This is a genomic window from Kitasatospora sp. NPDC096140 (genome assembly GCF_040303045.1).
In the GTDB taxonomy this organism is placed as follows: domain Bacteria; phylum Actinomycetota; class Actinomycetes; order Streptomycetales; family Streptomycetaceae; genus Kitasatospora.
This window is the reverse complement of sequence record NZ_JBEOUW010000029.1, coordinates 1-55,326: the sequence shown is the minus strand read 5'-3', so window position 1 is coordinate 55,326 and position 55,326 is coordinate 1. Positions and strand designations below refer to the sequence as shown.

Sequence of the window (55,326 nt, the reverse complement as noted above, 5' to 3'; positions counted from 1 at the left end):
GGTGGCCTTCGCCGGGCCCGAGGCGTCGGCGCTCGACATCCGCTGCCAGTCCTCGCCCGCGATGCCGAGCGCGTTGCCGCCCAGCGTCCAGACGGTCTTGGTTCCCGCCCACGGCAGGAGTCCGCACATGAGCAGGTACACCGTGACGCGGGTCCGCCTCGGGGCCCGGGAGGCGGCCGGATGGGCGAGCGGGCCGTCGGCTGCGCCGGCGTGCGGCTGCCCGCACCGCGGGCAGTCCCCGCGCAGCCGTCGGCGGTACGACAGGCCGACGAGGAGCAGGAGGGCGGCGCCGGCCGTGTTCAGCAGCACCTGGGCCAGCCCGGTCGCGCTCTCGACGCCCGAGAGCGTCACCAGCGTCACGAAGTAGATCGGCAGCCCGTTCGTCCCCACGACGAACACCGGGAGCGCGATGCCCAGCGCCGTCGCCACCACGACCCGGCCGGGCTTGGCGAGGGTTCGGGTGCCGGCCAGGCAGGCGGCGCCGGCCAGCAGCGCGAGGGCGGCCAGGAGGAGCTGGACCGCCGGCGCGTACGCGGAGTGCTCCTTCCACTGCACGGTGGTGCCCGCCGCCGCCCAGGCGACCTCGACGGCGGCGTACGACACGCCCCACACCGCAGCGGCCGCGGGCACCCATGCGGGCCACCGCCGCCACCACGACCTCCGCCCCGAGCCTGTGGTCGGCGGGGCGGGAACGCCGACCGCCTTCGAGTGCGCAGGAACAGCCACGGTGACCCCCGTACGTCCGGATTGCTGACACTCCGAGACTCGCCGTCGCCCGCGCAGGTCACATCCGCCCCACGGATCATCCGACTCCCCCGCGCGGGGGAAGGCTGCCGGGTCGCCGCCCGGTCGGGCCGGTCGGGCCGGTCGGGCCGGTCGGGCCGGTCGGGCCGGTCGGGCCGGTCAACGATGTGACCCGGGTAACTTGTGTCGCGACACATGTGTCGTGTAACGTAATTGCTATGAACGCGAACGATGCAGAGAAGAATCCGACCCTCGTCTTCATCCCCTGCTTCTCCGGCGCTCCGTGGAGCGCCGAGCAGCTCGCCCCCTACGGCGAGGCGCCCACGCGCACGCTGCGCCTGCCCGAGGGCGTCAACGACATCGAGCGCTACGCCGACCACATCGAGAACGCGATCGCGGACCTGGACGACTACGTGCTCATCGGCGACTCGTTCGGCGCGAACATCGCGCTCGCACTCGCCACCCGCCGCCCGCGCCGCCTGCGCGCCCTGGTCGTGTCCGGCGGATTCGCGTCCAACCCGGTCGAGTCGAAGCCGTGGAAGGCCCTGATGCGGACGATCGGCAAGGCCCGCGGCCCGGTCTACCGGCAGCTGACGCTGCGGGCCCACGCCCACCGCCTCGCCTCCCCGTTCGACGGCGAAGGGCAGGTGCCCTGGAGCGAGGCGCGCAGCCGCGAACTGTTCGTCGCCAACACCCCGGCCGCCTCCTTCGACGCCCGCCTGCAGGCCGTGCTCACCGCCGACTACGTCGACGTGCTGGGCCGGGTCGAGGTCCCTACCCTGATCCTGACCCCCTCGCACGACGTGCTGATCGGCGAGAACGCCTCCAAGACCATGCTCGCGGGCATCCCCGACGCCCGGGAGGTCGTGCTGCCGGGCACCGGCCACATGTTCCGCTTCTCCCACCCGGCCACCTACGCCGCCGCGGTCAAGGACTTCCTCGCCACCCAGCCGACCACCCGACAGGACGCCGATGCGTAAGGCCGAACACCTGCGGTTCGCGATCCTGGCAGCCCAACGCGAAGGCAACCGGCTGCTGATCCAGGCCCTCAAGCCCCACGGCATCACCCCGTCGCAGGCCGAGGTGCTGGGCCTGCTCCAGCAGCACGGCACCCTGACCCTCAACGGGCTCGGGCAGCTCCTGGTGTGCGAGAGCGGCACCAACCCCAGCCGGCTGGTCGAACGCGTCGTCGCGGCCGGGCTGGTCGAGCGCCGCACCGACGCCGCGGACCGCCGTTACCTCCGGCTCAGCCTCACCCCCGAGGGCGAACGCCTGGCCACGGCGGTCGCCGAGATCGAGGACTACCTCTACAGCTCGATGGACGCCGCCTGCGAGGGCCTGGACACCGACGACATGCTCCGGTTCCTGCACACCTTCATCGACACCCTGCCCTCGGGCAAGGCCCTCAACAAGCGCCTCACCCTCGGCTGACGCCACGCCCCGCACCGCTCGTGGTCCCGGAAAGGGTGCCGGAGCCCGCCGACGCGCCGCTGTCATCGCACCGTCAGGCGACCGGCACCCGCGCCCGGTCACAGCCCGGTGGCCAGCCAGCCGGTCACGGCCGCGGTCACGGTGAGCACGGCGTTGAGTGCTATCCGGCGGTCCTCGCCCGTCAGGTGGACGGCGATCGCGCCGGCCTGCAGGAGGACGAAGCCGATGGCCGCGGCCGGCGCCAGCGGGACGGCGATGCCGGTCAGCGGAGGCAGGATCAGACCGGCCGCGCCGAGTATCTCGACCGTCCCGAGCGCCCTGACGGCGGGCAGGGGCATGCGGTCGACCCAGGCCATCATCGGTCGGAGGTCGTCGCGGCTGCGGATCACCTTCAGCGTGCCCGCGTACAGGTAGAAGAGCGCGAGCAGTCCCGCGACGATCCAATAGGCGAGGTTCATGGTTTCCGTTTCATGGGCTGCGTGGATGTCGTCGATGCCGTCGAGGACCGGGCCGTGCCGTGCCGTACCGCACTGTCGGCTTCAGGCGGGGTCGGTGGCGGGGGCGGTGGCGGGCTCGGTCGCGTAGCGGCTCATCGCGTCGACATTGGCCTGCGGCGTCAGCGGCCGGCCGGCGGCGAGCACGTCCTGGAGGTCCCGGAAGTACTGGACGTACAGGTCGGGGGTGAAGGTGCTGAGCATGACGGCGGGTCGGTCGGTCGGGTTGGCGAAGGTGTGCGGAGTGCCGGGCGGCACCATCACCAGCGTGCCCGCGACGGCGTCGTGGTCCTCGTCGCCGACGGTGAACCGCACGGTGCCGGAGAGGATGTAGAAGCCCTCGTCGTGCCGGGCGTGGCGGTGCTGCGGCGGCCCCTGGGTGTGCGGCGCGAGGACGGACTCGGCGATCGCGAGGCGGTGCCCGGTGTGGCTGCCGTCCTCCAGGACGCGCATGCGCGTGGTGCCCAGGACGATCGTCTCGCCGTCGCCGGGCCCGACCACCGACACGGCGGGGACGGTCTGTGCCTCGCCGGTCTTCGGCTCGCTGGTCTTCGGCTCGCCCGGCTTCGGTTCGCTGGACTTCGGCCCGCTGGTCTTCGGTTCTTCGGTCATGCGCACCAGTGCACCGCCGGGGTCCCGCCGGCGTCCAAGACCCGTTCCGGGGAGCCGATACCCCGTGGGTATCGTTGCAGCGTGGAGCTACGCACCTTGCGCTACTTCGTGGCGGTCGCCGAGGAACTCCACTTCGGCCGGGCCGCCACCCGACTGCACATGAGCCAACCGCCGCTGAGCCGGGCGATCAAGCAGTTGGAGGCCGATGTCGGGGCCCCGCTGTTCACCCGCTCGCCTACCGGGGTCACGCTCACCGCGGTGGGTTCGGTCCTGCTCGACGAGGCGCGGGCCCTGCTCGACCACGCCGACCGCGTTCGGGTGCGCGTGAGCGCGGCGGCCGGCGTCGCGACCCTCACCGTCGGCATCCTGGGCGACGGCACCGACCCGGGAGTGGCCCGGCTGGCCGCCGCATACCGTCGAAGCCACCCCGGCATCGACATCCGCGTCCGCGACACCGACCTGACCGACCCGACCTGCGGGCTGCGCGCCGGACTGGTCGACATCGCGCTGACCCGGGCGCCGTTCGACGAGACTTCTCTGACGGTGCGTCAACTGCGGTCCGACCCGGTCGGCGTGGTCCTGCGCGCCGACGACCCGCTGGCCCGCCGCGAACGGCTGCGCCTGGCCGAGCTGGACGACCGCCGCTGGTTCCAGTTCCCGCAGGGCACCGACCCCGCCTGGCAGTCGTACTGGAACGGCGGCAGGCCCCGCCAGGGCCCCGTGGTGCGCGCCGTCCAGGAATGCCTGCAGGCCGTGCTGTGGAACGGTACGGTCGGCCTGGCCCCGCTCGGCCACGACCTGCCCGCGGAGCTGGCCGTCGTGCCGCTGATCGACATGCCGCCGAGCCGAGTGGTGGCGGTGTGGAACGAGAGCGACACCAACCCGTTGATCCGGTCCTTCATCGAGACCGCGACCGCCGCGTACCGCCGCTGAGCACCGCCGCGCACCGCCGCTGAACACCGCCGCGTACCCCCGCTGAACACCCGCCGCACCCCCGTGACGCGGCTCACACGGAACTCCGCACGGCCGGCGGACAGGGAAGGGCATGGAACTGTCACAACGGGCGCGCCTGCGCGCCGGGGACCAGGACGCGCTCGGCGAGGTCTTCGACGCGCACGCCCAGGCCGTGTACGCGTACGCGATGCGCTCCCTGGGGGACTGGGCGGCCGCCGAGGACGTGGTGTCGCTGACCTTCCTGGAGGCCTGGCGCCTGCGCGCCAAACTGCACGAGGGCGACGACGACCTGCGCCCCTGGGTCTTCGGGATCGCCACCAACGTGCTGCGCAACACCGCGCGGGCGGCCCGGCGCCACCGGGCGGCGATGTCGCGCCTGGCCGAGCGCGAGGCCGTACCGGACTTCGCCGACGAGCTGGTCTCCCGGATCGACGACAGCGCCCGACTGGCCGCCGCACGCCGCGCACTGTCCGCGCTGCGCCGTTCCGAGCGCGAGGTGTTCCGGCTCTGCGTGTGGGTGGGGCTCGACTACGCGTCGGCGGCGGAGGCGCTCGGCGTCCCGGTGGGCACGGTGCGCTCGCGCCTGTCCCGGGCACGGGCCCGGCTGCGCACGCTCGCCGAGAACGAGCTGCACGAACCCGCGAAACGCCGGGAACCCGCTCCCACCACCGGACAGGTACGGGGTGGCGGCTTCGAAGCCGCCCGGTCGTTGCAGGAGGAGACCCGATGAACAACTCGCCCGAGATGCTCCCCGCCGGCCGCCAACGGTTCCTGAAGGAGCATCTGATGAGTGAGATCGCCGCCGAGACGAACGCAGCGCGCCCGCGGCGCAGGCGGGTGTGGCTGGTCGCCGCGCCGCTGGCGGTCGGTGCGCTGGCGGCCGTCACCGTGGTGGCCGTCCCGGGCCGCGACCACGGCGACGCCACCCCGGCGGCGCCGACCCTGTCGGCCTGGCCCGCCACCCCGTCCGCGTCGACCACTCCGTCGTCGACCCCGTCGACCTCGTCCACCCCGTCGACCACGCCCGCGCCCGGGCCGACCGACGCCGCCGGCCTGCTCGCCCGCGCCGCGAAGGCCGCCGCGAGCAGCCCCGACCCCCGGGCCGGGGCCGCCCAGTTCGTCTACCGGAAGGAGATCCAGGACGGCGCCCGCGAGACCAAGCACGAACGCAGGTCGTGGTTCCCGGTCGACGGCAAGTCCGGCGGCCTGATCCTGGACCCGACCATGGGCAACGGTCGCAGCCCGTGGCCCGCCAGGCTGTCGGACACCGTCCCCGGCGCCCCGCGGACGGCGAGCTTCGACGCCCCGACCTACGAGTTCGTCGCCTCCCTGCCCACCGAGCCGCAGCAACTCCTGCAGCAGCTGCTCTCCTTCGACCGCGCCAAGCGGGTGTCGGGGATGACGATGACGCCGAAGCTGTACAACCAGTTCGCGTTCGCGGACGTCCAGATGATCTTCCAGAACATCGCGGCGCCGCCCGCCGTCGCGGGAGCGCTCATGGAGGCGGCTGCGAAGATCCCGGGCACGGCCGTGGTCGCCGACGAGACGGACGCGGCAGGCCGGCACGGCGTCGCGGTGGTCGGCACCAACGGCACCATGCGCGTGGCCCTGATCTTCGACCGGACCACCGGCGCCTTCCTCGGCGTGCGCGAGGTCCTCCTCTCCGACCTCCCGGCCGCCGGCCCCGACGGCCTCCCGCCCGCGGGCAACCCGTCCCCGGGCGCCGGCGACGGCAAGGGCTACGAGTACGCCACGGCCATCCTCACCTCGACCGTCGTCGACAAACTGGAGGCGGAACCCGCCAACTGACCGACCACGGGCGGCAGGAGACCCGGGGCGCCGAAGCCCCCGACGAACTCCCGTACCGCCCGAGAAGCCGGCGAGGCTCGGAGGCAGCCACGGGGGTGTTGCCTCCGAGCCTCGCCCAACCACCGGGGCCGACCACCAGCCCCTCCCCGCTGCCCACGCGTCCAGGGGCACTACATTGCCGGCATGTGCATCTCGACCAGTGAGGCCGCGTTCTCCGGCACGATCGTCTACTGCGGCCGGCAGCACCACCCCGTGCACGGCCTCATCCACGTCCTGGGCTACCAGAACACCGCCGTCAACCTCGCGGACGGTCCGAACGCCATGCTGCTGCACGTGCCCACCAGCCGGCTCACCCCCGGGCAGTTCCTCCCCGTCGGACGCAGCGGCGACGTCCTTGAGCGCATGGTTTCCGCCGTTCGGCCCGTCCCCGTGGCGACCGACCGGATCGACTGGATGTGCGGGGACCCGGAGACCGTCCAGGTCTTCGAGCACGACGTCTACACGGTGCTCCTGGCCGACGACCCCACCGCGATCCCGGCCGCACTGCAGCAGGTGCCGTCACACCGGCGGCCGGACCTCGACCCGGACCTCCTGCGCTTCTACGCCGACCACTTCCCCGACCACACCGTCGTCCTCTGCTGCTTCGACAACGCCGACGCGCAGCGCGCCAAGCCGCTGCTGCTGTGGTACCGGCCGCTCGACCCCGACCGGCTGACCGTGCCCGCGCTGGACAGCCACACCGGGGCGGCCCCGGACCTCGACTCCGTTGTCCCGGTGGACCATTGGGTCCTGCTGTCCACCGACCAGGCTCCCCCCGGCTGGGGCGAACCCGTCGACTATCCCAGGAGCATGCGCCACAGCCTGCGCTCCTTCCTTCCCGACGAGGTCGTGGGCTGGTACTACGGCGGAGGAGAAGCCCTGCCCAACGGAGACTTCACCGTCAGCCACAGCGACCTCCTCACCGGCGACCTCGACCTCGTCGAACGCCGTCAGCCGACTCGCCGCTGATCCGGGCGCGCCGGTGCGCAACGCCCACTCAAGCTGCCCGACTCCGCCGTTGAGTCTCCACGACCATTGAGACTCCACGACCCGGGCGGTAGCGTGCCGCAAGCATCTCGGAGGGGGATCGGACCATGGATCCGGATCGCGAGTCCCGCGACTCTGTCGAGGCGGAATGGGACTTCCAGGCGCGTGCCGCGACGCGCTGGGACGACCGGTCCCGAGGCTCCGCCACGACATGGGTACCGCCGATCATGAGGGCCCTCGTCGACGCGGCACGGAACAGCGCGCTCGGCCGGTTCCATCCCTTCACCAGCCACGCCAGGCTCTGCTTCAGCACCGATGGTCGGCACTGGCCGGGAGAGGGCGACATTCTTCCCGTGTGCATCGCCCTTCTCCCCGGCGGCAGCTACTCGGTGGCGCTCAAGCACGACCCGGCCGAGGTGGTGCTCGAAACGACCAACGCCGACGAGGCCGTGGCGGCGGCCGTAGCGGCGCTGCAGGAGTACCTCAGGTCGTAGCGGCCGGTACACCACCGCTGAGCCGGAGCCGGCTCCCGTGTCCCCCGGGCGCGGGTCAGCCGAAGTCCTGGATCACCACGCTGCAGGCCAGGCCGCACATCACGCTCACGGCGGAGGCGACGAAGCGCCACGGGGCCCACCGGATCCGTGGCGGAAGGAGCGAGGCAGCCACGACGAGCACCAGCTGTGCGCCCATCAGGCCGTGGGCGACGTCGTACTGCAGGCCCCAGTCCCGCCCGCAGGTGCCCCGGGGCATGCACTGGTCGACCGCGACCGCGCGGACCAGTGCGAAGTACCAGTAGAGGATCTGGCAGAGCGGCAGCAGAAGGCCCGCGACGAGCGGGTACTTCCACGCGTCGCGGTCGTGCCGGTCCGATGCGGATCCGGCGGGGATGTCGTCCATGGACCCGATTCCACCGGGCCGCGCCGGACCGCACATGAGCTCCACCACCCGGTCGGGAACGGTCCGGGTACTCAGGCTCCCCTGGTCAGAAGGGGGGCTCGTCGTGCCAGGTGCCGGTCCGTCGGGCGGGCGGCCGGGGGTCGTGCTGCCGGAGGATCGCCACGGCGTCGTCGATGCGGCCGAGGTCGATGAGGTGGCCGGCCAGGTCGCGGCGGTGAGCCGGGGCGTTCCGGTCGAGGACGGCGACCGCCTCCTCGGTGCGCCCGGAGCCGGCCAGGAGCCAGGCGACGTGCGCGACCGCGTACCAGGTGCCGCCCTCGGGATGGGCCCGGGCCTGCTCGACCGCTTCGTCGACCCCTGCGCGGGCGGCGATCAGCGGCAGCCGCATCCAGAACAGGTCCCACTCCTCCTCGCCGCCACGGCGGTCCTTGAGGTCGTCGAGGTGGGCCAGGCCGTCCTGCGCGCGGCCCTGGTCCAGGCACAGCTCGGCGAAGGTGTGGAGGATCCAGTCCTCGCCGGGGCGGGCGTCGGCCTGGGCACGCATCACCTCGATCGCCTCGTCGCCCCGGCCGTGCCGGACCAGGAACTGCGCGAGCGCGTACGCCGCGTTCGGGTCCCCGGCTGCCGGATCGGCGGCCTGCCGGTACACCGCGACCGCGCCCTCGACGTCGCCGCGCTCCTCCAGCAGCTCCGCCAGCCGCTGTGTCGCGTGCCCGTGGTGGTCGGTCGCCGCGTACGCGCGCAGCTCCTCGATCCGGCCGTGCCGGGCCAGCAGGTCGGCCAGCTGGTCGCGGTTGTCGACCGAGGTGCTCTCCCGGGTACGGAGCAGGGCCACCGCGTCGTCGACCCGGCCCTGGCGTTCACGGATCGTCGCGAGCAGGCCGACGGCGTTGAACGGCTCGACCTTGCGTCGGCCGTCGCACGACGGGGAGTCACAGCAGCGCGGGGTGTCCTCGATCCGGCGGACCAGCAGCTCGGCGGCCTCCTCGTCACGGCCGATGGTCCCCGCGATGTCGACGAACGCCTCCGCGAGGCTCCAGTCCCCGATGTGCGGGCGCAGCAGGGTGAACGCCTCCTCTGCGCGGCCGTGCCGGGAGAGCAGGCGCGCGAGGAATCCCAGGGCGGACCGTTCGCCGTCCTGCGCGTGCGGCCGCACCAGCGCGATCGCCTCGTCGGACCGGCCGCTCGCTTCCAGCAGCTCGGCCCTGGCCTCGGCGGCCGGCCACCAGCCCGCCACCGGGTACGGCGCGAGGACCTCCAGCGCCTCCGCGGGCCGGCCGTCGCCCGCGAGCAGCCGCGCCCACTCCCGCGCGCAGAACCACTCCCCACGCCCGGCCCAGGACTCCACCGCGTCGGAACGCCCGAGTTCCAGGAGCCGGGCGACCACCTGCGGGGGGATGCAGCCGGACTGGGCCCGGACCCGGTAGTCAAGATCGTCGATGTCCACGGCGCAGCACCGTAGCCCGCGCCTCTGACAAGCGGGTTCAGCGGTCCAGTCGTTCAGCAGCTCAGCAGCTCAGCGGTTCAGCAGCTCAGCGGTTCTGCAGCTCAGCGGTTCTGCAGCTCAGCGGTTCACCGCCCGCATCCCGTCCTCGTCGTAGCGCTCGCCCGCCACCTCGGGCAGCTCGGCCTCGATGCGGGCCAGGTCCTCGTCGGTCAGCTCGACGTCGACCGCGCCCGCGTTCTGCTCCAGGTAGGTGCGGCGCTTGGTGCCCGGGATCGGCACGAGGTCCTCGCCGCGGGCCAGTACCCAGGCGATCGCCAGCTGGGCCGGAGTGACCTCCTTCTCCGCGGCGATCTGCTTGACCTTCTCCGCGAGCCGGAGGTTGGCCGCCAGATTGGCGTCGGTGAAGCGCGGGTTGGTGCGGCGGAAGTCGTCCCGGTCGAGCTCGTCCGGGGAGCTGAAGCGGCCCGCCAGGAAGCCGCGGCCGAGCGGGGAGTACGGCACGAAGCCGATCCCGAGCTCCCGGCACATCGGGAGCACCTCGGCTTCCACGTCCCGCGTCCAGAGCGAGTACTCGCTCTGGACGGCGGTGACCGGGTGGACGGCGTGGGCGCGACGGATGGTCTCCGCGCTCGCCTCGCTCAGCCCGATGTGCCGCACCTTGCCCTCGGCGACGAGTTCGCCGAGCGCGCCCACGGTCTCCTCGATGGGCACGGCCGGGTCGACCCGGTGCTGGTAGTACAGGTCGATGTGGTCGGTGCCGAGCCGCGCGAGCGAACCGTGGACGGAGCTGCGGACGTGCGCGGCGGAACCGTCCTGGGGGCCCACCGTGGACATGTCGCCCGGAACGGCGCCGTCCATCCGGTAGTTGAACTTGGTGGCGATCACGTACTCGTCACGGTGCCCCCGGACGGCCTCGCCGACCAGGGACTCGTTGGTGAGCGGTCCGTAGACCTGCGCGGTGTCGAGGAAGTTGACGCCGAGCTCCAGGGCGCGCCGGATGGTCGCGATGCCCTCGTCCTGGTCGGCCGTGCCGTAGAAGGCGGACATCCCCATGCAGCCGAGGCCGATGGCCGACACCCGGAGGTCCCGCAGACTGCGCTGTTTCATGTGACGTCCCAGCCCTTCTCTCGTCCTTCCCCGGCCGGCCGGGGCTTCTCCGACGACGCCTGATCCGCGCGGACGGCCGGGCCTCGTGTCCTCGGTGAGGACCTTACGGTGCGGGTGTCCTCCGACGGCGGACCGGCACGTCCGGTGCGATGGCCGTATCGCCGTGTCCAATCCGCTTCACCACCCGGCTCCGAACTTCCCGTGACCGTACGGCGGCACGGGAGGTGGACCGATGACACACCACGCAGTGCAGGCTCCGGCCGGGGCAGCGGAGGTCATCGTGGTGGGGGCGGGCCTGGCAGGTCTGGCCTGCGCGCTCGACCTGACGGCGGCCGGTCGGGACGCCCTGGTTCTGGAAGCCGCCGACGACGTGGGCGGACGGATGCGCACCGACGTGGTCCGGGGCTTTCGGCTCGACCGCGGCTTCCAGGTGTTCAACACCGCCTACCCGCAGGTCAGGCGGCGTCTGGAGCTCGCCGCGCTGGGGCTGCGCCCGTTCACGCCCGGGTTCCTGCTGGCCGACGGGCGGGGCTCGCGCCGCGTGGTCGATCCGACCAGGCGCCCGGGCGCGGCCGGTGACCTGCTGCCCGCCGGACTGCTGCCCACCGGGCGGTTGCCCGCCGGGCGGTTGCGCGGCGGACTGCTGCCGCTGCGCGACCTGGCCGCGCTGGGGCTGCTGTGCGCGGGTGACGCGGTGCTGCCCGCCGCCCTGCTCAAGCGCCTGCCGGAGACGAGCACCGCTCGTGCGCTGCGCCGGGCCGGGGTGTCGCGGCGCACCGTCGACGGGGTGCTCCGCCCGTTCCTGGCCGGGGTGTTCCTGGAGGAGGGGCTGGAGACCTCCAGCCGGCTGTTCCACCTGGTGTGGCGCAGCATGCTGCGCGGCAGCCTGTGCCTGCCGCGGGACGGCATCGGGGCCGTGCCGCGGCAGTTGGCGGCCCGGTTGCCGACGGACCGGCTGGCGCGCGGCACCCGGGTGGAGCGGGTGACGGCGGACGGCGTGGTGCTCGCGGACGGCTCGGTGCTGCGGGCCCGCGCGGTCGTGGTGGCGACCGGGACGGCGCAGGCCGCCCGGCTGCTGCCGGGCCTGGAGGTCCCGGCGGTGCGGGCGGTGACGACCTTCTACCACGCGGCACCGGTCAGCCCTCTGCGCGAGCCGACGCTGGTCGTGGACGCGGGCCGGCAGGTGCTGAACACCGTGGTGCTGTCGGAGGTCGTCCCCGGCTGCTCACCGGACGGGCGGGCGCTGGTGTCGACCTCGGTCCTGGGGACGGACGCGGACGAGCGGGCGGCTCGGGCCCGGGCCGGCGTGCTGTACGGGGCGGACACCTCGGCCTGGGAGCCGCTGGCGGAGTACCGGATCGCCGAGGCGCTGCCGGCCGGGCCGGCGCCGCTCCCGCTCAGCCGCGGCACGCGGTTCGCGCTGGGGCGCTACGTGTGCGGGGACCACCGGGCCACGGGCTCGGTGCAGGGGGCGCTCGCCTCGGGCGCGCGGGCCGCCCGGGAGGTGCTGGCCGATCTGGCCGGTGGCGCGGTGGCCACCCGCTCACAGCGGTGACTGGCCGCGGTCCCGTTCGGCGGCCAGCAGTTCGGGCAGCCCGTCCAGTCGGCCGCCGGCGCAGCACCGAGCGGGCCTCGATCATGACCACCGCGGCGTCCGGGTCCGGGCCGCCGTCCCCCGGGGCGAGGAAGTGCGGCCCGAGCTGGTCGCCGAACAGCCAGTGGGGGCGCGGTCCGCTCATTCCGGTCCTCCGGGGGCCTCGGAGCCCTCGTGCGTGGCCGCCGCCGGGCGCGGCCCGTCGTACGGCTCGTCGTGCCGCTTCATGGTCCGCTCCGTTGCTCTCCTCGACGACCGGATGGGCGCGGGGTACGCCGCCTCCTCTGCAGGATCGGCCGTCGACGGCGGCGGGCACAGGTGCAGCGGTGCCGCAGCGTCTGCGCTCCCGGTCCCCCGCCGAAACGATGCACAAACGGTCCGACTCCGCTCGCGGTGCCGAATCGCTGCAGCGTGGGGGCGTGACCTCGCTCGTACTGACCCGTACCGACCCGGATCCCAGCGGCAGGCAAGTGCCGGCGGCTGCCGATCTGCGGCATCTCCTGGAGCTGTCGGCGCACGGCGACGACCGCGCGTTCGAGGTGCTGTACCGCGCGGTCGCCGCACCGGTGTACGGCGTCGCCCTGCGGACGCTGCGCAGCCCCGCGCACGCCGAGGAGGTCGCCCAGGAGGTCCTGCTGGAGGTCTGGCGCACCGCGGCGGCCTACCGGCCCGAACGCGGGTCGGTGCTGGCCTGGGTGCTGACGATCGCGCACCACCGCGCGGTGGACCGTGTGCGCTCCGCCCGCGCCGCTGCCGAGCGCGACCACCGGGTCGCGGCCCGGGAACCCGTGCGGAGCGATCCGCCGGAGGAGGAGGCGGTCCGCTCGCTGGACCGGCTGCGGGTCAGGTCCGCTCTGGCGGATCTGAGCTCGGTGCAGCGCGAGGCCGTGGTGCTGGCCTACTTCGGCGGGTACTCGCACCGGGAGATCGCGCACCGGATCGGCGTGCCGTTGGGCACCGTCAAGACCCGGATCCGCGACGGCCTCATCCGGCTCCGGGCCGCCTTCGCCGTCGAGTGCGACCGCCCGTGCGCGCAGGAAGGTCCGGCCGGACGGTCGCCCCGGCCCGGCCGTGTCGTGGGGGCGGGGCGATGACGGCGGCGGCTCCCGGCACGGAGTCGGTGCGGGACCGCCGGAGGCAGCGCGCGGTCCGGCCCGCCGCGCCCGGGAGCGGTGCGGAAACACTGCAACTGGGAGCGGGGAGCCGCCGGATGCAGCATGGAGATGTCGGGATCCACCGAGGACCGGACCCACCGCCGACCGCGGGAGGACGTCATGACCGTCGACCAGCAGCTCCCCACGCAGGAGCGTCCCGTGCCCGCGAGCCCCCCTACCGAGACGCCGGAGTGCGAGGCGTCGACGTGCGCGGGCATCTCCACCCCGGAGTCGGTCGAACTGCACACGGCCTGGCCGGGCTGGATTCCCCTGCTGGTCATCGCCGTCATGGTGGTGTGCTGTGTGGGTTTCGCCGTCGGGAGGATCGCAGGATGGTGACCTCCTCGGCCGCCCTCGATGCCGGACGGCGGACCGGGGAGCGGTCCGGAGGGCCGGACCCGCTGCCCGGCCCGCTTTCCGGCCCTCCGACCGGCCCTCCGACCGGCCCGGCGGAGGACGTGGGGCTCCCGACGGGCGGCGTGGCCCGGCGTCTGGGCGTGTCCCCCACCACCGTCCGTTCCTGGGAACGCCGCTACGGCATCGGCCCCGCCCACCGGGAGGCCGGGCATCACCGCCGCTGGAGGCGTCAGGACATCGCCGTCCTGGAGACGATGTGCCGTCTGACGGCACGCGGGGTCCCTCCGGGCGAGGCCGCCCGAGCGGCCCTGGCCGACCGCAACGTCCCCGCCCCCGAGGACGGCCTGCGGCCCGCGCTCCCCGTACTCCCCGCACTCGCCGCGCCGCCCGCATCACCCGCGCCGCAGGCGGGCTCCCGGGGCGGCGAACGCACCGGTCCCGGCCCGGGCGGAAGCCGCGCCCTGCACGTCGGGACGGTGCGCCCCGAATGCCGGGGCCTGGCCCGGGCGGCGGTACGGCTCGACGCGCCGGAGGTCGCCAGGATCCTGCGGGAGGCGCTGGAAGCGCTCGGCGTGGTCGACGCGTGGACGGACGTCATGATGCCGGCCCTCCGTGCCGCGGGCCGCAAGTGGGCGGCGGACGGCGAGCAGTACGTCGAGGTCGAGCACCTGCTGTCCTGGCACGTCTCCACCGCCCTGCGGGGCGTGGCCGTCGGTGCCTTCACGGCCCGGCCGGCGCGGCCCGTCCTGCTGACCGCGACGCCCCTCGAACTGCACACCCTCCCGCTCGACGCCACGGCCGCGGCGCTGACCGAACGTGCCGTTCCCTTCCGGATGTTGGGCGCGGCCGTCCCGTCCCGGGCCCTGCTGGACGCCGTCCACCGGATCGGTCCGGGGGCCGTGATGATCTGGTCCCAGGACCGGCACACCGCGGACCGCGAGCTGGTGCGCAGGGTCGGCGACAGCGTGTGGGGTCCACGCGGCTCCCGCGGCGGGGCCGTGGTGGTCGCCGCCGGTCCCGGGTGGGCCCGCAGCCGGCCGCCGGCCGGCGCCGTCCGCCCCTTCACCCTCGCGGACGCCGTCGACCTCATCGAGCAGGCCGTCACGGACTGAGGCCCCGTCCCGGCGGCCGCCTGCCGGTGACGTCCCGTCCCCCTGCCCCTGCCCCTGCTCTGCCGTCCGTGCGCGCGAAGTCGGGCCAATCCGGGCCGGGCTCCGCTTCCGAAGATCCGGTGCAACGTCCATGCGGGCCGCGTCGCGGCCCCCTCGGGAGGGGCTCTCGTGACCATGTTCGACACCGTCTCCACCACGCGGTCCACCGCCGCGCTCCCCGGCGGGCGTCCGCGCACGGTGGCGGTGGTGGGATCCGGCGTCGCCGGACTCACCGCGGCCCACGAGCTCTGCCGGGCCGGGGTGGAGGTCGAGTTGTTCGAGGCCGAGGGCCGCCTCGGAGGCCACGCCCACACGCAGCGGGCCACGGACCGGGACGGCCGGACGGTGGCGCTGGACACCGGGTTCCTGGTGCACAACGAGCGCACCTACCCGTATCTGGTGCGCCTCTTCGCCGAACTCGGCATCCGCACCCAGGACAGCGTGATGAGCATGTCCGTGCGCTGCGACGGGTGCGGCCTGGAGTACGCGGGCGCCAAGGGGCCGGCCGGGCTGTTCGCCCGTCCCGACGTCGTGCTGCGCGGCCGGTACCTGCGCATGCTCGCCGAAGTGCCCCGTTTCCACCGGCTCGCCCGCCGCCTGCTCGCCGACCCGGGGGCGGGCGATCCGAGCCTGCGGGACTTCCTCGCCGCCGAGGGCTTCTCGCCCTACTTCGTGAGCCACTTCATGACCCCGGTGGTGTCCGCCGTGTGGTCCTGCGCCCCCGACCTCGCGGGCGACTACCCGGCCCGCTACCTGTTCGCGTTCCTCCGCAACCACGGCATGCTCTCCGTGACCGGATCGCCGACCTGGCGCACCGTCGTCGGCGGCTCGCGCACCTACGTGGACCGGATCGCGGCGCGGCTCACCGCCGTCCACCGGTCCGCTCCCGTCCGTGCGGTCCGCCGGCACCCGGACGGTGTCACCGTGGTCTGCGCGGACGGGCGGCGCACCGAAGCCGACGCGGTGGTGGTCGCCACCCATGCCGACCAGGCGCTGCGGCTGCTCGCCGACCCGAGCGACGCCGAGCGAGCGGTCCTCGGTGCCTTCACCTACTCGGTCAACCCGACGGTGCTGCACCGCGACGGGACGGTCCTCCCCTCCGCGCGCCCGGCGCGCGGTTCGTGGAACTACCGGATGCCCCACTGCAGCGCGTCCTCCGACCGGGTGCGGGTCAGCTACCACCTCAACCGGCTGCTGCGGCTGGACACCGACACCGACTACCTGGTCACGCTCAACGAGGACCGGCAGCAGCCGATCCCCGAGGAACTGGTGGTCTCCCGCACCGTCTACGAGCACCCGGTCCACACCGCGCGCACGGTCGCCGCCCAGCGCCGGCTGCCCGAACTCGCCCGCGCCCGAACCGTGTTCGCCGGCGCCTACCACGGCTGGGGCTTCCACGAGGACGGCTGCCGTTCCGGCGTCGAGGCCGCCCACGCGCTGCTCGGGGTGAGCGTGCCGTGACCGCCGCCCTGCCCGGACCGTGGGGGGCGGTCCTCTACGACACCGTCACGACGCACGTGCGCACCGCACCCCGCAGGCGCTCGTTCCGGCACCGCGGCTACCTGTGGCTGGTGGACCTCGACCGCCTGCCCGCCCTGCCGCGGCCACTGCGGCCGCTGGCCCGGTTCCTGCCGCGCGACCACGCCCTCGACCCGGCCGCCGAGCCGCCGACGCTCCGCCAGGACCTGGAGCGCTTCCTCGCCGCCCGCGGCGTCCGGCTCGGCGACGGGACGGTGCTGATGCTCACGCAGGCCCGCTCGCTGGGGCACGTGTTCAACCCGCTGACCGTCTACTGGTGCCGCGACCGGTCCGGCCGTCCGCTCTGCACGGTCGTCGAGGTCCACAACACCTACGGCGGCCGGCACCGCTACCTGCTGGCGCCCGACCCCGACGGCCGCGGCGAGAGCGACAAGGACTTCCACGTCTCACCGTTCTTCCCCGTCGACGGCCGCTACACGATGGTGCTGCCCGAACCGGCGGAGCGGCTCCACCTGACGGTCCACCTGGAGCGCCGGGGCCGCCGGGCCTTCACCGCCACCGTCCGCGGCACCGCACGGCCGGCGGGCCCCGCGGCCCTGCTGCGCGCCGTCCTCACCCACCCGTTCGCCACCTGGGCCGTCAGCCTGCACATCCGCTACCAGGGCGTCCGCCTGTGGCTCAGCGGCCTGCCCGTCCACCCCCGCCCGCCCGCCGGCCCGCCCCGGACCGCCGACGGGCCCACCGCTCCCACCACGGAAGAGGCGCCCACCCCATGACGACCACGCTTCCCCCGACAGCAACGCCGACGACCCCCGTCGACCCCGCGCGCTGGCCGGACGTCGCCCGGGTCCCGCACGCGCCGCTGCGCGCGGCCGTCGCCGCCTGCCTGCTGCGCCGGGTGGCCTCGCGTCGCGGCCTGCGCGTCGAGCTCCCCGGCGGCCGCACCCCGCGGCCGGCCCCGCCCGGGGCTCCGGTCCTGCGCCTGCACCGCCCGCGGGCCTTCCTCCACCGGGTCGGCGCGGGCGGCCTGATCGGCTTCGGGGAGTCCTACCAGGCCGGCGACTGGGACAGCCCCGACCTGGTCGCGCTGCTCACCGGACTCGCCGCCGCGCCCCAGACCCTCGTGCCGGCCGGCACACAGTGGCTGCGCCGCCTCTACGTCCAGAAGCCTCCGGACGACGAACTGTCCACCCCGGGGAACGCGCGGCGCAACATCCACCGGCACTACGACCTGTCCAACGACCTGTTCGCGCTGTTCCTCGACCCGACGATGACCTACTCCTCGGCCCTCTTCCCGACCGGCCGCGCCCACGAACCGCTCGCCACCCGGGACGGCCTGCCCGCGGCCCAGCACCGCAAGATCGACCGGCTGCTCGACCTGGCCCGCGTCGGCCCCGGCACCCGGCTGCTGGAGATCGGCACCGGATGGGGCGAACTCGCCCTGCGCGCAGCCGCCCGCGGCGCCCGCGTCGTCAGCCTGACCCTCTCCGGGGAACAACTCGCCCTCGCCCGGCGCCGGATCGCCGACGCCGGGCAGGCGGACCGGGCGCAGGTCCGGCTGTGCGACTACCGCGCCGCCGAAGGCCGGTACGACGCCGTCGTCAGCGTCGAGATGATCGAGGCCGTGGGCCGGCCGTTCTGGCCGGACTACTTCGCCACCCTCGACCGGGTCCTGGCGCCCGGCGGACGCGTCGCCCTCCAGGCGATCACCATGTCCCACGACCGGATGCTCGCCTCCAGCCGCACCTACACCTGGATCCTCAAGTACGTCTTCCCCGGCGGTCTCATCCCGTCCCTGCGGGCGATCGAGGAGGCCGCCACCCGGCACACCCGGCTGCGGACGGTACGGTCCGACGCGTACGGGCCGCACTACGCCGAGACCCTGCGGCTGTGGCGCGAACGCTTCACCGAACGGTCGCCGCAGGTCGCGGCCCTCGGCTTCGACGAGGTCTTCCGGCGCACGTGGGAGCTCTACCTCGCGTACTCCGAGGCCGGGTTCCGCACCGGCTACCTCGACGTCCAGCAGATCCTCCTCACCCGCGACGGGGTGGCGGCGTGAGAGCGGCGGCCCCCACCGGCACCGCCGTCGTCGTCCTCGCCAGGGCCTGCCGGCCCGGTGGCCGATCGTCCGTGCTCCGGCCGGCCGACCGGTACCGGAGCCTGTCGTGAACGCCGCCGCCTTCGCGTTCAACCTCGCCGTCACCGCCGCCGTCGCCCTCGCCGTCATGCTCACCGCGTTCGCGGCGGGGGCGCGCACCGGGCGTCACCGCGGGGTGGACGTCGCCTGGGGGCTCGCCTTCACCGCCGTGGCGCTGAGCGGCTTCGCGCTCTCGGACGGCCACGGGAACCCCGAGCGCCGCCTGCTGGCCACCGTCCTGGTCACCGTGTGGGGCCTGCGGCTGTCCGGGCACATCTGGTGGCGCGCCCGCGGTGCCCCCGAGGACCCGCGCTACGCCCGGATGCTCGCCCGCGCGCCCGAAGGGCAGGCCCGCACCCGGTACGCCCTGCGGACGGTCTACCTGCTCCAGGCCGCCCTCGTCTGGTTCGTCTCCCTGCCCGTCCAGGCCGCCCAGTACCTGCCCCACCCGCCCGGTGCACTCGCCTGGGCGGGCACCGCGCTGTGGGCGGTCGGCCTGTTCTTCGAGGCGGTCGGGGACCGGCAACTCGCCCGCTTCAAGGCCGACCCGGCCAACCGCGGCCGGATCATGGACCGCGGTCTGTGGCGGTACACCCGCCACCCGAACTACTTCGGCGACGCCTGCGTGTGGTGGGGCCTGTTCCTGCTCGCCGCCGACGCGCCCGTCGGCTGGGCGTTCGTCCTCAGCCCGGTGCTCATGACCTGGCTGCTCGCCTTCGGCAGCGGCAAACCGCTGCTGGAACGGCAGATGGGCGCGCAGCGGCCCGGCTGGGCCGAATACACCGCCCGCACCAGCGGTTTCGTGCCCCTGCCGCCGCGCCGACCCCCGACGGCCCCGGCCGCACCCCCGGCGAGGCCCCGCCCGTGACGCCTTTGACCGTCTCCAACGCAGTGTCCGGGACTTCGGAGCGGTCGAACGCCGGGATCAGGCCGACGCCACGGTGGACCAGGCGTCCGCACCCGTTCCGCGTCAGCCCGGGGACGTAAACCCGTGGGCCCATGCGAGGTGACGGACGGTCAATCCCTGGGCTGATGTCGCCCATCGGCCCCGCGTGACAGCCTTCCGGGCATGGACACCACGCCGATGGACACCATTCCGACGGACACCGCGCCGAGGGACACCGCGCCGGTCGTACGCCGTACCGCACCGACCCGCCGCCGCATGCTGGGCGCAGCCCTCGCCCTGGGCGCCGTCGCACCGCTGGGCCTCGCCCGCGCCGCCTCGGCCGCTCCCGCATCCGCAGCCGCATCCGCAGCCACCGGCACCGGCACCGTCCCCGCCGCCCCCGCGCGGCTCACCCTGCCCGCTCCCACCGGCCCCTTCCCGGTGGGCATGGTGCCGCTGCACCTGCGCGACGAGTCCCGGCTCGACCCGAACGCCAGGCCCGGACGGTTCCGCGAGCTGATGGCCACCGTCTGGTACCCGGCCCGGGTAGCGGACGCCGACGCGTACCCGATCGCCCCCTGGATGACCGCGGGCGCCCTGAAGGCCTTCCTCGACGACGTCGGCTTCCCGCTCGACCCCTCCCTCGCCCCGCTCACCAGCGGCCACCAGGGCGCGCCCGTCCACCGGACCGGCCGGCCGTTGCCCGTCGTGCTCTACTCGCACGGCGCGGGCAGCCACCGCGCCGACCACACCGTCATGGTCCAGGAGTTGGCCAGCCACGGCTACGCCGTGGTCACCGTCGACCACACCCATGACGCCATCACCGAGTTCCCGGACGGGACCGTCGTCACCCGGGACGGCGTCGCCCCGGGGCTGTACCCGAAGGACTACGCCGCCGACCTGCTCTTCCTCCTCGAACGCGTCGTCGACCTGGCCAACGGACGCAACCCCGACGTCGACGGCCGAACCCTGCCGACCGGCCTGCTCGGCGGCCTGGACGCGCGGAACATCGGTGTCTCCGGCTGGTCCAAGGGCGGCACCGCCGCCGCCCTCGCCATGGTCGCCGACCCGCGCATCCGCGCCGGCCTCACCCTGGACGGCCGGATGGAGTCGAACCCCGCCGTCACCACCGACATCGACCGGCCGTTCATGCTGATGACCGCCACCTACACCCGGGCCGCCAGCCCGTACGTCGAGACCTTCTGGGGCCACCTGCGCGGCTGGCGCCTCGACGTCCAGGCCACCGACGCCGTGCACACCTCGTACGGCGACGACATGACGCTGATCCCGCAGGCGGGCAGGCTCCTCGGCATGACCGAGCAGCAGATCCAGTCCGCGGTCGGCACCCTCGACCCCGACCGCGGCATCCTCATCCAACAGGCCTACCCGCGCGCCTTCTTCGACCTCCACCTGCGCAACCGGCACTGCGGCGACCTGCTCGACGGGCCGTCGAAGGCCTTCCCCGAGGTCGTCTACCACCCGTAGGTCCCGGCACGAGGGCGGGCGGCCGCGACGGGGGTGCGGCCGCCCGCCCTCGTCGCGGCCGCCCACCTCCGTCCTCGTCCACGGCCCGGGGCGGACCACCGGCAGAGGTCTGTCAGAGGGGGGTGGCACACTCTCCCGTTCCCGGTCCGGGAGAGTTGTCTCCGGCCGGCGTCATCGACCTTCCACCGGAGACCCCATGAACACCCCCGCACCCGATCCGTCCCGCCGGGACTCCACCGACTTCAGCACCGCCCGTCTGGAGGCCTTCAGCGACGGCGTCTTCGCCATCGCCATCACCCTGCTCGTCCTGGACCTGAACGTTCCCGAACCCGACGGCCTGCACGGCCAGAGCCTCGCCGGGGCCCTGGCCCACCAGTGGCCCTCCTACTTCGCGTACCTCGTCAGCTTCCTCGTCATCGGCATCATCTGGATCAACCACCACGCCATGTGCGCACTCGCGCGCCGCGTCGACCGGCGGACCCTCTTCGCCAACCTCTTCCTCCTCCTCACCGTCTCCGTCATCCCCTTCCCCACCCGCCTGCTCGCCACCTACCTCACGGCGGAGGACACCGACGCCCACACCGCGGCCGCCGTCTACGCGGCCACCATGGTCGCCATGGGCCTCGCCTTCACCCTGCTGTTCCTCTCCTTCACCCGCGACGCCCGCGCCCTGCGCACCCCCGTCCCCCGGGCCGACGTGAACGCCGCGATGCGCCGCTTCGGCCTCGGCGGCCTGGCCTACCTGGCCACGGTCGGGATCGCCTACCTCAGCCCCGTCGCCATGCTCGCGACCCATGCCGTCCTCGCCGTCTACTACTGCTTCGACCAGCTGGCACCCGTCCGACGGGCTCCCGCGACGCCGCACTGACACCGGTCGGGCGGCCCACCGTCCGCGACCGGACCGCCCGACGGAATGACCGATATGCTCCGACGCTCGTGCACCTCGTCCGTTCGTTCGAACTGACGATGGTCCCGCCTTCGTCACACGGTTTCAGGAGTTCCATGGTGATCGGTCGTCAACAGGAGCGGGCGGTCATCGCCGACGCGCTCTCCCCCCGGTCGGCGTCGCCCGCCGTCCTGCTGCTCGGGGAGGCGGGGGTGGGCAAGACCCTGCTGCTGGACACCGCGGTCGAGGAGGCCGAACGCGAACACGCCCGCGTCCTGCGGGTGCGGGGCAGCGTCGCCGAGAGCGAACTCGCCTTCGCCGGCCTCCACCAGCTCCTGCTGCCCGTCCTCGACGACGGGGTCGACGGCCTGCCGGCCCGCCAACGGGCCGCCCTGCTCGGTGCCTTCGGGCTCGGTGAGGACCTCACCCCACCGGACCCCATGATGGTGAGCCTGGCCGTGCTGACGCTCGCCTCCCAGATCGCGTCCACGGGCCGGCTGCTGCTCGCCGTCGACGACGCCCAGTGGCTCGACCCGGGAAGCTGCCAGGTCCTGGGCTTCCTCGCACGCCGGCTCGCGGGCGAGTCGATCGCACTGCTGGTCGCGGCCCGCGGCACCCACCGGCCCGACTGGCTGGACTCGACGGTGCCGCAGGTGGTGGTCGCTCCGCTGTCCCCGGCCGAGGCGGAGGAACTGCTCGTCGCGCAGCCCGAGCCGCCCGCCGGCCCGGCCCGGCGCCAGGTGCTGGCCACCGCCGCCGGCAACCCCCTCGCGCTCATCGAACTGGCCCGGCAGGCGGCGCGGGACGGTCGGCTCCCGCCCATGGGGCCGGTGCCGGTCACCGACCTGCTGGAGAGCACCTTCGCCGCCCAGGCCGACGGATTGCCGCAGGCCACCCGCGAGGCGCTGCTGATCGCGGCCGCGGCGGAGGGCGCTGCCCTGTCGGACGTCCTGGCCGCACTGCCGCCGGGCTCCGACATGGAGGTGTGGCTGCCGGCCGAGCAGGCGGGGCTGGTGCACGTGCGGGCGGACCGGATCGAGTTCCGCCACCCGCTGGTCCGTTCCGCCGTCTACGGCGCCGTCCCGTTCGCCGAACGGCGGCGCGCGCACCTGGCGCTGGCAGCCGCGCTCGCCGGCGACCCCGACCGGCGGGCCTGGCAGCTGTCGGCGGCGACGGTGGCCCCCGACGCCGCGGTCGCCGCGACCCTGGAGGCCACCGCCATGCGCACGTTCGGCCGGGGCGCCGTCGCCGAAGCGCTGGCCGGTCTGGAACGGGCCGCCCAGCTCCACCCGGACACGGGCCAGCGGACCAGGCTCCTGTCGACCGCCGCCTACACCGCCGTCCTGGTCGGGGACCTCGACCGGGCCGAGGCCCTCGGCGCCCAGGCCTCGCACCTCACTCCCGATCCGGCCGCGACCAGCTGGATCAGTGCCATGAACGGGCTGGTCGCCATGCTGATGCTGCGTCTGGAACGGGCCTTCGCCCTCGTCGTCGGCGAGGAGGTGCCGGCCACCGGGCCGCTCGCCGAGGACGTGTCCACCATCGCGACCGGGATCGTCTACCACTCGGGCATCGCCGCCCAGCGGGAGCGGATCCGGCCGATGCTGGCGGCCCGCGCGGCGGAGGGCGGCGAGGCGCTCGGCCGGCCGTTCCACCTGTGGGACATCGGCGTCACCGACCCCTTCACCCACGGGAACACCGTGCGCGCCCTGCTCCCCGCGGCCGCTGCCGCACCCGGCCTGATCCCGACCGAGACGCACACCCTCGGTGTCCTCGGCATGCTGCTGGACGAGACCGAGACGGCGGTGAGCCTGCTCGGCGACATGGTCAATCCGCAGTGGGAGGACGCGGCCGACTTCCACGCCGGAATGACCGCCGCGGACCTGGCCTGGGCCAACTTCGACTGCGGCCGGTGGGCCGACGCACGCCTGGGCGTCGAACGGCTCGCGGAACGCTTCCTGGCCGGGCACCGCAACCTCGGCTCGGCGCGGGCACTCACCGCCCTCGCCACCGTGTGCGCCGTGACCGGCGAGCCCGGGACGGCGCTGCGCCACGCCTCGGCGGCACTGGCCGTCACCGAGCCGGCCCGGGCGCTCGCCACCGTCGTCCGGGCCCGCCGGGCGGCCGCGCTCGCCGCCACCGCCCTCGGTGACCACCACGCCGCCCACCTGCACCTGAGCTCCGTCTTCGACGGCTCGGGCGCACCGGTGCACTACCACCTGTCGTGCTACGCCGTCGCCGACCACGCGGCGGCCGCCGTCCTCACCGGACACGCCGGGCCGGCCCGGGCCGCCCTGGAGCAGGTGAGCGCCGCGGTCGGCGCGGGAGCCTCGGCGCGGCTGCGGCAGATCCTGCTCCGGGCCACCGCGCTGCTGGCCGAACCGGCCGCCGCCGGGGCGCACTTCCGCGCGGCGCTGGAGGATCCGGCCGGTCAGCGCTGGCCGTTCGAACGGGGCCAGGTCTGGCTGGAGTACGGCGAGTGGCTGCGGCGGCAGCGGCAGATCGCGGATGCCCGGACGGCCCTGACGAAGGCCCGTGAGATCTTCGACGGACTGGGCGCCGACCACTGGGCGGCACGGGCCGAGGCGGAACTGCGGGCGGCGGGCATCACCGTCGAGACGGCCCGGCACAGCGCGCTGCGCTCCCTGACCCCGCAGCGGCAGCGGATCGTACGGCTCGCCGCGCAGGGCCTGACGAACCGGCAGATCGGCGAGCGGCTGTTCCTGTCGCCCAGGACCGTCGGGACCCACCTCTACCAGGTCTTCCCGGCCCTCGGCGTGACCTCGCGCAGCCAGCTGCGCGACGTCGTGGAGCGGGAGGCCGGCCCGGGGCCCGGTCTGTGACGACGCAAGTCATGTGACGGATGGCCGGGGCGCCGATCGGCCCGAGAGTGGGTGGGAGAACCACCCGCACTGCGCCCGGAGCCCTCATGTCCGTCACCCTCGTCACCCTGCCCCCGCACACGTCCCCCGCGACGTCCCCCGCGACGTCACCCCGCGACCGCGCCGGACACTGGCACGCGCTGGTGTCCGGCACGTTCGTCCCGCTCGACCTCATCGCGCACGAGGACGTCTGCCCGGTCGGGACGATCACCAGCCGGCGCCTCGGCCCGCTCCGGATATCCGAGGTCGAGGCGGGCCCGCAGACCGTGTCACGCAGCAGGCGCCGCATCTCCCAGGGCGGCGCGGAGTTCCTGACGGTCACCCTCCAGCAGCGGGGCACCGCCCGGCTCACCCAGGACGGCCGGCAGGCGCTGGTGGGACCGGGAGCCTTCACCTGTTCGGACGCGGGCCGTCCCTACCGGCGGGAGCATCCCGAACACTTCCGCTTCACCGCGTTCCGGCTGCCCAAGGCGGCCCTCGGGGTGACCGACGACGAGCTGCGGGCCGTCACGGGGACGGTGTTCAACGGCAGTTCGGGAACCTCCGGGCTGATCGCCGGCTACCTGAACCGGCTCGCCGCACAGGCGGCGGACTTCGACCCCGGCACCGGACACCGGCTCGCCCTGACCACCGCCGACCTGCTGGCGGTACTGGTCCGCGAGCGTCAGGGCCGGGCGGTCCGGCAGCCCCCGGAGGCCGCGCGGGGCATGCTCGCCCGGATCGAGGACTACATCCTGCGTCACCTGGGCGAGCCCGACCTCTCGCCCGCCCGGATCGCCGAAGCGCACCACATCTCGGTGCGCTACCTGCACAAGCTGTTCCGCGCCGAGGGGACGACGGTCGGCCGCTGGGTGCAGCGCGAACGGCTGGACCGCTGCCGGCGCGAGCTGTCCCGTCCGGCCAGGACGATGCCGGCCATCTCGGCGGTGGCCCACCGCTGGGGCTTCGTGAGCCCCTCGCACTTCAGCCGGTCCTTCCGGACGACGTACGGCATGTCCCCGCGCGAGTGGCAGGCCACCACCCGGCTCCGGCCCGCGGCCCCCGGCGCAGCAGCGCCCTCCGGGGCCGGCGCGTGACGCCGCGCGTGATGCCGCGCGGGGCGACCACCGCAGTCGGCGGCCGGCCCGCGGTTCCGCCGTCCTGCGGCGCTGCCGTCCGCGGCGCACGCTGGAGGTAGCAGCCGCAGGCGGGGCAACCGGACGACGGGCGGTCGGGACCAGCCCCGGGCCTGGCGCCGGGCACCGACCGCTGCCCGCACGGCCCCGTCACCCTCGTGACCGCTCGACCCCGTCGGCCGAACGGCGGACAGGCGGCGGGCAGGCGGGAGGCAGCGATGAACACGGCGGGCGCCGTACCGGGGACGACCGAGGGCTGGGTGGTGGACCGCCCCGGGCCGATCGGCCCGGCACACCCGGCGCCGCTGGTCTGGGAACGGCGGCCGCTGGCCGCCCCCGGGCCGCACGAGATCCTGCTGGAGGTGGAGGCCTGCGGCGTGTGCCGCACCGACCTGCACCTCGCCGAGGGGGACCTCGCCCCTCGGACGGCCCGGTGCACGCCGGGGCACGAGGTGGTCGGGCGCGTACGGGCGGCCGGCCCGGCGGTCGAGGGCTTCGCCCTCGGGGACCGGGCCGGGGTGGCCTGGCTGGCCGGGACCTGCGGCAGCTGCGCCTACTGCCGGAGCGGGCGGGAGAACCTCTGCCCCGGTTCGCGCTACACCGGCTGGGACCGGCACGGCGGCTACGCCGGACACGTCACCGCGGACGCCCGGTTCGCCTACCGGCTGCCCGAGGGCCCGCCGGCCGAGGAACTGGCTCCGCTGCTGTGCGCCGGGATCATCGGCTACCGGGCCCTGGAGCGGGCACAGCTGCCGGCGGGCGGACTCCTGGGCATCTACGGGTTCGGCGCCTCCGCGCACCTGACCGCCCAGGTCGCCCTGGCCCGGGGCGCCCGCGTGCACGTGTTCACCCGAGGCGCGAACGCGCGGCGCCTGGCCCTGGAGCTCGGCGCCGGTTTCGCCGGTGACTCCTTCGACCCGCCACCGGAGCCGTTGGACGCCGCCATCCTCTTCGCGCCGGTCGGCGAACTCGTACCGGTCGCCCTCGCGGCCCTGGACCGCGGCGGCACGCTCTCCGTCGCCGGCATCCACCTCAGCGACATCCCGGCCCTGAACTACCAGCGGCACCTCTTCCAGGAGCGGACGCTGCGCAGCGTGACCGCCAACACCCGGGCCGACGGCCTGGCGTTCCTCGCGGAGGCGGCCCGCACCCGCCCGGCGGTCCACGTAACCCGCTACCCCCTGCGCCAGGCGGACACGGCACTCGCGGACCTCGCCGCCGACCGCGTGACGGGCGTCGCGGTGCTCGTCGCACCGTAGGCGTCGGCCGCCCGCCCCCGTGGGGAACTCGGCGAAACCGGGCGCCGTGTGCTCCTCCTGTGGGAGCATGCCGCCCAGCGGCGCCGACCAGATGGGGGAACGGGCGTGGTGGACCGCAAGGTGGACAACAGGTTTTCGGGGAACGCCGACGTCGTCGTCCAGGCGGGCGAGGTCGGTGACGTCCACATCACCCACGTCCACGTGGAACCAGACGACCACGTGACCCAGGCAGCCCGTCGACTGGCCCGCGCGGTCGACGCACAGTGGCGGGCGGAGGCGGCCATACGCGGTCTGTTCGGCGGCGAGCCGATACCCGTCGACTGGGACACCGAGAACGGCGGGGCCACCGGAACCGTCCGGCCTGAACCTGCCCGAGGAGCCGAACTCCCGGGCTACTTCCGCCGGTTGGAGGGCCCCGGCCGCCTGGTGATCCTCGGCCCGGCCGGTGCGGGCAAGACCAGTACGGCCGTGCTGCTGCTCCTCGGACTGCTCACCGACCGCCGGCCGGACCAGCCGGTCCCCGTCCTGTTGGCCCTGGACAGTTGGGACCCGGCCACCGAGCACGTGACCACCTGGATGCACCGTCGGCTCACCGAGGACTACCCCACGCTCGGGCGTGGGCGCCATGGCCTGAAGAGGGCCGCGCAGCTGCTCGACTCCCACCTGATCCTGCCGGTGCTCGACGGCCTGGACGAGTTGCCGGCCGCGCGGCGCGCCGCGGCTCTCCGCGGGATCAACCGGATCCTCGACGACCGCACCCCGCTGGTACTGACCTGCCGCACCGCCGAGTACCACGCGCTCGACCACGAGGGCTTCGCCGTTCCCGGCGCCGCGGTGATCCGGGCCCGCCCCGTCGGTCCCGAGGCGGTACGCCGCTACCTCACGGCGCCGGGCGGCTCCGAGCAGCAGGCACGCTGGCGGCACGTGCTCGACCTCCTGCAGGACGAGCCGCAGGGGCCCCTCGCGCGGACACTGGCCAACCCCGCGCTGCTCGCACTGGCTCGAACCGTGTACGGCGCCGGAAGCGGCCGCGAGCCCGCCGCTCTGGCCGCACTCGCCCGGACCGCGACGGCCGACCGGCTTGCCGACCACCTCCTCTCGAACCTGGTGCCCACCGTCTTCGACACCGGCCCCGTGGCTCGCAACGCCCCGGCCTGGTGGCGGCGGCAGTGGACCCCTGAACAGAGCCGGCGGTGGCTCGCCTTCCTGGCCCGCGAGTCGATCAGACTCGGCGGCAACGACCTCGCCTGGTGGCGTCTGGAGAGTTACCGGCCGCCGGGCGTCACCGGCGTGGACATCGGGCTGACGGTCACCGCCGGGTTCGCGCTGGTCGTCACGGCCACCCGGCTGATCGGCGGCTCGGGCGTGCCCTGGGGCTTCCTGTGGGGATCGATCGGGACGGTCGGCCTGTCGTGCGGCGTGATCGCCAGACTGGGCGCTTCGAACAGGCAGCGGTTCGGCGGCATCGGGATGGATCCTCTGGGCGTGGTGCTCGGCTCGCTGTTGGGCGGCGTGGCCTTCCTTCTGCTGGGGTGGGCCGGTCACGGATTCGGCGGAATGCCGCTGCCACTGCTGGCCCTCGGGGGCCTGGCGTACCTGACCATGCTTCCCCTCCAGGTCGTCCAGCTGGTCCAGAGCCGCCGCGAGGTGGACGCCGAGGCGATGGACCCGCACCGTCTGATGCGCCGGCAACGCCGGTCCTCACTCGCCCTGCTCGCGGCCACGTTCGCCGGGATCCTGGCCGTCAACCACCTCCTGGCCACCGCGGCCGTACACCTCGGCGTCGGGTTCGCCGACACCGGCCTACCCGTCGCCTACTCCCAGGCCGCGCCCGTGGTGTCACTCCCGCTGGGCGTCCTCTTCGCCTCCCGTTGGGGCGCGTACAGCGTCGTCCGTGTCCGCCACGCCCTGTGGGGTCGCCTTCCGTGGCGCCTGATGCGCTTCCTCCAGGACGCCCACCAGCGCGGCGTCCTGCAGCAGGTGGGGGCCGTGTACCAGTTCAGGCACGTACGGCTGCGGGACACGTTGGCCAAGGGATAGGCCGTACCGGCCGGGGCCCGGCCGGCCTCCCGCCTCCGTCCCGGGCCAGTGACGTCGACCCGGCAGCGGACGATCTCCTGCGGTTCCCGCATGCCTCGGCGAGCGCGAGCCGGCGCCACCGGGTGGTTGCCGACCGTCACCGCGATGTGAGCTGGATCCCCTCCGGCCGGGTGTCGGCGCGGGCCGGCCCGTGACGGTTGTCACGCGCTCCGGGCACCTCCTACCGTTCCTAGTGGATCACTCGCCCCGGCCCGCCGCCGGTGTCGGCCCGACCAGCCACGGCCTCCGCCGCGCTGCCGTGCCTGCGGCCTGAGCCCCACCATTTCCCGGCACAAACCGGCGAACATCGACCTAAATGTCCGAATAAAGCCAGGTTTGTCCGCCTGAATGGCGGGTAGCGAGCCGGCCGCCGCAGGGCACGTCCACCCGGCGCGGCTACGACGCCGCGTCGTAGCGGGCACCCCTTGGACCTGGCCCCCGAGCCCGCTAACAATGGCTGAGTCGCCAGCTGCGGCGGTGGTCCGATCCACTGCCGCACCTTCCGCCGGCGGTCACCATCCGTGACCGCCCCGGTGTCGACTCCCGCCCGCCGGCCCTGCCGGGCCGGCCGAGCCGCGGGACGAGGCACCCCCATGATTGAGGTCGAACTCCCACATGCCCGTGATCGCCACCCGCATGCGCAAGTCCGCCGCCCTGCTCACCGCCGCCGCCGGCATCGCCGTCATCGGCGCCGCCGTCGTCCCGACCGCCGCCTCGGCCAGCACGCCGCAGGAGCTGGCCGCGAGCATCGTCCCCGCCGACCAGCTCGCCTCCTTCAGCCAGATCATCTCCCACGAGAGCGGCTGGAACGTCACCGCGACCAACGCCTCCTCGGGCGCCTACGGCCTCGGCCAGGCCCTGCCCGGCAACAAGATGGCCTCCGCCGGCGCCGACTGGAAGACCAGCGCCTCCACCCAGATCAAGTGGGCCTACGACTACATGAACGGCCGCTACGGCAGCCCGAACGCCGCCTGGGCCTACTGGCAGATCCACCACAACTACTGACCGGCCCCACACCCGCCGGTCACCCGCACGCCCCGCGACGGACGCCACAAGCCGAATCCGGGGCCGACCGGGACCACCTCCGAGGGGCCCGGTGCGCACACCACGCGCACCGGGCCCCTCGGCGTCGTCCGCGGCGCCGCACCCACCCGGGCCCGGCCACGCGGTCGCGCGACCCGGCATCGATCAACGCACGGCGCGCGGCCGACGCGCGGCGCCGAACCCGGGGTTGCCCGGCCGGCCCGCCCGCAGGGGCAGCGGATCGCGCAGCCTGGCCACGTACCGCCGGTAGGCCCGCGCCTCGGCCGTGACGGCCTCGACGTCGGCGAGGCGGTCCGGGAACAGCACGCCGCCCGCGTGCAGTCGGGCATCCGCCCCGAACAGGTTGCCGTGCAGACGGCCCGTCGTCAGCCGGCCCCGGTTCCCCGGTACGACCGCGGACCGGCCGGCCACCACCGGGCCGCGGTTGACCTGGAACCAGACCTCGCGCCTGTTCCCGAACAGCACGACACTCTCGCGGAGATCACGCACGTCGGTGTACACCTCGAAGTCCCAGTCGCCCGGGGCTCCCCCCGAGCCGTGGTTCCCGCGGAGGTGGTGCATGAAGCGGGGCAGGCCGACGGGCGCACCGAACGGAATCACCGCGTCGGCATACGGCTCACCGGCGACGAAGTGGATCCTGAACTCCAGCCCGTACAGCCGCCCGTGGACCCTGTTCCTGATGCAGAGCGAGAACGTGTCCGCGTCGCCGTGGCCGGCGCGGCTCTCGGCAGGGACGTGCCGGCTCAGGTACTCGAACGACAGTGTCTCCGGATCGGCCAGGAGGCCGGGGATCCGTTCGACCGAGCCGTGCACCAGGTAGAGGCACATCAGGTCCACCGGATGCGTCTCGTGTGCCAGCCGCGTCAGGAATCCATCGGAAAAGCCGTCCCGCACAGGTGTCTCCCATTGTCACGTGCAGCCGCCCGCCCCTCAGGACCGTCGACCCGCAGGTCAGCCGGCCTCGGAGCCGACGGGCGGAATCGGGCTCTCATCCGGGAGGGCCCAGCCCGGCCTTCGGCCGGGCTGCGGACCGGCGAGGACCTGGACATCGAACGGGCTCAGGTCGTTGCCGTGGTTCCGGGCGGTGAATCCGGCCGCCGACAGGATCGCGATCACCGCGTCGGCCATGGCGGCCTCGACCTCTCCGCATTGCCGGATCGCCGCGGTGACCCCTCGTTGATGCCTGGCGTCAGCGATGACATTGCTCCGCAGCTGCGGGCCGACCCTCCAGGTCACGACGACTTCCGGATCCCCCTCGCCGAAGAAGAGGAGGTCCGCCATGTCGACGATGACCTCCGCACCGACGGCCACCTCGACGGCCGGTCCGGGCGCGACCACCGGCAGCCCGGCCGCGGCGAGCTCGTTACGGACCCGCTGGGCCAGCCGCTCGTAGTCGGCCCGCACGCTCTCCACACCCGTCTCCATGCCCGCAACCTATCCGGCCGCTCTGACACGAAGGGCTGCGGCGGCGTCACGGCTGCTCGGCAGTGCGGTGGGGTGCGAGCGCGAGGTGGGTGAGGACCGCGCCGAGCGCGGACAGGGCCGCCAGGACGAGGCCGAGCGTGTGGAAGGCGCTGGTCAGACCTTCTGCCAGCGCTGCGTGATGCGCTCCGGCCACCTGTCCCTGGACGGCTCGCCCGGCGATCCGGGTTGCCGAGGCGGAGGGGAGGCCGCTGCCGTGGAGCCGGGTGGCGGTGAGCGTGGTGAGCAGGGCCGCGGCGCCCGCGACGGCGACGGACTCGCCGGTGATGCGCATCGTGTTGAAGATGCCTGCCGCGGCTCCGGCGTTCCGGACCGGGACGGTGCTCACGGCGGCGTTGTCCATGACCCCGAACGCCAGTCCCACGCCGGCGCCGAAGGGCAGCAGGGGAAGCGCCAGTTCCGCCCACGATCCGTTGCTGTGCAGGGTCACCAGGAGCAGGGATCCGACCGCGATCAGTGCGGAGGCACAGGTCAGCACCGTTCGCACGGAGGTGCGGGCGGCCAGGTGACCGGCGGCGAGCGGCAGGAGCAGGACCGGGGCGGTCATCGGCAGCAGGAGCAGGCCGCCGGCCACGGCGGTGCGGTCGGCGACGCCCTGGAGGTAGGCGGGCAGGTAGACCAGCAGGATGACGAAGCCCAGGGTGACCGTGAAGGGCTGGCAGACCACCGCGACGAATCCGGGCCTGCGGAACAGGCGGACGTCGAACATCGCGCGCTCCCCCAGCCGGGCCTCGACCGCACCGAACAGCGCGACCAGCGCCACGGCCGCCGCGAGCAGCAGCAGGGTGCTCGGCGCGCTCCAGCCGGCGGATCCGGCCCGGACGAAGGCGAAGGACAGGCAGGCCAGGCCGGCCGTGAAGGCGACCAGCCCGGCCACGTCGAGGGCGGGCCGGGCGGCGTTGCGGGATTCCGGGGCCCGGGTGGCGCACAGCCACGCGGGGACGGACATCGCCGCGACCAGGACGAACACCGACCGCCAGCCGGCCGCCTCGACCAGCGCTCCGGCGAGCAGCGGCCCGATCGCCAGGCCCGTACCGAAGGAGGAGCCGAGGATGCCGAAGGCCAGCTGCCGGCGCCGTCCGGACGTGGAGTGGGCCAGCACCGCCGCTCCCGAGGCCAGCACGGCCGCGGCCCCGCACCCCTGGACGGCCCTGGCCGCGTCGGCCACGGCCATGGAGGGTGCCAGTGCGACCAGCAGGGACACCGCTCCGACCAGGGCGATGCCGGTCAGCAGGACGCGGCGCCTGCCGAGCCGGTCGGCGAGGCTGCCGGCCGCGAGCGGCAGCGCGGCGAAGGTGATGTTGAAGGCGTTCAGCATCCACTGTGCGGCACCGACCGAGGAGCCCAGGTCGGCGGCCATGCTCGGCAGGGCCACGGCGGCCCCGGTCACGGAGAACGGCAGCATCATGCTGGCGGACCCGACCGCGACCACCGTGGGCCAGTAGCCGCGCCCGTGATCATCGAGAGAGGAAGGTGTGGACATGCCCTCGATCGTTCGCAACCGGCACCGGCGGATGAAGAGAGCGCCGTTCCCTGGGACTGACAGGGCCACCTTCCGACCGGTGCACCCCTGCCGACGCCCCCCATACTGGGGCGCATGGCCGACCCGATCATGATCGCCGGCAGCCTCGGCGACTACCTCCGCGCCCGGCGAGCCCTGGTGTCACCCGCCGACGCGGGCCTGCCGGCGACCGGCCGGCGCCGGGTGCCCGGCCTGCGCCGCGAGGAGGTCGCGGAGCTCGTCGGGCTGAGCACCGACTACTACGTCCGCCTGGAGCAGGGGCGCGCGGACCGGCCCTCCGACGCGGTCCTGGACGCACTCGGCAGGGCGCTGCGGCTCGGGCCGGCCGAGCGCGCCCATCTGTACGACCTGGCCCGGCCGCCCCGCCGTGCCGCGGCGAGGGCAGCAGCCGGTGGACGGGCGGACGGGCTGCGGTCCACCCTGCGGCAGGTGGTCGAGGCCGTCCCGACCGCCCCCGCCATGATCATGAACGAGCGCAACGACGTCCTGGCGTGGAACGGACCGGCTGCCGCGCTGATCGCCGACTTCCCCAACCTCCCGCCGCGCGAGCGGAACATGGCCCGCCGGATCTTCCTGGACCCCGACGCGCGAGAGATCCACCTGGACTGGAACGAAGCCGCGCGCACCACGGTCGGCATCCTGCGCATGGCCGCCGGACGCCACCCGCACGACCCCGAACTCGTGCGCCTGGTCGGCGAACTGTCGCTGGGCAGCGAGACCTTCCGCAAGCTGTGGGCCACCCACCACGTCCACGAGAAGACCCACGGTCCCAAGCGCTTCCGGCACCCCGCGGTCGGAGAGCTGACGCTCGGTTACGAGTCCTTCCAGGTCCCCGGCGCCGCCCACCACCTCCTCGTGATCTACACGGCCCCGCCCGGAAGCCCGGCGGAGGAGGCGCTGAACCTCCTCGGCAGCCTCATCGCCTCCGGGGCCGCCTCCCGGACGGCTCCCGTCATCACTCCCCGGGCGGGGAGCGCGGCGAGCTGACCGTCCGGGTCCTTGTGGCGGACCGTCGGCGGGCCCGTGGCGGACCGTCGGCGGGCCCGTGGCGGACCGCCGGCAGGTGCACGGCGGACGGCCGGCGGAAACCGGGTTGCCCGGGCGGCGGCCCGTCGACGATCATCCTGGGGTCCTGACACCCCAACCCCGGAGACACATGGCCACCGAACTGTCCGAAGCCCGGAAGCTCTTCGAGTCCGGTGACTCGCAGGGATCGATGCGGGTGCTGCGCTCCGCCGCCGACCGCCTCCCGCCCGCCGAGACCGCGGCGCTGGTGGCCGAGTTGGCCAGGGGCGCCGGCTTCGAGAACCTGGCCGAGGCTTCGACAGCGCTGGCGGCCGGGCCCGGGCAGGCCGACCGGCTGTACGCCTACGGCTACGCCTGCGTCGAGCGCGGCATCGACGCGGTGGCCGTCCCCGCGCTGCGGGAGGCGCTGCGCCTGGTCCAGGCACCGCCCGCCCCCGCGCCGCCCACCCCCGCGGCGCGCACCGGCCTGTTCCGCCGCAAGCCCAAGGAGCAGAAGGAGCAGAGCGGCCGACAGCCCGGTCTGCGCAAGGTCCTGCTGGAGCTGGTGTCCGCCCTGGAGGGCTGCGAGCGGCACACCGAGGCACTGGCCGTGCTGCGCGAGCACGACGCCCGCCTCGGCGACTGGCCCGACCGGTACCTGACGGTCTACAACGCGCTGATGGCCGGCCGGATATCCCTGGCCCGCGAGGTGTACGAGGCGCTGTCGGCCTCCGAGGGGGTCTGGGTCGGCCCGGGGCAGCGGGTGGGGCGGATGCTGGAGCGGGCCGCGGCCCTGCCTCCCGCCGACGACCGGGACCTGCGCGGCTGGCACCACGTGCTCACCGGCGGCCTGCTCACCACCCTCTCCCCGCACGGGTACGACCAGGGCATGACCGGCCGCTGGGCCTACCTGCAGGACGACTTCGACCAGTGCCGCCACGGTCTGGAACGCCTGTGCACCGTGCTGGCCGCGACCGGCCGCAAGCCCGCGTCGGTCGCCCTGCTGACCGACCGGGGCAGCCGGGCCCTCGGACTGGCCGCGGCGCAGCTGCTCGGCGTGCCGGCGGCGCCGTTCCGGCCGGGGCAGCCGGACGTGCTGGTGGTCGCGTACGACCTGAACGAGTGCGATCCCGCCGAGGTGGCGCAGCTGCGCGAACGGGCGGAGGGCCAGCTGCTCTTCGAGCACGCCACCTGCTGGACCGACCCGCCCGCGGTCACGGCCGACGTGTCCACCCTGCTGGGGCAGATCGTGAACGCCCCGTGGGAGCCCGGCCTGCAGTTCGGCGAGGACGGCGAACCGGAGGAGGCCGGGCCCGACCGGCGCTCGGCCGAGGAGCTCGCCGAGGCGATCCTGGCCGCCGCTCCGACCGCCCCGGAGGGGGACGGTCAGACCCCGCCCGACGGGGACGACGTCCTCACGGCCTTCGTCACCCGCGCCACCGGCTGGCCCGCCGCGGGCCCGCGCGACCGCATCGGCTCGGCCGGCCCGGTCCGGAGCTCGCGCTTCGCGTGACGGCCCGACCCGACCGCTCCGGTCCGCGGACAGGGCCGTCACCTGTCCGCGGACCGGACCGGTGGGTCCGGTGCCTCACCCCGCCCCGCCCTGCCGCCGCTGTCCGCCGGCCCGCGCCGCGACGGCTTCGGTGAGGCGTCCCGGTCCTTCGGCGCTGGTCTGGAGGAACAGGTTCGGTTCGATGAGTTCCAGTTCCAGGACGACCGGTTCCCCGGCGTTGTCCAGCACCAGGTCCACCCTGGCGAACAGCAGCGCGTCGGGTGACGGGACCGCGGCCAACGCCGCCGACGCGGTGCGGAGTTCGGCCTCGGTCGGCCGGTACGGTGCGACGCCGAGGTGCGGCACCCGGTCGTTGTCGATCACACCGGGCTCCGTCAGCAGGGGGGCCTTGCGGATCGCGTGGCTGAAGGCACCGCCGATGAAGATCAGCGCGCGTTCTCCCTCCGCCACCCGGGGCAGGTACGGCTGGACCATCACGCTGCGGCCCTGCTCCAGCAGCATCCGGGCATGACGGGCGGCTTCCGCGTGCCGGCCGGGCTCGTAGCGCGCGGTGTCCACGGCGCCCGCGGAGACCGCCGGCTTGACCACCACACCGTCCGCCCCTCCGAAGTCCGCCGGGGTGCAGGCGCTTCCGGGGTCGAGGAACCGGGTCGGCACGACGGCGACCCCGCTCCGGGCGAGCTCCCCCAGGTAGTGCTTGTCGCTGTTCCAGCGGACCACGGGCGCGGGGTTCCACAGCCGGGTGGCGCCCGCCGTGGTGTCCGCCCAGGCCAGGAACTCGTCGAGCCGTTCCACGTAGTCCCAGGTCGATCGGATGACCGCCAGGTCGAACCGGCCCCAGGCCCCGGGGTCCGCGTTCACGTCCGCGTCCCACACCACCGGCTCCGCCGACAGTCCGCCGGAGCGCAGCGCGTCCACGATCAGCGGGAGGTCCACGTCGTATTCGAGGCCGACCCCGCTGGTGACGACAGCAACCCGCGCAGCACTCATGCAACTCTCCCGCCGAAGACCCCGGCCGCACCGGGAAGGGGCGGCGCCCGCACAACGGCTGCGATCATGCCATCACCACCTCCGGGGCAGCCCGTCCGCACCGCCGCCCGCATCGCCCCGCTCCTCAGGACGCCCCGCTCCTCAGGACGGCTCCGCTTCAGGACAGCTTCGCCTCCGGGGCGAAGGCGGGCAGCTTGGCGAGACTGCTGCGCACGGCCTCGGCGCCGTACTCGAACATCTGCCGCTCGTAGTCGCCGACCGCGTCGAGCAGGTCCCGGCGGCCTTCGTCGGCCTCGATCAGGCGGCGGCGCAGCAGGTCGGCGTCGCGCAGCGCGGTGTTCGCGCCGTTGCCGCCGGTCGGGGAGGTGGCGTGGATCGCGTCGCCGAGCAGCGTGACCGGGCCGGACGCCCAGCGCTCACCGGGCTTGACCACCCGGATGGACAGCAGCGTGCTGTTGTCCGGGTCGGCCTGCTCGATCAGCGCGCGCAGCTGCGGGTGCCAGCCCTCCGTCCTGGCCAGCACGGCGTCCTGCGCGGTCAGTCCGCCGAGCGAGCCGTTCGGCGGCAGGATCATGGCCCAGCGCACGTAGTCGCCGATGTCGGGCAGCGTGACGTCGGGGGCCAGGTGCTCGGCGGCCTGCTTCGGCGGGGTGCGGAAGCGCATCGCGCCGAGCAGCAGGCTGACGCCGTCGCCCGTGATCTTCGAGCCGTAGGCCCTGGACAGGTCGGCGAACTCGTCGGTCAGCGGGGTGCGGCCGATGACGAACCGGACGCCGGTGTCGGTCGGGGTGGTCTGCGGCGACAGCACCCCGCGGACCGCGGAGGTGACGCCGTCGGCGCCGACGAGCAGGTCGGCGGTGGCCGGGTCGCGGCGGGCGAACCGGGCCCGGACCGTGCCGTCGGCCGCCAGGTCGTAGCCGGTCAGCGCGGCATCGGTGTGCACGGTGAGGCCGGTCAGCAACAGGTGCCGCAGCACCTGCCGGTCGACCACGATGCCGGTCCGGCCGGCGCCGAGCCTGCCGATCTCGTTCAACTGCGGGTCCAGGACCAGCTGCTCGGCGGAGGCGTCCGTGACGATCTCGTCCAGCAGCGCGTGCCAGCGCGCCGGCAGGCAGTCGCGCACCGCCCGGAAACCGATCGGGTCCAGCACGAGCCGGTAGCCCTGGAACCGCGAGACGATCCCCGGGTCGCGCTCGAACACCTCGGCCTCGATCCCGGCTCCGCGCAGACCCTGCGCGAGTGCCAGGCCTCCCAGACCGGCTCCGACAACGGAAACTCGCATCACACACCTCCGGGACATCGTGTACCTCCGGGACATCGCGACGAACTTAGTTCGTCCTGACGTTCTAAGTTCTACTCAACGAACTTAGTTCGCGTCAAGGTATAGTGGTCGGCATGTCCCCCGATCCCCGCCAGAGCCGCGCGGCTCGCCACGCCCGACCCGCAGCGGAGCCCGCGTCGGCACCCCGCAGGAAGCCGATCACCGTCGAACGGATCACCGACGCCGCCCTGGAGGTCGTCGCCACCGAGGGGTACGACGCGCTGACCATCCGCCGGGTCGCCGCCGTGCTCGGCACCGGTCCGTCGTCGCTGTACGCGCACATCGTCAACAAGGACGACATCGACGACCTGCTGATCGGCAGGCTCTACTCCCGGGTCGTGCTCCCCGCACCCGACCCGGCCGCCTGGCGCGAGCAACTGCTCGGGGTGTACGCACAGATCCGCGACCTGTACCTGGAGTACCCCGGGATCTCCCGCGCCGCGCTGGCCTCGGTGCCGACCAACCTGGAAACGCTGCGGGTCGGCGAAGGAATCCTGGCGATCCTGCTCACGGGCGGCATCGAACCGAGGACCGCCGGATGGGCCCGCGACGCGCTGTCCCTCTACGTCAGCGCCTACGCACTGGAGCAGTCGCTGGTGCGGCAACGGCGCCGGCAGCAGCACCAGGAGTGGGTGCTCAGCCACGAGGAGCTGCTGGACCGCTTCACCGCCCTGCCCGCCGAGGAGTTCCCGCAGACCCGACGCCACGCCGCCGAGCTGATCTCCGGCACCGGACACGACCGCTTCGACTTCGCCCTCGGCCTGATCGTCGACAACCTGCGGCCCACGTCCGGCTGACCCGCGGAGTAGCGGGCACGGCGGTCCGCTTGGCCTAGCGGTCCGCTTGGCCCGGCGATCCGCTTGGCCCGGCGGTCCGCGGGTGCCCGGTCGAGGCCGCCCCGGGGGCCGTGGTGGGCAGGTGCGGAAATCGGATCCCGGAGCAGCGATGAGTTTCGCCGCCCGGGCCGGTCTACATCCCGACCGGAACGACCCACTCATCGGGAGTACAGACATGGGCCTGATCCACATCGAGCTGTTCACCACCCTCGACCTCGTCGGGCAGGCACCTGGCGGCCCCGACGAGGACCCGGTGGGGTTCCCCTTCGGCGGCTGGCAGGTGCCCCTGCTGAACGAGGTCACCGGGGCGCAGATCCTCGCCGCGTACAAGGGCACGGACGCCCTGCTGCTCGGGCGGCGGACGTACGACATCTTCGCCGCGCACTGGCCGCACCAGAAGGACGGCGAGATCGCCGAACTGTTCAACCGGGTGCCGAAGTACGTGGCCTCCCGCGGCACGCCCGAGCTGCCGTGGGCCGGCTCCACGCAGCTCGGCCCGGACCTGCCCGCCGCGGTGCGCGAGATCCGGGACCGGCACGAGCACGTGAAGGTCGTCGGAAGCCTCGACCTCGTCCAGACCCTCCTGCGCGAGAAGCTCTTCGACCGCCTCGACCTCTGGGTGCACCCGATCGTGCTCGGCGTCGGGAAGAAGGTGTTCGACGGCGGCGCAGTGCCCACCAACCTCACACTCGTTGAGCCCCCGGCAGCCGGCCCCCAGGGCACCCTGTACCTGCGCTACGGACTCGCCGACGGCACCCCCCGCACCGGCGACATGAACGCACCCGACCGAGGCCTCGGGCACGACGGAAGCCGGTGATCCCGATGACCACCGTCAACACCCGCGGGATCGCCCTGGGCATCGAGTCGTTCGGTGACCGGGACGCACCACTGGTCCTGCTCGCGGGCGGGCCGACGATGCTCTCCTGGCCCGACGCGCTCTGCGAGCGCCTCGCCGCCGGCGGACACCGTGTGGTGCGCTACGACCTGCGTGACAGCGGGCAGTCCACGACGGAGGATCCGCAGGCGCCCGCCTACACCCTGCGCGATCTCGCCGCCGACGCCGCGGCCCTCGCCGACGCGCTCGGCGGGGCGCCCGCGCACCTCGCGGGGATCGGCGTCGGCGGCATGGTCGCCCAGGTGGCCGCGCTCGACCATCCGGACGCGTTCCGCGCACTGACCCTGGTCGGCACCCGCGCGGTCGCCCCCGGCCCGCCCGACGACGACCTCCCCGACCACGACCGGGCGGTGATGAGCCGGCTGTTCGCGCGTCCGATGCCGGACTGGACCGACCGCGAGGCGGTCGCCGCGTTCGCCGCGGCCGGCGCGGAGATCCTCGGCGACGATGCCGAGGCGGCTCGCGCCACCGCCGCGCGCATCTGGGACCGTACCCCCGGCACCACGCCCCCGGTCCAACTGGCCAACCAGCTGGGCCTGGTGTTCTCCGGCCTCGACTGCACACCCCGCTGGCGCGAACGCCTGCCCGGGATCGGCGTCCCCACGCTCGTCGTCCACGGCCGGCACAACCGGTTCTTCCCGGTCGGCAACGGCGAGGCGATCGCCCGCGCGATCCCCGGGGCACGGCTGCTCGTCCTCGACGAGGCGGCCACCGCGCTCCCCGAGACCGCGGTCGGCGACGTCACCGCAGCGATGCTCGCACTCCGGTAGCGCGCGGAGGGCTCACGCCTGCTCCGCGCCGTCCGCCCCCCGGGGCCGGGCGGCGCGGAGCAGCGGCCGGCGCCGCCCTGCGCGCGGCGCCGACTGTCGGGAGGCGGCACTACGGTGCCGCATGACACCCCGATTCCGCCGCCGCCTTCGTCCCCTCGGCCTCCGCGGACTCCCCTCGCGACGGTGCAGGGCTGGTCAGGCGATTCCGTCTCACTCCGTCGGCAGACCTGCCTCGGCTGCGAGGACGGCGAGGGCCTGCTGCAGGGCGGTGAGCTGGGCCGGCGTCAGGGCGGCGGTGAACTGCCGGTCGAGGGTCTGTGCGGTGGCGGTGCACCGGGCGAGGAGTTCGCGGCCCTCGTCGGTGAGGGTGAGGATCTGGCGGCGGCGGTCGGCGGGGTCGCGGACCCGTTCGACGGCGCCCAGGCGTTCGAGGTGGTCGGCCAGCGAGACGACCAGGCTGGGCACCACTCCGAGTCGGGCGGCCAGGTCCTGTTGCGACGCTGACGTCGCGTGAGCGAGGGCGACCATCAGGCCGACGTGCTTGGGTTTGACGCCCAGTGGCTCGACCGCGGCGGCGAAGCGGTCGGCGGCGACCGTCCCGAGCGTGCCGAGCTTGAACACCACGGTGCCGGGGATGCCTGCGCCCTCGGCGCTGGCCGGCCGACCACCCTTGACTTCATCCATGCCTCGAAGCATACAATCGCCATAATGATTCACGGCTCGAATGATTCGAGGAGAGAAGAACATGCAGATCGTGCTGGCGAGCCTCAACGCCGCCGTCGCCCTGCTCTCGGGGGTCTCGTCCCTGGTCGGCCTGGCCCGGCCGTCCCTCGCACTGGCCGAAGGCGAACAGCTCGGCCCCGGCGGGACGTTCTTCCTCGGCGCCTACGCCGCCCGGGCACTGCCGCTGAGCCTGGTCACCCTGGTCGCGCTGGCGGCAGGTCCCGCAACGGCGCTGCCGCCGGTGCTGGTGGTGTCGGGGCTGGCCCAGGTGGGGGACGCGGTGCTCGGCGCCCGACGGGGCAACCGGCCGATGGTCGCCACCTGCATCGTCCTGGCCCTGATCCACCTCGGCTCGGCCGGCTGGCTCCTCGCCCGCTGACGCCCCCCGACGACCCGCCGACCCGCCGACCCGCCATCATCCCGGCCGGGGCCTGAGGAATCGGAAGGACCATCGAGTTCCGCACCCTGCGGCCATCGGGCCGCCGCTCGGTCCGGATCCGTCAGGGGCCGACCACGCGGCAGCTCGGCCACGGGAGGCCGGCCGCGGCGGCGGGAGGCGTGGTTGGACGGCGGCCCCGACTGCGGTGGGGGCCGCCGTGCCGGGAATGCTAGACCGGCGAACCCGTTGCGAACAAGGCTTTGACCTGGGATTTTACGGCCGCGGACATGCCATCCGGAGCATGGCGCTCCGCACTCCGCCCTGCCCCGCCGCCCGCCGGGGCGCCGGCGGACCCGGGCGGGGCGCGCTGAGGAGCCGGACCGGCGGGCGGCGGGACGGGCCGCCGACCGGTCCGACTCCTGGTCGCCGTGCTCGCCGTGCTTGCCGGGACACAGTCGACAAGGCGTCCGGACGGGCGGGCGAGGACCTCGTGGGAGGGGTCAGGGGTTACAGGTGGCGGGGGTGGTCGAGGTGTTGGGCTCGGTGCACAGGGGGCCGAGGCCCGTGACGGCGTCGGGGCGGGTGATGAAGGCGAGCGGCCCCGCGTTGTGCTCGCCGTTGAACGGCGTGCTGCCGGTGAAGCCGCAGGGCGCCGCGTCGGCGGGGCTGTTGAACCAGAACCCGACGTGGAAGGTGTTGGTGGGCGGCAGGGCGACGTCCGGGTCGAAGCCGAAGATCTGGTCGAGCAGGATGGTGCGGATCCGGGCCCGGCCGTCCCCGTGGTGGTCGGTGTGGAGGTCGGACTGGTACCAGGCCAGGCCGAAGCTGCCGGTGAACGAGGGGTCCGGGCTCCCGTCCGCCAGCTGGTTGCTGCGCTGGACCGTGAACAGGTCGAAGTCGAGGTCGGGCTTGAAGCCGTGCAGCTGGATGTCCATGGTGTCGTTCAGTTCGCCGCGGCGGACCTCGGCCTCGACGCGCGGAGTGCTGCCGTTGCCGGCCAGGCACGGCAGGAACGCGGCGTTGGGGAACAGGCGGAACTTGGTCGTGTCGTTCGCACCGTTGTGCGGTGCGACAGCGCTGGCGGTGCCCGTGCCGGAGAGGGTGAGGGCGGCCAGTGCCAGCGCGAGCCCGAAGGCGCGGCCCGGGCGGAGCCGGTGCAGGGACATGAGTCTCCTTCCAGAGAAGATGACACTCTGAGTAGCTGAAAGTCACATACTGTGACCCGGCCCCAACCTGTACCACCCCGTCGCACCGCAACCGCTCCGGCACGCCGTCCGGCCACGGCCGACGCGTCCCTGACAGGCCATCGGACCAATCCTCGCCGCGCGAGTGGCCGAAGTGCCGACGCTCAGCCCCGTTGCGCCGACCGGGTACGGCACGGGCCCGGGCCACCGCGTGGTGGCCCGGGCCCGGGTGGCGGTGCAGCACGCGCCTGGCCGGTCAGCCCTCCTGGGTCTCGTGCCAGGGCTCCGGGGAGTGCGGGTCGAGGTCGATCCGGAACTCCAGGCAGTTCACCTCTTCCACGTTCTGAGCGTGGTCGACCGAGCGGTACTCGACCTGGTGCCGGCCGTTTCCGCGCACCGTGAACGGCCCGGTGTAGGGCGTCCACGCGCCGCCGTCGACCCGGTAGTCGGTCATGGCGACGCCACTGATGTCGTCGGTGGCGTCGAGGGTGACCGTGACGTCCGAGTGGAAGACGCCGTGCCGGTCGGGGTGCGGGTGGGTGCGTGCCGTGGTGACCGGCGGGAGCGTGTCGAGGGGCAGCTCCATGACGGCGTCGTCCATCGTCATCTCGTTCTCCTCGGTCGGCGCCGGGACGCCGTTCGCGCCGGAGTGGGCGATCGAGCCGCCGCGCAGCTGGATGCTGCCCCAGTCGTCGTGGCCGGGCAGCAGGGTCTGCACCGTGTCGTTGTTGGTGTCGAACGCGACGGTGTTCTGGCTGATCATGCCGTCGCAGTTCCAGTCGACCTGGCCGGCGCCCGACTGGACGGTGACGAACCGCGAGCCCTGCTTGGTGTTCGGGCACCAGTGCGCGACGTCGTAGCCCGAGGTGCTGGGCGGGAACTGGCGCTCGTTCAGCGTGGGCTCGTTCAGCGTGCCCACCTGCCGGGAGTAGTCCATGATCCCGGTGGTCGTGCCGATCGACAGGCCGCCGAGCTGGTAGGAGTAGTTCATCACGCTGAAGTACTGCGGCTGGTGGTTGGGCGTGTCGGCGTTCCCGGCGTGCTTGAGGCCCAGGTTGTGCCCCAGCTCGTGCATCAGGGTGCCGGCCTGCTGGTCGAGGTCGCCGACCCGGTTGGCGAAGCTGCCCAGGGTGACGATGAAGTCGCTGCTCGGGGCCCCGGCGGCGATGCCGCTGTAGGTCACGCCTGGCTGCAGGTTGTGGGCCGAGATCGCGTAGTGGAAGATCGAGCTCCGGCCGGTGCTGATGAAGCCGCCCTTGGCCGTCTTGATCTTGTTGAAGTCGTCCCAGAGGTAGCGCCCGTTGGCGTCCACCGTCCCGAGGTTGGCCGCCTCGGTCTGCTTCTTCGCCTTGCTGAGCGTCCCCCAGGTGGTGTTCTTCGAGAAGTCGAGGATGCTGTCCGGGCCCTCGTCGACGTGCAGGTTGATCCCCGTGGTCGGGCTGTGCCGGTTGTACGGGGAGTTCTTGAAGGCGTCGACCACCTTCCTGATCGCGTCGCTGGTGAGCGCGTGGCTGTGGGTGTCGTCCGCCATCCAGTCGACCTGGACGAAGATGTCCGGCTTGTTGACGTCCGCGCCCATCGCCTTGAGGTCGATGAACTGCGCGGGGCTGCCGTCGCTGGGCTGGATCGTGACGCCGTTGCGCTTCCAGTCGTCCGGGATCCCGTCGCAGGTGGTGGAGTTGCAGTCGACGGTGAAGGTGACGGGGGTGAAGGGGTCGGTGCCCCCGGTGTGGCTCACCACGTAGCCGGTGGGCGCGGTCTCGGTGAAGGTGTTCGGCTCGTCGAGCGGGGCCGGGACGTTCCAGCCGAGCGTGACCACGGTGCCCTGGCTCTCGCCGGCCACCTGGTAGGTGACGGTCCCCGACGCGCCGGCGGAGCCCCTGCACACGCCCACGTTGAACTGTCCGGTGCCGCCGAGGGCGGCGAGCCGGGCCGGCGGGTTCGTGTTGGCGCACCCGTCGGTGATCTGGAGGTTGACGAAGGTCAGGTCGCGGTCGCTGCTGTTGACGAGGTTCACCCCGACCAGGCCGCCCGCCCGGCGCGCGGCCGCGGCGGGGGTGATGGTCGCGACGAGGGTGAGCAGGGCGAGGGCCAGCACGAACAGGGGTGCCGGGCTGGGGTGTCGGAGGAACCGTGGGAGCACGGCGGCGCCGGGAGGACGATCTGCAGTCATGGCATCACGCTAGGTGTCCGGCCGTCGCGAACCTGTCATGCCCCGTCGGACAGTCACCCCGACGGCGGCCAGCCGGGAGCGGGCGGCCGCGTCCGCTCCCGGTCGGCGGCGTCGTCCGCTTCCGGTCGGCGGCGTCGGATCAGACGCCGGACGAGGCGTCGGACGAGACGCCGGACGGAGCGTGGGACCGGCCGTCGGACGCGACGCCGACGGCCGTACGCACGGCCGGGCCCGCGGGCGCGCCCGCCCGCCGACGCCGCCGTCGCACGGCGTGCCAGCCGCGGAGCGAGGCGGCGAGGGCGGCCGTGAGGATCATGGCGAGGCCACAGCCGACCAGCAGGACCGGCGCCGCCACACGGTTCAGGAGCAGCCCGCCGAGCGTGGCCCCCAGGGGCGAGGCCGTGATGAGCACCGCACTGCGGGCGGCGAGCACGGTGGTGAGCGATCCGCTCGGCGCCCTCTCCTGGAGCAGCGCCAGCGACAGCGCGGAGTACGGTCCGTAGACGACGCCGGCCGCGGCGAAGCCGATCAGTGACGGGACGGCGTTGTGCGCGACCGCGAACGGCAGCAGGCCGATGCCGTGGCCGGCGACGATGGCGAGCATGGTCGGCCACAGCGGCAGTCGCCCGGCGGCTCCGGCACCCAGCGCCCCGACGACGGCTCCGGCGCCGAACGCGGCCCAGTAGGCGCCGAGCAGGCCCGCGCCGTCGTCCAGGGAGTGCGCGACGAACAGCGGCAGGGCGACCTCGACCGGCCCGTAGGCGAGGTTGAACAGCCACGTCAGCGCCAGCAGTCCGAGCAGCTCCGGGTGGCGCCGGAACACCCCCAGCCCCTGCCGCGCCCCACCGGTGCCGGGCGGCCCGGCCGGTGCCGCCGGCAGGGCGATCCGGCCGACCTGCACCGCGAGCACGGCGAAGGTGACCGCGTCCAGGCCGATGATCCACGCCGGCGACACCACGCCCGCCAACAGGCCTGCCAGCACCGGGCCGAGCACGGTCGCGCTCGACAGGCTGGTGCTCAGCACACTGTTCGCGGCCAACCGCAGACCGTCGTCCAGCAACGGCGCGAACAGCGCGTACTTGCCGGCCTTGCCCCAGGCGTGGAGGAACGAGGACGCGCCCAGCAGGACGACGTAGCCGACCGGGCCGAGCACACCGGTCAGGTACCCGACCGGGACCGCGCCCAGCAGCAGGGCCCGCAGGACGGCGTCGGCGACGAGCAGCCGCTGCGCCGACAGCCGCCGCAGCCGGCGGCCCAGCACCAGCGCGCCGAGCGCGCCCGGCAGGGTGTACGCGGCCACACAGATCCCGACCAGCGCGCCCTGACCGCCGCGCGGGGCCAGCGAGAGCGCCAGCCAGGCGACGGCGACGGTGCTCATGCCGTCCCCCAGGTCCGACAGGGCGAAGACCGGCAGCAGGCGGCGGAAGGGGCGGACGGCGAACAACGGGCGGTAGGCCCCGGGCAGCACGTGCCCCAGAGATGAGAACATGCACGTCACGGTCGTGCTTCAAGCGCGCGTGAAGTCAACCCGTCGGGGGCGTGGGCGTGCGGTACCTGGGAATTGGCGAGCTGTCACGGACCGTCGGGGTCCGGGCGTCCGCGCTGCGCTACTGGGAGGAGCGCGGACTGCTGCCGGGCGCCCGGCGCGAGGCGGGGCGCCGGGTCTGGCCGGCCGGTGCGGTCCGGCGGGTCGCGCTGATCCGGATGGCGCAGCGGGCCGGCTTCACCCTCGCCGAGATCGCCGCCCTCCTGAACGACGACACCTCACCCGGGGCCACCCGCCAGTGGCGCGAGCTGGCCGCCCGCAAACTCCCCGAGCTCGACGAGCACATCGCCCAGACCCAGGCGCTGCGCCGGGCCGTCGCGGACTGCATGGCCTGCGGCTGCATGAACTTCGACCAGTGCGTGCTGCTGACGCCCTCCGGCGAGGCACCCTGACGCCTGTGGTTTCGAACTGCTCCGCCCGAGGGCACCGACAACTATCAAGGCCTTCGCCAACCTCTACGGCGCCAAGTTCCCCATGGCCGTCAAGAAGATCACCGACGACCAAGACGTCCTGCCGGCCTTCTTCGACTACCCGGCCGAGCACTGGATCCACCTGCGGACCACCGACCCCATCGACTCGACTGTCGCCACCGTCCGCCTTCGCACGAAGGTCACCAAAGGCGCCGGCTCCCGCGCCGCCGGGCTCGCCGTGGTGTTCAAGCTCGTCGAGTCCGCCCAGACCTGCTGGCGCGCCGTCAACGGCGCCCACCTCGTCCCCCTGGTCCGCGCCGGAGCCCGCTTCGCGTGCGGGCGGCTCGTTGAGCGACCCGAACTCACTGCTGCTTGACGGGGCCCGTCCCCGCCCCGGCTCGGCCGTGGACCCGAGGCGGGTCGGCCAGGGCGCGGCGGTGTCAGCTGGTGGTCGTTGCGGGGGCGAAGGGTCCGTCCAGGGCGGCCCATTGCAGGAGCAGGACGGTCTTGCCGTCGGTGATGCGTCCATCGCGGGTCATGGCGAGGGCGTCAGCGAAGGGCAGTTCGAGTACTTCGATGTCCTCGCCGTCCTCTTCCAGCCCGCCGCCGGTCCCGGTGCGGTCGGCCGGGGTGTAGGGGGCGGCGTAGAAGTGCAGGCGCTCGGTGACCGAGCCGGGGCTCATGTAGGCGTCGAGGATGTGGGTGAGCGTACCGAGCGTCACGCCGAGTTCCTCGGCGCTCTCGCGACGGATCGCGGCGAGTGGGTCGTCGCCGTCGAGCAGCCCGGCTGCGGCTTCGACGAGCATGCCGTCTGGGTGGTCGTTGACGTAGGCGGGGTAGCGGAACTGGCGGGTGAGCAGCACGCGGCCACGCTCGGCGTCGTACGGCAGGACGACGGCGCCGTTGCCGCGGTCGTACGTCTCGCGCTGCTGGGTGACCCAGCGTCCGTCGCGGCGTCGGTAGTCGAAGGTGGTGCGACGCAGGACGTGCCAGCCATGGGATGTGAGCTCCACGTCGCGGACCACGACGTCGGGGTTGCGGTCCAGGTCGCGTCCGGCTTGGTCGAGGCCGATGCGGCCGCGGTGGTCGGGGGTCTCGATGCCGGGGCGGGCGTTCACGCGGCCTCCTGTGCGGTGCGGTGCGGGATCTCGTCCACGTCGTGGTAGACGGGCAGGCCTCGGCGGCGGGCGGTGGCGACGTCCTGGTCGGCTCCGGTGGATTCGCCGGGGAGGCGGAGTACGGCGTCGCAGTGGGCGAGCAGGCGCTCGGCGGTCGGATAGAGAACCTGGTCGGCGAGTGGATCGGTGGGGCCCGAGCCAGCCGAGCGCAGGACGGGCAGGGCCACCCATTCCCCGATCACGGGAAGGTGGCCGGCGGCGAAGACCGGCCATGCTGCCGCTTCGAGCCGGGCGAGGTTGGCGGCCATGGCCTGCGGGTCGCCGTCGGTGCCGGAGCGGTAGGGCCCGGCGATGAGGATGAGCATCGGCTTGTCGGTCATGGGGCGCTACGATACATGCAGAAACGTGCAAGAACAGGAGAGAACACGGATGATGGCTGCGGAACGGCGCGACCACCTGCTGAGTCTGCTCGCCCGCGAGGGCAAGATCGTCGCCAAGGACGTCGCCGCCGGCCTGGGTATCTCCGAGGACAGCGTGCGGCGCGACCTGCGCGACCTCGCCGCCGAGGGGCTGTGCCAACGGGTCTACGGCGGAGCGCTGCCCGTCTCCCCGGCCGTCGTGGACTACACCGCCCGGCAGGCCGTCACCCCCGACGGCAAGCGGAAGGTCGCCGCAACGGCCGCCGCGCTCGTGCGGTCCGGCAGCGCCGTGATCCTGGACGGCGGCACCACCGCCCTCGCCGTCGCCCACGCGCTCCCGCTGGACCTGGCGTGCACCGTGATCACCCACAGTCCGACGATCGTGGTCGCGCTGCTGGAGCATCCGCAGGTTGAGGTCTTCCTGCTCGGCGGCCGCGTCTTCAAGCACTCGGCGGTCGCCTGTGGCGCCGCCGCGGTAGAGGCCGCCCAGAACGTCTCGGCCGACCTTTGCCTGCTCGGCGTCACTGGCGTTCACCCGGAGGCGGGACTGACCACCGGCGACGCCGAGGAGGCCGCGATGAAGCGCGCCCTGGCCGCACGGGCCGCGGACACCTACATCCTGGCCTCCTCCGAGAAGATCGGCACAGCCTCCCGGTTCCGCGTCCTGCCCTGGGAGGAAATCAGCGGACTCATTACCGACGCCGCCCCCCACCACGCAGTCGTCGAGCAACTCACAGAGCGCGGCGTGGAGGTCCTGCCGGCCGGCTGAGAGCCACGGACCGAGCGGGGGACCGCAGGAGAATCAGGGCGCCGCCCGCCAGCGCGATTCGGCCATCCACAGGATTCGACAATGGCTCACCACAAATCGCCACCAAGGTCGCCGGTCAGGCCCGCGACTTGGAGACCGAGGCGCATCCACTTCGTATGAGAGACGGACCGGTCCGGGCCCAGTTCTACCCTGTCAGATCGCCCCAATGGGCGCGAGTCACCAGGTCTTCGGCCATGGGTGCAAAAGTACATCCGAAGATGTGCCGCCCGCACCGCAGTACGGCCCGGCCGGCCGGGGTCTCGGAGGTAGGGGTGATCTGCGGGGCTCCGGCCGTGCGGGACGCCTGCCGGAGTCTTCGGAGGCGCGACTGTTCCTGCCCCCCGGGGGGGGAGAGGTGCGGTGGTCCGGGGCCGAGTTGACGGTGGGTCAGCCGGTGGGGGTGCCGATCTGGTCGCGTTCGAGGGCGGTCCGCAGGGTGGAGAAGGCCTGTGCGACGGCTGTCAGCGCGGGGCCGTCCAGGGCGCCTCCGAGCAGTTCGGCCAGACCGTCCGTGAAGGTGCGGTCCGCCTCCTCGACGAGCCGTGCGCCGTCCTCGGTCAGGGCCAGCAGTGAGGAGCGACGGTCGGCCGGGTTGGGCCGGCGGACCGCCCAACCCTGCTTCTCCAGGCGGTCGATGCCCTTGCTGGTCGCGCCGACGCCGATGGCGAACTCGGCGGCGAGGTCCGCCACCCGGCACCCGGGGTGGTCCCGCAGGTAGGCCAGGAACTCGTACTGCGAGGTGACGATCCCGTGCCGCGCGCGGAGGCGGTCGCTGAGGGCGTTGTAGAGGCGCGTCTCGCACCGGACCAGGTCGGCGAACAGCTCGGAGAAACCCGCTGCCGCGGCTGCTCCGCTCGATGTATATTCCACGGCATATAGTGTACAGGAAGATACTTCTGGCAGGAGTGTGCCCATGAGCAGGGAACAACGCATCCGGGTCGACGAGATCCTGAGGCAGCCGGGCCCGGACGGCCCCCACTCGGTCGAGGAGCTCCGGGCCGGATTCCGGCAGCTGATGGCCCGGATGATCGTGCCCCATGACCGCATCCGCACCTCGCCGACGACGCTCGGCGACCGGCCGGCACTGCGCGTCGAGCCGACGGAGGGAACGGGCCCCGGGCCGAACGGCGGCTCCGGCTCCGGGACGATCCTCTACTTCCACGGTGGCGGCTGGGTCTTCGGCTCGCCCGAGACCGCGCTCTCGCTCACCGGGAACCTCGTGGCCAGGACGGGCCTCGGAGCGTACTCGCTGGACTACCGGCTCGCCCCCGAACACCCCTTCCCCGCCGCGATCGAGGACACCCTGAGCGCCTACCGCGCCCTCCTCGACCGCGGTGAGGACCCCGCCGCCATCGTCCTCGCGGGAGACTCCGCCGGCGGCGGCCTCGCCGTCACCACCTGCCTCGCCGCCCGGGACGCGGGGCTCCCCCAGCCCGCCGCCATCCTGGCGTTCTCCCCCGGCACGGACGCGACCCGGACCGGCGGGAGCATGGAGACCAAGGAGGGCGTCGACCCGATCTTCACCCGCGCCGCCCTCGGCCACACCGGGGCGATGTACCTCGCCGGAGCCGACCCGCGTCACCCGCTGCTGAGCCCGGCCGTCCACGCCGACCTCACCGGCCTGCCCCCGATGCTGATCCAGGTCGGCACCAACGAGGTGCTGCTGGACGACTCCACCCGCCTGGCCGCGCGGGCGAGTGCGGCGGGCGTGGACGTCATCCTCGACGTCACCGCCGACGCGCCGCACGTGTTCCAGGCCTTCGCCGGCGTCCTCGACGAGGCGGACGAGGCACTGGACCGTGCCGCCCTGTTCCTGCGTCAGCGGATCCGGGCCGGTGGCGCCACGCGCCGGACCACGCCGGACACCGCCGGTCCGACGGGCTGACCCGGGGCCGTTCGGGCACAGCGGACTGTCAGTGACGGTCGGTACGGTCGTACGGACCGCAACCCGCAACTCGTCTCCACCCGACCTGATCCAACCCGTCGTTCCGTTCGGAGGACACCCGTGCAGACGCTCCACGCCTTCACCACCTGGGAGCCGCTGCTGACGCTCCTGCGGGCCGAGCACGCCGACCGCCTGGCCGGCGGCACCGGCCACGTCGCGGGAAGCATCAGCCCGACGGGGTGGAGCCTGAGCCTGCCGCTGACCGACCGGCTCCCACCGCGAGGGGAGCCGATGGTGTTCCCCGACCGGCAGCCCGTCACCCGCGCCGTGGCGCCGCTGCAGCGCGCGCTGGCGGAGGCGGGCGTCCGCGAGGTGATGTTCGGAGCGGACATCTCGCCGGACGGGCGGACCGTGCTGCACCTGTTCGGGACCAGCCCGGCGGTGGCGTCGGCGTTCGGATCCCCGAGCCCCGGCACGCTCCTCCTGGTCGACGACGCCGTCGCCGAACCCTGGCGCCGCCCGCCCGCTCCGGCGTCCGGGGCGGTGCCGGCGCCGTCGGCCGACCCGGGCCTGCTGGAGCGGACGCTGCGCGAACGGCTGCCGGACGCCGTCGGTGCGACGGAGGAGGAGATCGCCGCCGCGGAGGTGCGGCTCGGCGTCACGCTGCCCGAGGAGCTCAAGGCGCTCTACCGGGCGACCCGGGTGCGCCCGGCCGGGCCGGACGGCTCCGGGGACTGGGAGGCCGACTTCGCGGAGCAGCAGGCCGCCGAGGCTGCCGTCGGCTGCGAACTCTCCCCGCTGGAATGGCTGTTCACAGCCGACGCGGACACACGGCCGTGCCCGTGGCAGTACGCGGCGACCGAAGCGGTCGCCACCCCGCCCGACGCAGCCGTCCAGGACCTGGTCGGCTCGCCCGGCTGGATCGGCTTCGGCAGCAACGGCGGTGACACCTTCGCCGTCGACCTGACGCCCGGACCGCGCGGCCACCTCGGGCAGGTCATCCTCATCGACCACGAGCAGCACATCGGCGCCGAACTGTACGGCGAATCGCTGACGGAGCTGGTCCTGAACGGCTTCGAACGCTGTGCCCCGCGCGGCCGTGACCGGCAGCGGCTGCCGGTCACGGCTCGGGTCGGCGACCACCACGAGCTGTCCGATCTCACGTCCGCCGCGCACCCCGCTCTGGAGGTCGTGGAGATCTTCCGCCACGGCGGTGCGCCGCTGAGCCTCGCCCCCGTCGCCGGGCTGCCGAGGCTGCGCACCCTCACCGCCCACCCCGGCACGCTCGCCGACCCGCTGGAGGTCACCGGCCTGGGTGAACTGGAGTACCTGGGGCTCGGGGTGGAGGAATGGCGCGCCCTGCTCGACGCCGGGGCCGTCCCGCCCACGCTGCTCGCCGCCTGCGTCGAGGTGCGCGGCGACGAACACCCGTCGACGGTCGTCGACATGGCCAACGAACTGCTCGCCCTCCGGGGCCGCCCGCTGATCCCCCGCACCACCGTCCACGGGCGGCTCCGGCTCGCGGACCCGTCCGGGAGGTGACCGGCGGGCGGCCCGGGGGATCAGAGCGGTCACGGGTGTCGAGAACCGGCCGCCTGCGCCGTCCCCGGTATACCGGTGGCCTCGGAGGGCCACGCAGCGCAGAGGGAGAACCGTCATGACGCTCCAGCGGATGGACAACGTCGGCATCGTCGTCGAGGACCTGGACGCCGCCGTCGCCTTCTTCACCGAACTCGGCATGGAGGTCGAGGGCAGGGCGCGGATCGAGGGCCTGTTCGCGGACCAGACCGTCGGGCTCGACGGTGTCCGCAGCGACATCGCGATGATGCGGACCCCGGACGGCCACGGCAAGTTGGAGCTCGCGCAGTACCACGCCCCCGCGGCGGTCGGCGCCGGGTCGGACGACCCGCCGCCGAACACGCTGGGCCTGCACCGGGTCATGTTCGCCGTCGACGACATCGACGACACCATCGCCCGCCTGCGCCCCCACGGCGCCGAACTGCTCGGCGAGGTGGCGCGGTACGAGGACCTCTATCGCCTCTGCTACCTCCGCGGCCCCTCGGGCATCATCGTCGCCCTGGCCGAACGGATCGGCTGACGGCCGTCCGCGGCCGCCCTCCTCAGCAGGCCTGCGGACGAACAAGCCGTTGGTGTCCGGCCCGACGGGTGGTCCGTGCCGCGGGCCGCGCGAGCGGCCGGGTGTGCCCCGGGTTTGCCCCGGGTTTGCCCTCTGGTCCCTCGTCCCGTCGCTGCCGCCGCGGCTAGGTTGGGCGGCAGCGACCGGAACGGCAGGCAGGAAGGGCAGCCAGGACGTGCGCGAGACACGCAGGGCCACCGAGCAGCAGACGACGCCGACCGCCGCCGCCGGGCGCGCGGCCCGCCCCACGGGCCTGTTCGCGCAGCAGCAGCGGGTGGGGAACGCGGCGGTGACGCGCCAGGTGCAGCGCCGGAAGGCCGGCCTGGACGAGCACTACGCCACGAGGCCCACCGAGCACCCCGAGTGGAAGCCGTACCAGGAACTGACGGAGGCCGCGGGCATTCCCCGGCCCCAGGCCGACGCCGCCTGGCAACTGCTGCTCGGCGGGGTCGACTCGCAGGGTGCGATCAACGACGAGGCTGCGGCGAGGACGAGCGACCGCCAGGAGCAGCGCGAACTCCGCGCGTCCAACTCCTGGTACCAGGAGTTCGTGCGGCTCATGGCCGAGCACCTGGAGATCGGGACGCCCACCATGGCCCTGTGGGCAGGCGGCATCGAGACCAGCGAATACGCGTACCGGAAGGGCCACACGCCGGTGGCGCGGACCCGGATCGGCAGCGTGCTCAACGTCCTGGAACTGCACCCGAACTGGAAGCTCACCGGGCCGATGTGGAGCCTGGTGTCCAAGGCCTTCGTGTCCCGGGCGACCGGCCCCGTGCACATCTTCGTACGGGCTTACGACCCGGACAGCATCCTCATCAGGCTGGAGGTCCCGCACCTGCGGCTGGTGCAGCAGCTGAACCCGGACGTGAAACTGATCTGGCACCCCGTGTACACCGCTCCCGACGGGCAGTTGAGGGAGATCTCGAAGGACTACCGGCTCGTCGACAATGCGGAGTACGACGGGCGGGACACCTGTGTGCGCGTCCTGTTCCAGTACCTCAGGCTGTTCCACGAGGAGAGCAACACCAAGGCCGCCCCCGCCCGCACCAGCATGGAGAAGCTGATCGTTTCGAACGGCCACAAGGACGGCGTCTGACGCGGCGGCCTCCGGGCCCGGCCCAGGGCCCCTGCCGGTCGGCAGGGGCCCAACCCGCGGCCCGGGGGCCCGACCTCACTTCAGGAGGTGCCGGGCGAAGAACTGGGCGGCGGCGTCCCCCGCGAACTGCGGGACGCCGGTGTGCCCGCCGAGGTTGGCGTTCAGCGTCTTCTCCTGGGAGCCGAAGGCGTCGAACAGGTCCAGGGCCGCCTGCCGGTCGTTGCCCTCGTCGTCCCACTGCAGCAGGACGTGCAGCGGAATGCCGACCTGGCGGGCCTCCTCGAACATGACGGCGGGCACGAAACTCCCGGCGAACAGGACGGCGGCCTCGATGCGCGGCTCGACCCTCGCCAGCCTGGTCCCGATGGCGATCACTCCCCCCGAGTAGCCGACCGGGCCGCCGATCTCGGGCAGCGCGAGGAGGGCGTCCAGGGTGGCCTGCCATTCGGGGACGGCCTTGTCGACCAGCGGGAGGATGAGCCGGTCCACGATCTCGCCGCTGACGGGTTCGCCGGCTTCCAGCGCCCGGCGAAGGTCGGCGCGGGCCTGTTCGGCGGTGGCGGAACGGGGCCGGTCACCGCTTCCGGGGAGCTCGATGGTGGCGGTGGCGAAGCCGTCCGCCGCGCAGTGCCGGGCCCGGGCCAGCACTCGGGGGTACATCCGGGGCAGTCCGCCGGGGTGGCCCAGCAGGATCAGCGGCGCCGGTGCGGACGGGGAGGCGGATGCGGGCGTCCACAGGACGCCGGGGATCTCGCCGAGGGTGAATTCGCGTTCGAGGACGCCGTCGTCGAGGCGCTGCTCGGAGGTGAAGTGCATCGTCGTGCCTTTCGGGAGTGCTCGTGGAACGGCGCTCCCGGGACGACCTATCGCCCGACCGTGACCCCGGAGGGGAGCACCCATGTCGATACTGCGTTCACGGGTACCACCTCCTTGTTCTCTCGCACGGCCTCCGGAAACGTAGCAGGCGGTCTCGGCGGCCCGCAAACGGTTTTTGTGGGGCGGCGGGGGGGGGGGGGGCGGGGGGCGGGGGCCCCCGGGGGGGCCCGGGGGGCGCCGCGCCCGCCCCCCCCCCGGCCGGCCCC

53 protein-coding genes and 1 pseudogene (1 of these 54 only partly in view) are annotated in these 55,326 nt (G+C 73.9%); 35 read left to right on the top strand and 19 right to left on the bottom strand.

The features are described 5' to 3' along the window. Positions 1-603, bottom strand: partial view of a hypothetical protein gene (locus ABT048_RS27160; protein WP_350524126.1) — the 5' portion only. Its footprint begins 429 nt before the window's first position; the window shows 603 of its 1,032 coding nt (coding positions 1-603); the start codon lies at positions 601-603; its stop codon lies beyond the left edge, outside the window. 359 nt (positions 604-962) lie between these two features. Here ABT048_RS27160 and ABT048_RS27155 point away from each other — a divergent pair, with 359 nt between their 5' ends. Beyond that, a complete protein-coding gene (locus ABT048_RS27155) occupies positions 963-1,724 on the top strand; it encodes an alpha/beta fold hydrolase (protein WP_350524125.1) in 762 nt (253 codons plus the stop codon). Next, entirely contained in the window at positions 1,717-2,175 is a 459-nt protein-coding gene (locus ABT048_RS27150; protein ID WP_350524124.1) for a MarR family winged helix-turn-helix transcriptional regulator, read from the top strand. The genes ABT048_RS27155 and ABT048_RS27150 overlap by 8 nt, the downstream gene beginning before the upstream one ends. A gap of 98 nt (positions 2,176-2,273) precedes the next feature. On the opposite strand, the gene ABT048_RS27145 is transcribed toward ABT048_RS27150, so the two are convergent. Both ABT048_RS27145 and ABT048_RS27140 read right to left on the bottom strand, forming a co-directional pair. Beyond that, positions 2,274-2,633 carry a DoxX family protein gene (locus tag ABT048_RS27145; RefSeq protein WP_350524123.1) on the bottom strand — a complete coding sequence of 120 codons (360 nt, stop codon included), beginning with the start codon at positions 2,631-2,633 and terminating at the stop codon, positions 2,274-2,276. 81 nt (positions 2,634-2,714) lie between these two features. Further along, positions 2,715-3,281: a cupin domain-containing protein gene (locus ABT048_RS27140; protein WP_350524122.1), complete on the bottom strand. Its 567-nt coding sequence runs from the start codon at positions 3,279-3,281 to the stop codon at positions 2,715-2,717. 81 nt (positions 3,282-3,362) lie between these two features. On the opposite strand from ABT048_RS27140, the gene ABT048_RS27135 reads away from it, so the two are divergent. The 5 genes from ABT048_RS27135 to ABT048_RS27115 all read left to right on the top strand — a co-directional run bounded on the left by ABT048_RS27135 (position 3,363) and on the right by ABT048_RS27115 (position 7,564). After that, positions 3,363-4,214: a LysR family transcriptional regulator gene (locus ABT048_RS27135; protein WP_502894083.1), complete on the top strand. Its 852-nt coding sequence runs from the start codon at positions 3,363-3,365 to the stop codon at positions 4,212-4,214. A gap of 112 nt (positions 4,215-4,326) precedes the next feature. Further along, complete coding sequence (locus ABT048_RS27130) at positions 4,327-4,965, top strand: RNA polymerase sigma factor (RefSeq protein WP_350524121.1); 639 nt, start codon at positions 4,327-4,329, stop codon at positions 4,963-4,965. Then, on the top strand, positions 4,962-6,044 hold the full coding sequence (locus ABT048_RS27125) for a CU044_5270 family protein (protein WP_350524120.1): 1,083 nt from the start codon (positions 4,962-4,964) through the stop codon (positions 6,042-6,044). The genes ABT048_RS27130 and ABT048_RS27125 overlap by 4 nt, the downstream gene beginning before the upstream one ends. Positions 6,045-6,227: 183 nt before the next feature. Further along, positions 6,228-7,052, top strand: a complete 825-nt coding sequence (locus ABT048_RS27120; protein WP_350524119.1) for a hypothetical protein — start codon at positions 6,228-6,230, stop codon at positions 7,050-7,052. A 125-nt stretch (positions 7,053-7,177) separates the two neighbouring features. Further along, a complete protein-coding gene (locus ABT048_RS27115) occupies positions 7,178-7,564 on the top strand; it encodes a DUF6193 family natural product biosynthesis protein (RefSeq protein WP_350524118.1) in 387 nt (128 codons plus the stop codon). Between the two features lie 55 nt (positions 7,565-7,619). Here ABT048_RS27115 and ABT048_RS27110 read toward each other — a convergent pair whose 3' ends face one another. The 3 genes from ABT048_RS27110 to ABT048_RS27100 all read right to left on the bottom strand — a co-directional run bounded on the left by ABT048_RS27110 (position 7,620) and on the right by ABT048_RS27100 (position 10,521). Beyond that, on the bottom strand, positions 7,620-7,967 hold the full coding sequence (locus ABT048_RS27110) for a hypothetical protein (RefSeq protein WP_350524117.1): 348 nt from the start codon (positions 7,965-7,967) through the stop codon (positions 7,620-7,622). Between the two features lie 85 nt (positions 7,968-8,052). Beyond that, on the bottom strand, positions 8,053-9,414 hold the full coding sequence (locus ABT048_RS27105) for a tetratricopeptide repeat protein (protein ID WP_350524116.1): 1,362 nt from the start codon (positions 9,412-9,414) through the stop codon (positions 8,053-8,055). 117 nt (positions 9,415-9,531) lie between these two features. Beyond that, positions 9,532-10,521 (bottom strand): aldo/keto reductase, encoded by a 990-nt coding sequence (locus tag ABT048_RS27100; RefSeq protein WP_350524115.1) that lies wholly within the window; start codon positions 10,519-10,521, stop codon positions 9,532-9,534. A gap of 232 nt (positions 10,522-10,753) precedes the next feature. Here ABT048_RS27100 and ABT048_RS27095 point away from each other — a divergent pair, with 232 nt between their 5' ends. From ABT048_RS27095 to ABT048_RS27025, 15 genes are all read left to right on the top strand, one after another. Next, a complete protein-coding gene (locus ABT048_RS27095) occupies positions 10,754-12,076 on the top strand; it encodes an NAD(P)/FAD-dependent oxidoreductase (RefSeq protein ID WP_350524114.1) in 1,323 nt (440 codons plus the stop codon). Positions 12,077-12,585: 509 nt separating this feature from the next. Beyond that, entirely contained in the window at positions 12,586-13,209 is a 624-nt protein-coding gene (locus tag ABT048_RS27090; protein ID WP_350524186.1) for a sigma-70 family RNA polymerase sigma factor, read from the top strand. Positions 13,210-13,332: 123 nt separating this feature from the next. Beyond that, complete coding sequence (locus ABT048_RS27085; RefSeq protein ID WP_350524113.1) at positions 13,333-13,608, top strand: hypothetical protein; 276 nt, start codon at positions 13,333-13,335, stop codon at positions 13,606-13,608. A 158-nt stretch (positions 13,609-13,766) separates the two neighbouring features. Beyond that, on the top strand, positions 13,767-14,738 hold the full coding sequence (locus tag ABT048_RS27080; protein ID WP_350524112.1) for a B12-binding domain-containing protein: 972 nt from the start codon (positions 13,767-13,769) through the stop codon (positions 14,736-14,738). Between the two features lie 174 nt (positions 14,739-14,912). Then, positions 14,913-16,238 carry an NAD(P)/FAD-dependent oxidoreductase gene (locus ABT048_RS27075; RefSeq protein WP_350524185.1) on the top strand — a complete coding sequence of 442 codons (1,326 nt, stop codon included), beginning with the start codon at positions 14,913-14,915 and terminating at the stop codon, positions 16,236-16,238. Beyond that, a complete protein-coding gene (locus ABT048_RS27070) occupies positions 16,235-17,032 on the top strand; it encodes a DUF1365 domain-containing protein (RefSeq protein WP_350524111.1) in 798 nt (265 codons plus the stop codon). Before ABT048_RS27075 ends, ABT048_RS27070 begins: the two co-directional genes overlap by 4 nt. After that, complete coding sequence (locus ABT048_RS27065; protein ID WP_350524110.1) at positions 17,029-18,315, top strand: class I SAM-dependent methyltransferase; 1,287 nt, start codon at positions 17,029-17,031, stop codon at positions 18,313-18,315. Before ABT048_RS27070 ends, ABT048_RS27065 begins: the two co-directional genes overlap by 4 nt. Before the next feature lie 166 nt (positions 18,316-18,481). Continuing rightward, positions 18,482-19,261 carry a DUF1295 domain-containing protein gene (locus ABT048_RS27060; protein WP_350524184.1) on the top strand — a complete coding sequence of 260 codons (780 nt, stop codon included), beginning with the start codon at positions 18,482-18,484 and terminating at the stop codon, positions 19,259-19,261. A gap of 201 nt (positions 19,262-19,462) precedes the next feature. Continuing rightward, positions 19,463-20,764 carry an alpha/beta hydrolase family protein gene (locus ABT048_RS27055; RefSeq protein WP_350524109.1) on the top strand — a complete coding sequence of 434 codons (1,302 nt, stop codon included), beginning with the start codon at positions 19,463-19,465 and terminating at the stop codon, positions 20,762-20,764. Between the two features lie 196 nt (positions 20,765-20,960). Beyond that, the gene (locus ABT048_RS27050; RefSeq protein WP_350524108.1) at positions 20,961-21,632 is read left to right on the top strand and encodes a TMEM175 family protein; all 672 of its coding nucleotides are present in this window, start codon (positions 20,961-20,963) and stop codon (positions 21,630-21,632) included. A 134-nt stretch (positions 21,633-21,766) separates the two neighbouring features. Beyond that, positions 21,767-24,493 (top strand): helix-turn-helix transcriptional regulator, encoded by a 2,727-nt coding sequence (locus ABT048_RS27045; RefSeq protein WP_350524107.1) that lies wholly within the window; start codon positions 21,767-21,769, stop codon positions 24,491-24,493. Positions 24,494-24,579: 86 nt separating this feature from the next. Beyond that, the gene (locus ABT048_RS27040; protein WP_350524106.1) at positions 24,580-25,608 is read left to right on the top strand and encodes an AraC-like ligand-binding domain-containing protein; all 1,029 of its coding nucleotides are present in this window, start codon (positions 24,580-24,582) and stop codon (positions 25,606-25,608) included. A gap of 257 nt (positions 25,609-25,865) precedes the next feature. After that, positions 25,866-26,906, top strand: coding sequence for a zinc-dependent alcohol dehydrogenase family protein (locus ABT048_RS27035; RefSeq protein ID WP_350524105.1), 1,041 nt, complete (start codon positions 25,866-25,868; stop codon positions 26,904-26,906). A gap of 105 nt (positions 26,907-27,011) precedes the next feature. Then, positions 27,012-28,946 carry a hypothetical protein gene (locus ABT048_RS27030; RefSeq protein ID WP_350524104.1) on the top strand — a complete coding sequence of 645 codons (1,935 nt, stop codon included), beginning with the start codon at positions 27,012-27,014 and terminating at the stop codon, positions 28,944-28,946. Between the two features lie 654 nt (positions 28,947-29,600). Next, positions 29,601-29,990 carry an aggregation-promoting factor C-terminal-like domain-containing protein gene (locus ABT048_RS27025; RefSeq protein WP_350524103.1) on the top strand — a complete coding sequence of 130 codons (390 nt, stop codon included), beginning with the start codon at positions 29,601-29,603 and terminating at the stop codon, positions 29,988-29,990. 183 nt (positions 29,991-30,173) lie between these two features. Here the strand turns inward: ABT048_RS27025 and ABT048_RS27020 are convergent, their stop codons facing one another. From ABT048_RS27020 to ABT048_RS27010, 3 genes are all read right to left on the bottom strand, one after another. Next, positions 30,174-30,857 (bottom strand): hypothetical protein, encoded by a 684-nt coding sequence (locus tag ABT048_RS27020; RefSeq protein WP_350524183.1) that lies wholly within the window; start codon positions 30,855-30,857, stop codon positions 30,174-30,176. A gap of 123 nt (positions 30,858-30,980) precedes the next feature. Next, a complete protein-coding gene (locus ABT048_RS27015; RefSeq protein WP_350524102.1) occupies positions 30,981-31,433 on the bottom strand; it encodes a hypothetical protein in 453 nt (150 codons plus the stop codon). Positions 31,434-31,500: 67 nt separating this feature from the next. Further along, the gene (locus ABT048_RS27010) at positions 31,501-32,994 is read right to left on the bottom strand and encodes an MFS transporter (protein ID WP_350524101.1); all 1,494 of its coding nucleotides are present in this window, start codon (positions 32,992-32,994) and stop codon (positions 31,501-31,503) included. A gap of 114 nt (positions 32,995-33,108) precedes the next feature. Here ABT048_RS27010 and ABT048_RS27005 point away from each other — a divergent pair, with 114 nt between their 5' ends. Next, a complete protein-coding gene (locus ABT048_RS27005; protein ID WP_350524100.1) occupies positions 33,109-34,020 on the top strand; it encodes a helix-turn-helix transcriptional regulator in 912 nt (303 codons plus the stop codon). Between the two features lie 169 nt (positions 34,021-34,189). After that, positions 34,190-35,551: a hypothetical protein gene (locus tag ABT048_RS27000; RefSeq protein ID WP_350524099.1), complete on the top strand. Its 1,362-nt coding sequence runs from the start codon at positions 34,190-34,192 to the stop codon at positions 35,549-35,551. A gap of 75 nt (positions 35,552-35,626) precedes the next feature. On the opposite strand, the gene ABT048_RS26995 is transcribed toward ABT048_RS27000, so the two are convergent. Further along, a complete protein-coding gene (locus ABT048_RS26995; RefSeq protein ID WP_350524098.1) occupies positions 35,627-36,541 on the bottom strand; it encodes an ATP-grasp domain-containing protein in 915 nt (304 codons plus the stop codon). Positions 36,542-36,698: 157 nt separating this feature from the next. Then, positions 36,699-37,823, bottom strand: a complete 1,125-nt coding sequence (locus tag ABT048_RS26990; protein WP_350524097.1) for an FAD-dependent oxidoreductase — start codon at positions 37,821-37,823, stop codon at positions 36,699-36,701. Positions 37,824-37,936: 113 nt separating this feature from the next. Here ABT048_RS26990 and ABT048_RS26985 point away from each other — a divergent pair, with 113 nt between their 5' ends. The 3 genes from ABT048_RS26985 (at position 37,937) to ABT048_RS26975 (ending at position 40,363) form a co-directional block, all read left to right on the top strand. Beyond that, positions 37,937-38,659 carry a TetR/AcrR family transcriptional regulator gene (locus tag ABT048_RS26985; protein ID WP_350524096.1) on the top strand — a complete coding sequence of 241 codons (723 nt, stop codon included), beginning with the start codon at positions 37,937-37,939 and terminating at the stop codon, positions 38,657-38,659. Positions 38,660-38,873: 214 nt separating this feature from the next. Then, positions 38,874-39,515, top strand: coding sequence for a dihydrofolate reductase family protein (locus tag ABT048_RS26980; RefSeq protein WP_350524095.1), 642 nt, complete (start codon positions 38,874-38,876; stop codon positions 39,513-39,515). Between the two features lie 5 nt (positions 39,516-39,520). Continuing rightward, on the top strand, positions 39,521-40,363 hold the full coding sequence (locus tag ABT048_RS26975) for an alpha/beta fold hydrolase (RefSeq protein ID WP_350524094.1): 843 nt from the start codon (positions 39,521-39,523) through the stop codon (positions 40,361-40,363). Positions 40,364-40,573: 210 nt separating this feature from the next. On the opposite strand, the gene ABT048_RS26970 is transcribed toward ABT048_RS26975, so the two are convergent. Continuing rightward, entirely contained in the window at positions 40,574-41,047 is a 474-nt protein-coding gene (locus tag ABT048_RS26970) for a MarR family winged helix-turn-helix transcriptional regulator (RefSeq protein ID WP_350524093.1), read from the bottom strand. A gap of 61 nt (positions 41,048-41,108) precedes the next feature. Here ABT048_RS26970 and ABT048_RS26965 point away from each other — a divergent pair, with 61 nt between their 5' ends. Continuing rightward, positions 41,109-41,465, top strand: a complete 357-nt coding sequence (locus tag ABT048_RS26965; RefSeq protein ID WP_350524092.1) for a hypothetical protein — start codon at positions 41,109-41,111, stop codon at positions 41,463-41,465. 500 nt (positions 41,466-41,965) lie between these two features. Here ABT048_RS26965 and ABT048_RS26960 read toward each other — a convergent pair whose 3' ends face one another. The 3 genes from ABT048_RS26960 to ABT048_RS26950 all read right to left on the bottom strand — a co-directional run bounded on the left by ABT048_RS26960 (position 41,966) and on the right by ABT048_RS26950 (position 46,311). After that, positions 41,966-42,631 (bottom strand): hypothetical protein, encoded by a 666-nt coding sequence (locus tag ABT048_RS26960; RefSeq protein WP_350524091.1) that lies wholly within the window; start codon positions 42,629-42,631, stop codon positions 41,966-41,968. A gap of 274 nt (positions 42,632-42,905) precedes the next feature. Continuing rightward, positions 42,906-44,822 (bottom strand): OmpL47-type beta-barrel domain-containing protein, encoded by a 1,917-nt coding sequence (locus tag ABT048_RS26955; RefSeq protein ID WP_350524090.1) that lies wholly within the window; start codon positions 44,820-44,822, stop codon positions 42,906-42,908. 139 nt (positions 44,823-44,961) lie between these two features. Then, entirely contained in the window at positions 44,962-46,311 is a 1,350-nt protein-coding gene (locus ABT048_RS26950) for an MFS transporter (protein ID WP_350524089.1), read from the bottom strand. Positions 46,312-46,367: 56 nt separating this feature from the next. On the opposite strand from ABT048_RS26950, the gene ABT048_RS26945 reads away from it, so the two are divergent. Next, on the top strand, positions 46,368-46,760 hold the full coding sequence (locus ABT048_RS26945; RefSeq protein ID WP_350524088.1) for a MerR family DNA-binding protein: 393 nt from the start codon (positions 46,368-46,370) through the stop codon (positions 46,758-46,760). A gap of 28 nt (positions 46,761-46,788) precedes the next feature. Continuing rightward, positions 46,789-47,154 (top strand): annotated as a pseudogene (locus ABT048_RS26940) (transposase); the annotation flags it as partial. A gap of 64 nt (positions 47,155-47,218) precedes the next feature. Here ABT048_RS26940 and ABT048_RS26935 read toward each other — a convergent pair. After that, on the bottom strand, positions 47,219-47,896 hold the full coding sequence (locus ABT048_RS26935; protein ID WP_350524087.1) for an NUDIX domain-containing protein: 678 nt from the start codon (positions 47,894-47,896) through the stop codon (positions 47,219-47,221). Then, positions 47,893-48,276: a DUF4406 domain-containing protein gene (locus ABT048_RS26930; protein ID WP_350524086.1), complete on the bottom strand. Its 384-nt coding sequence runs from the start codon at positions 48,274-48,276 to the stop codon at positions 47,893-47,895. The genes ABT048_RS26935 and ABT048_RS26930 overlap by 4 nt, the downstream gene beginning before the upstream one ends. A gap of 49 nt (positions 48,277-48,325) precedes the next feature. On the opposite strand from ABT048_RS26930, the gene ABT048_RS26925 reads away from it, so the two are divergent. Next, positions 48,326-49,084 (top strand): DeoR/GlpR family DNA-binding transcription regulator, encoded by a 759-nt coding sequence (locus ABT048_RS26925; protein WP_350524085.1) that lies wholly within the window; start codon positions 48,326-48,328, stop codon positions 49,082-49,084. Between the two features lie 426 nt (positions 49,085-49,510). Here the strand turns inward: ABT048_RS26925 and ABT048_RS26920 are convergent, their stop codons facing one another. After that, positions 49,511-49,993, bottom strand: a complete 483-nt coding sequence (locus ABT048_RS26920) for a MarR family winged helix-turn-helix transcriptional regulator (protein WP_350524084.1) — start codon at positions 49,991-49,993, stop codon at positions 49,511-49,513. Positions 49,994-50,036: 43 nt separating this feature from the next. Between ABT048_RS26920 and ABT048_RS26915 the strand changes: the two genes are divergently transcribed. The 4 genes from ABT048_RS26915 to ABT048_RS26900 all read left to right on the top strand — a co-directional run bounded on the left by ABT048_RS26915 (position 50,037) and on the right by ABT048_RS26900 (position 54,244). Beyond that, entirely contained in the window at positions 50,037-51,008 is a 972-nt protein-coding gene (locus tag ABT048_RS26915) for an alpha/beta hydrolase (protein ID WP_350524083.1), read from the top strand. 120 nt (positions 51,009-51,128) lie between these two features. Then, positions 51,129-52,550, top strand: a complete 1,422-nt coding sequence (locus ABT048_RS26910) for an SMI1/KNR4 family protein (protein ID WP_350524082.1) — start codon at positions 51,129-51,131, stop codon at positions 52,548-52,550. Positions 52,551-52,665: 115 nt separating this feature from the next. Further along, on the top strand, positions 52,666-53,106 hold the full coding sequence (locus ABT048_RS26905) for a VOC family protein (protein WP_350524081.1): 441 nt from the start codon (positions 52,666-52,668) through the stop codon (positions 53,104-53,106). A 214-nt stretch (positions 53,107-53,320) separates the two neighbouring features. Further along, on the top strand, positions 53,321-54,244 hold the full coding sequence (locus ABT048_RS26900) for a hypothetical protein (protein ID WP_350524080.1): 924 nt from the start codon (positions 53,321-53,323) through the stop codon (positions 54,242-54,244). A gap of 75 nt (positions 54,245-54,319) precedes the next feature. On the opposite strand, the gene ABT048_RS26895 is transcribed toward ABT048_RS26900, so the two are convergent. Further along, a complete protein-coding gene (locus ABT048_RS26895) occupies positions 54,320-55,060 on the bottom strand; it encodes a dienelactone hydrolase family protein (protein WP_350524079.1) in 741 nt (246 codons plus the stop codon). Positions 55,061-55,326: the final 266 nt, after the last annotated feature.

Excerpts from the sequence above, each read along its gene's own strand:
- ABT048_RS27155 (WP_350524125.1), top strand. The coding sequence starts at position 963 with ATGAACGCGAACGATGCAGAGAAGAATCCGACCCTCGTCTTCATCCCC.
- ABT048_RS27150 (WP_350524124.1), top strand. The coding sequence starts at position 1,717 with ATGCGTAAGGCCGAACACCTGCGGTTCGCGATCCTGGCAGCCCAACGC.
- ABT048_RS27145 (WP_350524123.1), bottom strand. The coding sequence starts at position 2,633 with ATGAACCTCGCCTATTGGATCGTCGCGGGACTGCTCGCGCTCTTCTAC.
- ABT048_RS27140 (WP_350524122.1), bottom strand. The coding sequence starts at position 3,281 with ATGACCGAAGAACCGAAGACCAGCGGGCCGAAGTCCAGCGAACCGAAG.
- ABT048_RS27130 (WP_350524121.1), top strand. The coding sequence starts at position 4,327 with ATGGAACTGTCACAACGGGCGCGCCTGCGCGCCGGGGACCAGGACGCG.
- ABT048_RS27125 (WP_350524120.1), top strand. The coding sequence starts at position 4,962 with ATGAACAACTCGCCCGAGATGCTCCCCGCCGGCCGCCAACGGTTCCTG.
- ABT048_RS27120 (WP_350524119.1), top strand. The coding sequence starts at position 6,228 with ATGTGCATCTCGACCAGTGAGGCCGCGTTCTCCGGCACGATCGTCTAC.
- ABT048_RS27115 (WP_350524118.1), top strand. The coding sequence starts at position 7,178 with ATGGATCCGGATCGCGAGTCCCGCGACTCTGTCGAGGCGGAATGGGAC.
- ABT048_RS27110 (WP_350524117.1), bottom strand. The coding sequence starts at position 7,967 with ATGGACGACATCCCCGCCGGATCCGCATCGGACCGGCACGACCGCGAC.
- ABT048_RS27100 (WP_350524115.1), bottom strand. The coding sequence starts at position 10,521 with ATGAAACAGCGCAGTCTGCGGGACCTCCGGGTGTCGGCCATCGGCCTC.
- ABT048_RS27095 (WP_350524114.1), top strand. The coding sequence starts at position 10,754 with ATGACACACCACGCAGTGCAGGCTCCGGCCGGGGCAGCGGAGGTCATC.
- ABT048_RS27085 (WP_350524113.1), top strand. The coding sequence starts at position 13,333 with ATGGAGATGTCGGGATCCACCGAGGACCGGACCCACCGCCGACCGCGG.
- ABT048_RS27075 (WP_350524185.1), top strand. The coding sequence starts at position 14,913 with ATGTTCGACACCGTCTCCACCACGCGGTCCACCGCCGCGCTCCCCGGC.
- ABT048_RS27065 (WP_350524110.1), top strand. The coding sequence starts at position 17,029 with ATGACGACCACGCTTCCCCCGACAGCAACGCCGACGACCCCCGTCGAC.
- ABT048_RS27060 (WP_350524184.1), top strand. The coding sequence starts at position 18,482 with ATGCTCACCGCGTTCGCGGCGGGGGCGCGCACCGGGCGTCACCGCGGG.
- ABT048_RS27055 (WP_350524109.1), top strand. The coding sequence starts at position 19,463 with ATGGACACCACGCCGATGGACACCATTCCGACGGACACCGCGCCGAGG.
- ABT048_RS27050 (WP_350524108.1), top strand. The coding sequence starts at position 20,961 with ATGAACACCCCCGCACCCGATCCGTCCCGCCGGGACTCCACCGACTTC.
- ABT048_RS27045 (WP_350524107.1), top strand. The coding sequence starts at position 21,767 with ATGGTGATCGGTCGTCAACAGGAGCGGGCGGTCATCGCCGACGCGCTC.
- ABT048_RS27040 (WP_350524106.1), top strand. The coding sequence starts at position 24,580 with ATGTCCGTCACCCTCGTCACCCTGCCCCCGCACACGTCCCCCGCGACG.
- ABT048_RS27035 (WP_350524105.1), top strand. The coding sequence starts at position 25,866 with ATGAACACGGCGGGCGCCGTACCGGGGACGACCGAGGGCTGGGTGGTG.
- ABT048_RS27025 (WP_350524103.1), top strand. The coding sequence starts at position 29,601 with ATGCCCGTGATCGCCACCCGCATGCGCAAGTCCGCCGCCCTGCTCACC.
- ABT048_RS27020 (WP_350524183.1), bottom strand. The coding sequence starts at position 30,857 with ATGTGCCTCTACCTGGTGCACGGCTCGGTCGAACGGATCCCCGGCCTC.
- ABT048_RS27010 (WP_350524101.1), bottom strand. The coding sequence starts at position 32,994 with ATGTCCACACCTTCCTCTCTCGATGATCACGGGCGCGGCTACTGGCCC.
- ABT048_RS27005 (WP_350524100.1), top strand. The coding sequence starts at position 33,109 with ATGGCCGACCCGATCATGATCGCCGGCAGCCTCGGCGACTACCTCCGC.
- ABT048_RS27000 (WP_350524099.1), top strand. The coding sequence starts at position 34,190 with ATGGCCACCGAACTGTCCGAAGCCCGGAAGCTCTTCGAGTCCGGTGAC.
- ABT048_RS26995 (WP_350524098.1), bottom strand. The coding sequence starts at position 36,541 with ATGAGTGCTGCGCGGGTTGCTGTCGTCACCAGCGGGGTCGGCCTCGAA.
- ABT048_RS26990 (WP_350524097.1), bottom strand. The coding sequence starts at position 37,823 with ATGCGAGTTTCCGTTGTCGGAGCCGGTCTGGGAGGCCTGGCACTCGCG.
- ABT048_RS26985 (WP_350524096.1), top strand. The coding sequence starts at position 37,937 with ATGTCCCCCGATCCCCGCCAGAGCCGCGCGGCTCGCCACGCCCGACCC.
- ABT048_RS26980 (WP_350524095.1), top strand. The coding sequence starts at position 38,874 with ATGGGCCTGATCCACATCGAGCTGTTCACCACCCTCGACCTCGTCGGG.
- ABT048_RS26975 (WP_350524094.1), top strand. The coding sequence starts at position 39,521 with ATGACCACCGTCAACACCCGCGGGATCGCCCTGGGCATCGAGTCGTTC.
- ABT048_RS26970 (WP_350524093.1), bottom strand. The coding sequence starts at position 41,047 with ATGGATGAAGTCAAGGGTGGTCGGCCGGCCAGCGCCGAGGGCGCAGGC.
- ABT048_RS26965 (WP_350524092.1), top strand. The coding sequence starts at position 41,109 with ATGCAGATCGTGCTGGCGAGCCTCAACGCCGCCGTCGCCCTGCTCTCG.
- ABT048_RS26960 (WP_350524091.1), bottom strand. The coding sequence starts at position 42,631 with ATGTCCCTGCACCGGCTCCGCCCGGGCCGCGCCTTCGGGCTCGCGCTG.
- ABT048_RS26955 (WP_350524090.1), bottom strand. The coding sequence starts at position 44,822 with ATGACTGCAGATCGTCCTCCCGGCGCCGCCGTGCTCCCACGGTTCCTC.
- ABT048_RS26950 (WP_350524089.1), bottom strand. The coding sequence starts at position 46,311 with ATGTTCTCATCTCTGGGGCACGTGCTGCCCGGGGCCTACCGCCCGTTG.
- ABT048_RS26930 (WP_350524086.1), bottom strand. The coding sequence starts at position 48,276 with ATGACCGACAAGCCGATGCTCATCCTCATCGCCGGGCCCTACCGCTCC.
- ABT048_RS26925 (WP_350524085.1), top strand. The coding sequence starts at position 48,326 with ATGATGGCTGCGGAACGGCGCGACCACCTGCTGAGTCTGCTCGCCCGC.
- ABT048_RS26915 (WP_350524083.1), top strand. The coding sequence starts at position 50,037 with ATGAGCAGGGAACAACGCATCCGGGTCGACGAGATCCTGAGGCAGCCG.
- ABT048_RS26905 (WP_350524081.1), top strand. The coding sequence starts at position 52,666 with ATGACGCTCCAGCGGATGGACAACGTCGGCATCGTCGTCGAGGACCTG.
- ABT048_RS26895 (WP_350524079.1), bottom strand. The coding sequence starts at position 55,060 with ATGCACTTCACCTCCGAGCAGCGCCTCGACGACGGCGTCCTCGAACGC.